Below are 57,671 nucleotides of genomic sequence, written 5' to 3' on the forward strand. Positions count from 1 at the left end.
CACGGCGGGGCCCTACCACCTCGGGGGCCCGGCACACCAAAAGGGGGGGGGGGGGGGGGGGCGCCCTTTCCCCCCCCCCCCCTCCTCACCCGTACCGCCGCGAACGCGGCGGCGGTCCTACCAGTTGGCGGGCGCGTAGTCCTTCAGGAAGACTCCGTAGAGGTCCTCGCCGGCCTCGCCCCGGACGACCGGGTCGTAGACGCGGGCCGCGCCGTCCACCAGGTCGAGGGGCGCGTGGAAGCCCTCCTCGGCCAGGCGCAGCTTGTCGAAGTGCGGGCGCTCATCGGTGATCCAGCCGGTGTCGACCGAGGTCATGAGGATGCGGTCGGTCTGGAACATCTCCTGGCCGCTGGTCCGCGTCACCATGTTCATCGCCGCCTTGGCGGCGTTGGTGTTCGGGTGACCCGCGCCCTTGTAGCCGCGGCTGAAGACGCCTTCCATCGCGGAGACGTTGACCACGTACGCCCGCCCGCTGGACGCCTTCCGGGCCGCCTCGGCCATCGACGGCCGCAGCGCGCTGATCAGGATGAACGGCGAGGTGTAGTTGCACAGCTGGGTCTCCAGCAGCTCCACCGGGGAGATCTGGTCGATGGTCTGCACCCAGGTGTTGGAGTCCACGACGTCGGGCAGCAGGCCGCCCGCGTCGATGGCCGTGCCGGCGAGGTGCCGCTCCAGGCTGGCGTTGCCCGCGACGAGGGCGAGGTCGGCGACCTTCTGGGCCTCCAGCCCGCTCACGCCGACGGGCAGCGCCGCCAGGCCGTCGACCGCGCCGGAGTTGAAGGCGCCGATGACGTGGTGGGCGGGGAGCTCACCGGCCGGCAGCGGGGCGCTCTCGCCCTCGACCAGCGCGGCGTACGCGGTGGGCAGGCGGCGCACGGTCTGCGTCGCGTTGTTGATCAGGATGTCCAGCGGACCGGCCGCGGCCACCTGCTCGGCGAGCGCCACGGACTGGGCCGGGTCGCGCAGGTCGATGCCGACGACCTCCAGGCGGTGCATCCAGTCCGCGGAGTCCTCCATCGCCTTGAAGCGGCGGATGGCGTCCTTGGGGAAACGGGTGGTGATCGTGGTGTGGGCACCGTCGCGCAGCAGCCGCAGAGCGATGTACATGCCGATCTTGGCCCGGCCGCCGGTGAGCAGCGCGCGCTTGCCGGTCAGGTCGGCGCGGGCCTCCCGCCTGGTCCGGTTCTCGACGGCGCACTCCGGGCAGAGCTGGTGGTAGAAGAAGTCGACCTCGACGTACCGCGTCTTGCAGACGTAGCAGGAGCGCGGGCGCTGGAGTATTCCGGCGATCCGGCCGGCTTCGGTGACCGAGGAGGGCAGGATGCCCTCGGTCTCGTCGTCGATGCGCTCGGCGGAGCCGGTCGCGGTCGCCTCGGTGACGGCCTTGTCGTTGGCGGTCTTGGCGGCGCGGCGCTCCTGGCGGCGGCGCTGCTTGACCGTGCGGTAGAGGCCGGCGGTGGCGCGGCGTACGGTGATGGCGTCGGGGTGGTCGACGTCGATCTTGTCGAGTTCGTCGAGCACGCTGAGGCAGAGGGCCAGCCGCTCGGGGTCGATGCCCGGCCCGTATGCGTGGTTGTCTTCGGTCACCGTCATGGCCGCTGCCGTTCCCTGTTCGCTCGTCCGCGTCCGCCTGCTGCGGAGGTCCCAAAACCGCCACTGTACGGAGCCGACACGCCCGGGACCAAACCCGTATCCGTGCGCCTCACCGACCGCGAGCCCCCTGTCACGGTATGGATGGGTTCGCAACGCTCCGTGCGCTCCGCGACACGGCCACCGCCCACGGGGCGCCGCGGATGCCGCGCTCCGTGAACGACCGCAGCGTGGCGCAGCAGTTCGCGACGGACCCCCGCCCGAAACGGTAGGTACTCCTTCCGGTGTATGCCAGGAGGATGACTCGCTCGCCGATCAAGGAGCCCGTGGGCGGATGAAGAGCGGCCCCGGGTGCGGCATCGTGGAATGCATGAGCGCCCTGGCCCTGTCGGTCCTCCTCTGCCTGGTCTCCGCCGTCGCGTACGCGAGCGGTGCGATCGTCCAGGAGCACGTCGCGGCGAGCTCGCCGGACGGCTCCTACGCACCGCTGCGCCGGGCCGGCTGGTGGGCGGCGGTCGCCCTGAACGGACTCGGCGCCACGCTGCACGTACTGGCGCTCGCGTACGGGCCGCTGAGCCTCGTCCAGCCGCTGGGTGCGCTGACCATCGTCTTCGCCCTCCCGATGGCCGCCTTCTTCGTGGGACGCCGGGCGGGCGCGGCGGCCTGGCGCGGGGCCGTCCTGGCCACCGCCGGCCTGGCCGGGCTCCTCACCCTGACCGGCGGGGACAGCGCGGGCCGGGAGGCCCTGGCCGGCACGGAACGGATCCTGCTGCTGTCGGTGACGGCGGGCGGGGCGGCGGTGCTGTTCCTGGCGGCCCGGCGGGCGCACCGGACCGTGCTGCGCAGCGTGCTGCTGGCGGCGGCCGCCGGTACGGCCTTCGGGATGGCCTCCGTGTTCACGAAGTCGGTCGCGGAGAACTTCGAGGCGGGCATGTCGGCCGGGCTGTGGCCGGACCTGGCGGCGATCGCCGTACTGGCGGCCGGCGGGCTGCTGCTCTCGCAGGCCGCCTACCGGGGTGCCGGGCTGACCGCGCCGCTGGCCACCGTGACCGTCGTCAATCCGGCGGTGGCCGCGGCGGTGGGCATCTCCTTGTTCGACGAGGGCTTCCGCTACGGCACCGCGGGCGCCGTGGCCGCGCTGGCGAGCGCCGTGGTGGCGGCGGCGGGCCTGGTGCTGCTCACGGCCGTGCCGCCGCACGTGCGGGGGTCAGATGCCGACGCCCCTTCCACGGAGGTACTTGAGCGGGTCGATGTCGGAGCCGTAGCCGGGGGCGGTGCGCATCTCGAAGTGCAGGTGGGGCCCGCTGGTGTTGCCGGTCGAGCCGGAGCGGCCGATCCGCTGGCCGCCGGAGACCTGCTGGCCGGCTTTGACGCCGAGCGCGGAGAGGTGGGCGTACTGGGAGTACCGGCCGTCGGCGTGCTTGATGACGACCTGGTACCCGTAGGCTCCCGCCCAGCCCGCCGACTCCACCGTGCCCGGACCCACGGCCTTGATGCTGGTGCCGGTCGGCACCGGGAAGTCGACGCCCGTGTGGTAGCCGCTGGACCAGGAGGACCCCGCGACGTGGTAGGCCGTTCCGAGGGCGGCGTCGACGGGGGCGGTGAAGCCGCCCGAGGCGGGCTTCTGCTCCGCTGAGGGCTTGGCGGCGGGCTTCTCGGCAGGTTTCTCCGCCGGCTTCTCGGCGGGCTTGGCGGCGGGCTTGGCGGTGGGCTTCTCCGTGGGCTTCTCCACCGGTTTCGCCTGGCCGGCGGGCTCCACGGGTTTGACCGGCTCGGCGGTGCGCGGCGGCTTCTCCGGGTTCTGCGCGGGGGGCGCCGCGGGAGCGGTGGTCACCCGGAGCGTGAGCCGCTGCCCCGGGAAGATCATGTCGGGGTTGCCGCCGACCGTGCTCCGGTTGGTCTCGTAGAGGGCCTGCCAGCCGCCCTCGACGTGCTGCTCGACGGCGATCGTCGACAGCGAGTCCCCGGGCGCGACGACGTACGGGTTCGGCAGGACGGAGGTGCCGGTCGGGCGGGGCATGACGACGGGCGTCCCGGTGGTGGCCTTGGTCGCCTGGAGCCGGTCCATCGGCGCCTGCGTCCGCGCGGGCTCGGGCCGGGCCGGCTCGGGCTGTGCCGACTTGGCCTGGTCCGGCTTGGCCTGGGACTGCTTGGCCTGGTCCGGCTTGGCCTGGGACTGCGCCGGCTTCGGCGACGCCGGCCCCGCGGTGGCGGGCGCCGGACCGCTGCGACTGAGTCCGGACTGCGGGCCGCAGACGGGCCAGGCCTGCGGGCCCTGCCCCCTGAGCACCTTCTCCGCGACCGCGATCTGCTGGTCCCTGGTAGCCAGGTCGGCGCGGGCGGCGAAGGCGGTGCCGCCGAAGTCCCGCCAGGTGCTCTGGCTGAACTGGAGCCCGCCGAAGTAGCCGTTGCCGGTGTTGATCTTCCAGTCGCCGGTCGCCTCGCACTCGGCGACCTTGTTCCAGGTGTCCACGGAGGCGGCGTGCGCGGCCCCCGCCCCGATGAGCGGGAGCGCGATGCCCGCGCCACCCGCGGTGACGGCGAGCGAGGCCCGGTTGATGCTGCTCGGCTGGTACCGGCGGTGCCGGCCCCGTACACCCATGGGAGCCCCCTTGAAGACATCAGGAACCGCACAACCTAACGCCGCCCCACATCGCTGACAAGGGCCACAACCGGCCGCCGTGCGGCTGGAGTTGGGCACATGTCGAACAGTGGGACGGCGTTCGCGCGGACTGACGTACGGGTTCACCCGCCCGAGGGGGCTCGGGCCGCGCGGACCCTCAGCCGAGCGGGCCCGGCTGAGGGACCGGAGCGGGGCCGGGCGGCGCGGGCACCGGATCGGGCTCGGGGAACGGCGCCGGAACCGGCGGCACCGGCCGCGGCACGGGCTCCGGGTCCGGGAGCGGCGGGAAGGGCGCCGGAACCGGGTCGGGCTCGGGCGGCGGGGGCTGTGTCTGCTCTGCTTTTCGCTCCATGAGTCCCACTTTCCCCCGATCCCTTCCGCCATGCCCCCCGGACACGGCGGTGCCCCCGGCGGGCCGCTTCCGCCGGGGGCACCGTCCCGCGTGGAGGCCGGTCAGGCCGGGGATGCGGGGGTGCTGTCGGCTCCGGGCAGCCGCAGGGCCGCGGCCAGGCCGGGTCCGGGGCTGGAGAGGACGGGTACGCGGGTGCGGGCCGACCGGGTGGCCCCGGCCATGGAGGCCTGGGCCAGGACGATGACGTCGGCGTCCGTGACTGCGTCCACCGCCGCGGCCACCGCCGCGAGATGACCGACGGTGTCCCCGGCCGCGAAGAGTTCCCAGGCCCCCTCGACGAGCCGCGTAAGGACGGACACCGCTCGGCCGGCGGCCTCCTCGGCCAGCAGTTCCGCGGTCGGCGCGAAGGTCGACTCGACGGTGGCCAGCACGACGATCCGCGGGCCCGTACGGACGGCCTCCGCCGCCATGGGCCGGTCCACCCGGAGCACCGGGACGCCGAGGGAGGGCCCCAGGGCCTCCGCGACGGCCCCGAGGGTCGAGCAGGTGACCAGCACCGGCCCGCCCGCGTCCCCGAGCGGTCCGCGCAGGTCCTCGGCCACCGACTCCGGACCGTCTGCGCGGGCCCGCTCCAGCAGCTCCGGGTACACCAGGTGCCGCAGCACGGCTCCCGGGTGGTCCCGGTCGCGCAGCGCGTCGAAGACCGGGACGTGCGCCGCGGAGGTGTGGAGCAGCGTCAGCCCCGTCACCACTGGCCGGAGTCGGCGTCCAGCTGCGCCTTCGCGGCCTCCACGAGACCGGCCGGGGCCACGGGCGCCCGGTCGGGGTGCTTGGCGGCCCAGCTCGCCGCGTAGGGGCAGAGCGGGACGACCGGGACGCCCTCGGCGGCGGCGATCCCGTAGAAGGTCCCCACCAGGTCCCCGGCGATCCCGCGGCCCTCGTGGCCCGGCTCGACCACCGTGTGGACCGCGACCAGCGCGTGCGGCTCGGCGGCGAGGACGAAGTAGGCGATGAACCCGACCACCGCCCCGTCCTCGACGGCCAGCAGACGCCCGGCCTTCCGTTCGTCCAGCAGTTCGATCGCCATGTACCCGATTCCCCTCAGACAGCAACCGCGTGGGGGCTGCGCTCCTGGTCCGTGCCCGGCACCGGGGCGGACGGGTCCGACCCCAGCTCGATGATCCTGTTGTCCGCGTCGACGTGGACGACACGGGGAGAGAACGCCCGCGCCTGCGCGTCCTCGATCTGCGCGTAGCTGATCAGAATGACCAGGTCCCCGGGGTGCACCAGGTGCGCGGCGGCCCCGTTGATCCCGATGACGCCCGAACCGCGCTCGCCCTCGATGACGTACGTCTCCAGCCGCGCGCCGTTCGTGATGTCGACGATGTGCACGAGCTCCCCCGGCAGCAGGTCGGCCGCGTCGAGGAGATCGGCGTCGATCGTCACGGAACCGACGTAGTGCAGGTCGGCCTGGGTGACGGTGGCCCGATGGATCTTGGACTTGAACATGGTACGAAGCATGGAGAAACTCCCGGATTGTCGGCTCCCTGCCTGCTTCCCGCAGGTCAAGGGCGTTCTCGGCAGCGTACAACGCTTCGCGTGTCCGGTCAGCTGTCCCCTGGTCTCTCAGGACTCATACCGACCAACTGCTGACCGGCGGCCTCTGGGATGGGAGTGGACGGCCGACCGGTTCCACACCGTCGGGCACGCCACCGGCCCCCGCGCGGTCCCGCCCGGCCCACCGACCGGGACCGCGCGCGCCCTTCGCGGGGGCTCCTGCCTCCGCCACTCTTCGTACTGCCCCCGCTATCGGGTCCCCGCCCGGATGTCCGACACGCCTGACTCCTCCACCGGCAACATCGGCTTGCGCTGCACCGGCCCGGCCGGTGGATGACCGGCACGGACCGTCCCCTGCGCGACCGCGTCCTCAGGACCGGTTCCCGGACCCATAGCGGTCGTTGGCCGACCTCGGCATCCGGGCGGCCGGAAGGGAGCGTGTGCCGTCCCGGACCGGCCGTGAGGCTCGGATCAGCGCCGGTCTCGGCGGTCCTCCCGGCGGTCTTGCCGGTCGTCCCGGCGGTCCTCACGACGGTCACTGCGGCGACCGACCCCGTGGGCGACGACCGCTGCCGTGCCGACGACGGCCGCTGTGCGAGCGACGGGGGCTCCGATGACCCCACGCCGCCCTCTGCGCATCGGTCCGAGGGGCATTTCATTCTCCTTCTTCGTCGGCCTCGATCGAGGCCAGGATGGCCTGGATCGGAATACGTCCGTTGGCAATGAGCTGGCCTCCCGAGCGGCGTGCGGCGGCGGCGAAGGGCCCCGCCCACACGTTCTCCCAGACCAGTACCCCGGCTGTGGTACCGGGCTCCATGGCGGCGGCCAGATTGACGACGTCCTCTTCCGCGAGCAGGCCGGCCAGCTTCGCCTCCGCGGCGCGCAATTCACCGGCGTCTTCGAGGTCGTCGACCTCCAGTACGTCGAGCTCGCCGTCTGCCCCCTTCGTCAGGATGACCAGGTCCAGGACCCGGATGATCCCCGAGGTGACCAGCTTGTCGAGCTCTTTGGCCATCTCGCCGGTGAAGTTCGAGGTGGCGGGCGGGAACTCGACGACCAGGTAGTCGACCGGCCCCAGTTCGTCGGTGTCAGGTGATGCCATGTCTGCCCTTCCGTTCACTCGATGAATCGCCGTTCGAGGTGGAGCGCCTTCTTCGGCGGCCGAACGATTCCGAGACCTCACGTTCGGACGAGCCCGCCGGTTCACCGGCCGGGCGCAGAGCGCCCAGATGATGAAGATGACGGCGGCGAAGGGGACGGCGGCCCCGAAGGGCAGCCTCGCACGGTGGCTGACGGCCCGCATCCTGGCCGAAGTGCCTGTCCGGAGGTGGTGACAGATGCCGTCCCTTCGACCGTGAGACGGCGGGGCGGACCTGCACAAGTCCGGAGGACCGGCAGCCGGTTCAGGCCGAAGCATCCCTGTGCGGGGCGGCGCACAGGGCCGCGATGATGACGGCGTCCACGATGATCAGCGTGATGGCCCAGAACGGAAACCAGGGCAACCACGCGAAGTTGGCGAGCATCGACAGACCCGCCACGATGACGCCGACGACCCGGGCCCACGCAACCCCTTTGAACAGGGCGAAGCCCGCCAGCGTCACGACGATTCCGAGGATGAGGTGCAGCCAGCCCCAGCCGGTGAGGCTCCACTGGAAGGTGAAATTCCGAGTGGCAGCGAACACATCATCCTGAGCGATGGCGGCTATTCCTTCGAATATCGCCATTATACCGCCGAAGATCATCATAATCGCGGCGAATGCCACCCAGCCGGATACGGCGACTTCACCGCCCGTGACGGTGCGCTGAGCTCCTGCACTATGCGAGGCCATTTAGAATCCTCCCGTGCTCCAGATCCCGCCGAAATGGTTCAGCTGGCGGGACACGGACTTCCAGTTCATCGTGGCCGTCTCTGCCACCTCGCCGGTGGAACGCCCTACCGCCCTGCACTCCGGCATTCGAGGGAACGGCGGACTCGGAGCAAACCGACATCACGCAGAGAGGACGTAAGGACCCGCCGCGCGCACCGCGCCGCCAGTGCGCGGTCGCTGTCCGATGACGCGGACCACCCTGGCGGGGCCGAAAATCATCCCAGCTCTGCCCATCACATGCGGACATGAGAAGCGTTTGCCGCACTCGCCGGGCGCGTCGGGCCCCATGCGGTCAGCGTCTGCGTGGCCTCGGGCGGCAGGGATCAGGGCCCGTGACCTGCGCCGGGAGGAATTCTACCGCCGCACCGGATCCTGGCCCGGCACGGACTCCGCCCTCCCGACCCTGGACCGGGCCAGCGGCGAGCCCGTCCGCCGATACATACGGGCTCGCCCGGGCGAGCCCGTACACATCGACATCGAAAAACCGGCCTCGCCGTGTTTCAGCGGTCCCGCTCCGACAGCCAGCGCAGTTCGATCTCGAACCATCGGCTTTCGTCATGGCAGGCGTCCAGCACCGTCACGATCTGGCGGCTCACGGCCTCGGCCGTGAGGGAGCGCCACCGGCAGCGCACAAGAGAATCGACCAGCAGATCGATCCGCTCGTCATGGCGGGGCACCGGTACCGGGTCCGTCGTTTCGGGGTCGTCGATCGCGGCGAGCGCGCGGCGGCTGACCATTTCGGGGGTGAGCCTCCGCCATTCGTACGGGCTGAGGACGTTGGCCACCGCGCACACACGGATATCTGCCAGGGATGCCAGGCGCAGCATTCGAGCCCTCCGCGGTGTGGGCGATTCCCGCGGACGGCCTCTTCGTCGACACGGGGCTCTCCCGCCCCTTGCATCGCATCAAAGGGGGGTGAATTACGCAGAGGGTACGCCCGTGGTCCGGCTTCTCGCTGTGTCGCCGCTCACAGAGGGGGCGCGCAGTCGCGTGGGCGGAGCGTCCCTGGGGCTGGAGGCCCGGAAGTCAGCCGCGGACGTGCGTGCGGACCGCGCGCAGGGCGTGGCGTTGGACCAGTTTGATGACCGGGCTGCTGACCCAGAGCAACGGGGCGACCAGGGGGGTCGGCTGGATCGCCATCGTCCAGGTGAGGCGTGAGCCGGAGGGCGTGGGCTCGACGGTCCAGTCCTCCGCCGCGTGGCGCAAGCCGGGACGAGACGCCTCGTAGACGCTGAAGGTGTACCGGCGCCCTTCGTCCCAGCGGAAGAAGCGTTCTCTTGCGGTAAAGAACTTCAGCAAGGTGACATCGCGTACCGTGCCGACGCCGAATGGGCGAGACGAGTTCCAGTTCAGGCCGGTGAATGCCCACACCCAGTCGACCAGCTGTTCGCCGGTCAGGATTTCCCATATCCGCTCGGCCGGCGCTGTGGTCTCTACCGAGCGTTCGTAGCGGAAGGGCGCCGAGATGAGGAAACTGTCTCCGATTTCGGCGAGCGGGTACCAGTGGCGAGCCATCAGGTGCGTCCTCCCCTCGACAGTTCAGATCGAGGCAGGCGCGAATCGGGCGGCAGACATGCCGCTGTGCGAGAATGCGCCCGCATCAAGGCGTGTTCCTGGCGGCATTGGGAGGGCTCGGTTATGCCGCATTATTCTTCTTCAGGTCTTCAAGGACCACCCATTCGTCGGATTTCGTGTACATGGAGCCTTGCAGGACGAATGCGCCCAGTACGGCATTGCACGGCAGGAGTCGGCCGATCGGATCCTCTTCGGACGGGTAGATTTCCATGCTGGCGGCGTCGCCGGCGTAGACGTCCGCCTGCGTGATGTGCCAGGGGGTGCCTACGAGCTGGAGCACTTCGGCTCCGGCGTGGCCGTTCGGTCCCGGCCCGACGCCCGGGAAGCGCTTCAAAGCGACTGTCGGCAGAACGTAGTCCTGAGGTTCTCCCGTCGAAGGGGGCAACGGCAGCAACAGATTGTAGGGATAGGGTAGTTCGTCTGTCCTGTCGGCCGGCAACGGTACCGAGAACAGCTTGTTGCCCTTGGTGACGCAGGAGGAGGCCAGATCATTGAAGTTGGGATCCACGGTCTTCGTCTGGATCGAGCCGCGAGACATTTGACTCAGGAAAAGATTTCCGTAGTTGCGCATCGTGATCCGGGCCATCTTCTTGGGGTAGCCGCCCAGTTCACGCCCGGCCAGCAAGGCCGCGTCGTTGTCCACGTAGATGGCGGGGACGTACCCGTAGGGGCGGCCTTGATGGAGGACCGAGATCGAGATGATCACCTCCATGTAGGGGCCGAGGTCACATTCGCGATACTTGGCGAACACGAGGTTCGCCGACGCCATTCCGGGCAAGGCTGGAAATGCGATGAGTTCCAGCTCTTTCGGGATCAGCGCGGCTGCCTTTTCAGCATCGGTCGCAAAGGCTACCGACACGTAGTCCATGGCCCTATAACCGGCCATTGCCCCGTCGTAGGTCTGCCCCCAGTGAGGCATCGTCTTCGTCGTGTACTCCTCCGGTGGCAGAGTACCCTTCAGGCCGGGCTCGATAGCAGGCGTAGTCATGTTCTCTTCCTTTGGATTGCGAAACGCCGCACGGAAGGCGGGGATTTGGCGAATCTCTGAATGCCGTGCCTGTAATCGCCTCGATCGGCCGTTTGATCAGGCACCGGAATTTCGCACCTGGGCAGCCATTGACGAGCATTCGGAAGGTCCAGTGGCGGCCATCTCCTGATGCACCTACCATAATTATGGTGCTCTACGCGTGGTCGGCCAGCAACTGGACCTCCACTTCGGCCGCAGGGCCGCATAAGCACATCCTCACGCGGGTTCGCGTCACTGAAATTCTGACTTCGGAGTCCCGCAAACGGTTCTTCGGGGTGCCACGAGTCGCCGGTGGAGCGGTCTCGAAACGGCTCAAGGGGTAGCCGAGAGCGCGCATGGAACCCCTGCTGTGGCAGCCGATCTGTGGTGGACACCGCCGGAGCCGGAATCGACCGGCGGGACTGCGCAGCCGCCCGCCGCTCCGTGCACATCGGCCCAGCTGCCGAACCGTCCGCACGGGTCGGCAGGAAGGAAGGACGGGCACGATGCCAGTGAACGAGTACAAGCCGGGGAGCGCCTTCTCCGGAGTGATCGGGCGGACCACGGACGTCTCCAGCCCGGCATGGCCCGAGCCGCCGGGGGCGGTGCCGGGATCACCCAACGTGCTGACGATCGTGCTCGACGACACGGGTTACGGACAGCTGGGCTGCTACGGAAGTCCGATGCAGACGCCCCGCCTCGACGGTCTGGCCGCGGGCGGACTGCTGTACAACAACATGCACACCACGGCACTGTGCTCGCCGTCGCGTTCGTGCATCATCACCGGTCGCAATCACCATTCCAACGCGATGGCGGCGATCACGGAGCTGGCCACCGGCTACCCCGGTTACAACGGCAACATCCCGTTCGAGAACGGGTTCCTGTCCGAAATGCTGCTGGAGCACGGATACAACACGTACATGCTCGGCAAGTGGCACCTCATGCCCTCGGCCCAGGAGTCACCCGCAGGACCTTACAACCGCTGGCCGCTGGGCCGCGGCTTCGAGCGGTTCTACGGATTCCTCGGCGGCGACACCAACCAGTGGTATCCGGAACTCGTGTACGACAACCACCAGGTCGAGCCCCCCGCCTCGCCGGAACAGGGCTACCACTTCACCCCGGACCTGACGGACAAGGCCAAGCTCTTCATCTCCGACGCCAAGCAGGTCGCTCCCGACAAGCCGTTCTTCCTCCACTTCTGCCCCGGCGCCACCCACGCGCCGCACCACGTACCGCGGGAGTGGGCCGATCGCTACCGGGGACAGTTCGACGACGGCTGGGACGCCTACCGCGAGGTGACCTTCGCCAACCAGAAGCGGCTCGGTGTCGTACCCGGCGACGCCGTCCTCTCGCGCCACGACCCGGACGTCCCCGAATGGGAGTCCCTGTCTCCCGACGCCCGCCGCCTCGCCGCGCGCATGATGGAGGTCTTCGCCGGCTTCCTGTCCCACACCGACCACGAGATCGGTCGGCTGCTGGACTTCCTCCAGGAGATCGGCGAACTGGACAACACGCTGATCATGGTCGTCTCCGACAACGGGGCGAGCGCCGAGGGCGGCGTCACCGGGACGGCCAACGAGGCGCAGTTCTTCAACAACGCTCCCGAACCGCTCGGGGAGAGCCTGAAGGCGATCGACGATCTCGGCGGTCCGACCACGTTCAACCACTACCCCTGGGGCTGGACCTGGGCGGGCAACACGCCGTTCCGGCGCTGGAAGCGGGAGACCTACCGCGGCGGCGCCAGCGACCCGTTCCTCGTCCACTGGCCTGCCGGCATCAAGGCACGAGGGGAGGTGCGCACCCAGTACGCACACCTCGTGGACATGGTGCCCACCGTGCTCGACATCCTCGGCATCGAACCGCCGGACACCATCAAGGGCGTCACCCAGTCCCCCCTGCACGGTGTCAGCTTCGCCCATACCTTCGACAACCCTGCCGCACCGAGCCTCCACCGCACTCAGTACTTCGAGATGCTCGGGCACCGTGCCATCGACCACGACGGCTGGCGCGCCGTATGTCCCTGGCCGGGCCCGTCGTTCACCGAGGCGAAGCAGCCGTTCGGGACGCCCATCAGCGCGGAGAAGCTGTCCGAACTGGACGCCACAGCCTGGGAGCTTTACCACATCGACGAGGACTTCGCGGAGACCCGTGACGTCTCCTCGGACCATCACGCCAAGACCATCGAGCTGATTTCCCTGTGGTACGTGGAGGCCGGAAAGTACGGAGTGCTGCCGGTCGACGGAAGCGCGCTGGCGCGGATGGCAACGGAACGTCCACAGATCGGCAAGGCACGGACCAGCTACACGTTCCGGCCCGGCACCCAGTCGCTGCCGCCCTCCGTCGCCCCCAGGGTCCTCAACCGTCCGCACAGCATCACCGCCGATGTGGAGATCCCCGCCGACGGCGCCGAAGGCGTACTGATGAGCCAGGGGTCGATGGCCGGCGGATGGAGCTTCTACATCAAGGACGGCAAGCTGACGTACGTTCACAACTACGTCTCGCGCGCCCTCTACACGGTGTCCACGACGGACCCGGTACCCGCGGGCCGGCATGAACTGCGCTTCGAGTTCGAACCGACGGGCAAGCCCGATCTCGCCGCGGGCAAGGGCGCACCGGGGCGTGCTGAGCTCTACATCGACCGTCACCTGGTCGCGGTGGCCGAGTTCCCGGTGACCACGCCCGTCATGTTCAACCCGGGCGGGATGACCTGCGGTGCCAACCCCGGCCAGCCGGTGACCCCCGACTACCCGTCACCCTTCCGGTTCACGGGCGAACTCCACACCGTGACCATCGACCTGTCGGGCGAACTCATCACCGATGCGGACAGCGAGATGCGCATGCACATGGCCCGGCAGTGAACCAGGGGCATGCCGCGTGACCGATGGCTCCGCATCAGCCGGAGAAGGGCGGCACTACGGCTCACGGCCGAGTCGGCGCCGCTGATGAGGAGAACGCATCACCGGCTCCTGGTGTGCGGGCCGCGCCCGATTCCATGTCAACTGGTGAGCTGATAGATGCTGTTGCCCACCAGCCAAAGACCGATGAGCAGCGAGATCGCGACGATCGCCTGATCCTGGTGGTCCTCCATCCAGGCGCGCAGCCGGCCGAGCCTGTCCTGTGCCGCCTGCGGGGCGAACGTCGCGTAGAGCTCCATCGAGAGCAGGCTGGCGGTGGCCAGCAGGCAGAACCCGAACAGGGTGAGGACCGTGGTGGCCTCGGACATGTCGGCGTCGACGACGGTGGCGCAGCCCGCCGCGACCAGGCCCCACGGCTGGAGGAGGACAGCCAGCCCGGCGGCGGTCCAGTACGAGACCTCGTTCAGACGGGCGGCCCACGCCGGGGGCTTGCGGGGCCGGGTGCGGGGGCGCCGGAGCGAGCGGCGCTTGTGCTCCCCGTAGGCGACCAGCCCGACGCCGATGACGAGTTTGCCCGCGAGGGCAACCGTCGACGGGGCGCTCTTGGGTGGAGGAGGTGTACCGCCCGTCGCGAACACCACCAGGGCCAGGACGACGACCAGGCAGGCGAGTCAGGCAAGGATGAAGACCAACCCCTTGCGTACGCCGCGGTCGGCGGACAGCAGGAGGATGAACGCGGTCACGGGGATCGGATCCAGGGCGATGCCCAGGCCGATCAGGAGAAGGTCAAGAGCCATGTCGGCGACCACTCCGGAACACCGGCGCCGCGCCCGGTCCCTCGATGCTTCTGTTCTCCCGGATCCGCCGGGCGAGGGTGTCGCCCGTCCCGCTCCGGCGCGACGCCCCGATCTCCGGCCTGTCCTCCCAGGGGGCAGCCCTTCCCACCTCTGAGGTCACGCTCACCGGTCCCTCCTGCCTTCCCGGCACAAGGGACGGCACCGCGCGCTCGTCCGGTGGCAGGCTCACCACTGCCTCCTGTCGTCGTCACGATCCTCGCCGAGGGCACAACCATCCCCGCTGAAACCCAGGAGAGCGGCGGCGCCACGCGGCCTTTCACCCGTCCGCCCATCCAGCCCAGTGGTGAGGCTCTTTCGAGGGGCACCGGAAAGGGCCGGGCTGCGGCGCTCATGGTCCGCTGGCCCGCCCGCCCCCCGTTGTCGTGCCCGGAGGGCAGCATCGGCGGACCGGGGTCCGGTCACATGCTGGGCGTTTGCTGACCTGCGCCCGGCCATCATGGCTCTGACCTGCACAGATGACGAGATGTCAGCTGTTGGACTTGAACATGGTGCGAAGCAATTTGAGCTCCTAGAAGACGGCTCCCTGCCAGCTTTCTGCAGGTCAAGGGCGTTTCGCACTCTACTCCGGCAGGCGCCGGATCTGAGATCATAAGGAAGAGCGGCGCCGTCACTGCTCGCCGGTCCGGCCGGGTGTCGTAGGAGATCCGGCCGTCGGTGAGAGCACGAGGATCCGGTCGGGGAGGGTGATGGCCTCGTCGATGTCGTGGGTGACCAGCAGGACGCAGGGGCGGTGGCGGTCGCACAGCTGCCGGAGCAGTGCGTTCATGCGCATGCGGGTGAGGGCGTCCAGGGCGCCGAACGGCTCGTCCGTCAGGAGGAGTTCCGGTGCCCGGACCAAGGCGCGGGCGAGCGCGGTCCGCTGGGCTTCGCCGCCGGAGGGGGTGGTCGCGGCGAGCCCGGCGCCCAGGACCCGCACCGCGTCCGGCGGCAACGGGCCGGACCGCAGGACGGCGGCGGACAGCGAGGGCCCGGCGACGCAGCCGGTCGCCACCCACGGCTGCCCGCCCTCGGTGTCGGCGGCCAGTACCGGGGCGGTCCAACGGCCGCCGCTCGCCGCGCACGGCCTGCTACCGGCCGCTCTCGAAGACGGGGACGGCGCCCGGATCCGGCTCCGTGAGGTCCTCGGCCCGCGCGGCTGACGCCTCCCGGCCGCGGTCTGAGCTGCACCCCAAAGGCACGGACCTGACCTGCGGGGATGCCCGGATCACGGGTGCCGGGCCGGTCGCCGCCCGCTGCCGACGGACCGTAGAGGTTAGAAGATGGACTATGAGCAACTACCTGGGAGGCCTCCGGCGCCGGCTGCTCCGCTCGGCTCCGAGCCCCTCGGCTCCCGCTCGGCCCTCCCCCTCGGGAAACCGCCGGGAGCAGGAGGGGCGGCGGGAGCGGGCCCCGTCCCCCAGGGGAGGGGCGCGGCGGCCCCAGCGCCTGTCCTCCCTCCTGAGCGCGCGCAGCGTGGCCGGCGAGGTGTTCCTGCTCCAGCTGGCCGTCGTGGTCCTGCTCGTCGCCGCCGCGGTCCTGGCGCTCGTGGTGCAGGCCCGGAGTTCCGCCATGCTGGACGCCCGGCACCGTACCCTCGCCGCCGCCGGAACGTTCGCGGAGTCCCCGGGGATGGTCGCCGCCCTGCACAGCGCCCATCCCAGCGCGGTGCTCCAGCCGAGCGCCGAGGCGGCCCGGAAGATCGCCGGGGTCGACGGCCTGAACGTGTACACGCTGGACGGGGTCACCCTCGCCCACAGCGACCCGCACCAGATCGGCAAGCGCGTCGTCGGCCCCTTCGCCTCGGCGGCGGCCGGCAAGTCGTTCACCGAGACGTTCGCCGGGTCCCTGGGGCAATCCGTGGTCTCCGTGGTCCCCGTCAAGGACGCCCGGGGCAACGTCATCGCCGTCGTCTCCTCCCCGGTCACGGTCCAGAACGTCCAGAGCATGGTGAACGGGCAGCTGCCGGTCGTCCTCGGCAGCGCGGCCGCGGTGCTCGCCCTGTCGGCGGGCGGCACCGCTCTGGTGAGCCGCCGGCTGCTGCGCCGGACCCACGGCCTGGGGCCGGAGGAAATGACGAGGATGTACGAACACCACGACGCGGTGCTGCACGCGGTCCGGGAGGGCGTGCTGATCGTCGGGGACGGCGGACGGCTGCTGCTGGCCAACGACGAGGCGCGCCGGCTGCTCGCTCTGCCGGGGGACGCGGAGGGGCGCCCCGTCACGGACCTGGGTCTGGAGGAGGGGATCGCCGAGCGGATCACGTCGGGCCGTTCCGCGACCGACGAGGTGCACATGGCGGCCGATCGGCTACTGGCCGTGAACATCCGGCCCACCGCTCCGTACGGCTCGGCCGGTACCGTCGTCACGCTGCGCGACACCACGGAGCTGCGGGCGCTGTCCGGCAGGGCCGAGGTGGCCCGCGAGCGGCTGAAGCTGCTCTACGACGCGGGCGTGCAGGTGGGAACGACCCTGGACGTGGAGCGCACGGCGCAGGAACTGGCACAGGTGGCGGTCCCCCGGTTCGCCGACGTGGTCACGGTCGACCTGCTGGAGCCGGTGCTGCGCGGCGAGGAGCCACCCGATGTGAACACCGAGATGCGCCGCACCGCCGCCGAGGGCCTCCAGGGCGACCACCCGCTCTACCCCGTCGGCCGGCTGATCCGGTTCGTTCCGACCAGCCCGATGGCCGCCGGGCTGGCCCGCGGCCACGCGGTGCTGGAAGCGGACCTGCACGCCACCCTGCACTGGCGGGACCAGGACCCGGCCAACGCCGAGCGGATCCTGGAACGCGGCATCCACTCCATGATCGCCGTACCCCTGCGGGCCCGGGGCGTCGTGCTGGGGATGGCCGGCTACTGGCGGGGGAAGGACGCCGCGCCGTTCGACGAGGAGGACGTGTCCTTCGCCGAGGAGCTGACCGCACGGGCGGCGCTGTCCGTCGACAACGCCCGCCGTTACACCCGCGAGCACACCGTGGCCGACACCCTGCAGCGCAGTCTGCTGCCGCGTGGCGTCCCCGAGCAGTCCGCCGTGGAGGTCGCGCACCGCTACGTGTCCGCGCAGGCCGGTGTGGGCGGCGACTGGTTCGACGTCATCCCCCTGCCCGGCGCCCGGGTGGCGCTGGTGGTCGGCGACGTCGTCGGGCACGGTCTGTACGCCGCCGCCACCATGGGTCGCCTGCGTACGGCCGTGTACAACTTCTCCACCCTCGACCTGCCTCCGGACGAGCTCCTGAGCCACCTGGACGAGCTGGTCGCCCACATCGACACCGACCAGCAGGAGTGGCAGGGCATCACCGGAGCCACCTGCCTGTGCGCCGTCTACGACCCCGTCTCGGGGCGGGTGACGGCCGCCACCGCCGGCCATCCGGGCCCCGCCCTGGTCCACCCCGACGGCAGCGTGTCCTTCCCCGAGGTGCCGGTCTCCCCGCCGCTGGGCCTGGGCGAGGGCCTGCCCATGGAGACCGCGGAGCTGAGCCTGCCCGAGGGCTCCCTGCTGGCGCTCTTCACCAACGGGCTGATCGAGGGCCGCGACCGCGATCCGGACGCGGGCCTCGCGGCGCTGCGCGCCGCCCTGTCCGGGCCGGCCCGTACCCCGGAGGAAACCTGCACCGCGGTGATCGAGGCGGTGCTGCCCACCCGGCCCAGCGACGACATCGCGCTGCTGGTGGCACGGACCCGCCGGCTGGACCCGGCGCGGATCGCCGAGTGGGACGTACCGCCCGACCCGGCGCAGGTGTCCCGGGTGCGCAACGCGTGCGCCCGGCGGCTGGCCGACTGGGGCCTGGACGAGATCGCCTTCACGACGGAGCTCATCCTGAGCGAACTGATCACCAACGCCATCCGCTACGGGAGCGAGCCCATCCGGGTGAGGCTGCTGTACGACCGCGGCCTGATCTGCGAGGTCTCCGACGGGTCGAGCACCTCCCCGCACCTGCGCCGGGCGGAGGAGACCGACGAGGGCGGCCGCGGCCTGTTCCTCGTCGCGCAGTTCGCCCAGCGCTGGGGCACCCGCTACACCGCCCGCGGCAAGATCATTTGGAGCGAGCAGGCCCTCCACGAGGCAGTGGTGGGGGGTGTGCCGCCCGCAACGCTTCCGGGGGAGGCGCTCCTGGCCGGCTGGGACGACGAGCCCCTCTGACGGGCGGCGGGCGGCGCGAACGGCAGCGGACACCACCGGCTGGAACTGCGCTGCCGGGGGCATCGAACGTACGCTGGTCTCGACCGGTACGCGCCCGCCCGCCATGGAGCCTTAGTGCCCGCACCTCGTCTCCGGACAGCCGCCGTCGGAGTCTGCCTCGCCCTCGCGGCGGCGCCCCTCGGCGGCTGCGGGGACAAGCCGACCGCCGTGCCCAGGACCCCCGCGGCGGCCACCTCCGCCGCGGACGCCGGCGGCATGGCGGCACTGACCGCGGCGGCGAAGAAGGAGGGGGCGCTCAACGCGATCGCGCTCCCGGACGACTGGGCCAACTACGGCGCACTGATCGACGGCTTCGAGAAGAAGTACGGGATCAAGGTCTCGGTGGAGCACCCGGAGGGCAGCAGCCAGGACGAGATCAACGCCCTGAAGGAGCACAGGCGCGACGGCCGCGCCCCCGACGTGATCGACGTGGGGGGCTCCTTCGCCCAGTCCGCGGCACAGCAGGGCCTGCTCGCACCGTACAAGGTCGCCCCGTGGAACAGCATTCCCGAGGAGCAGAAGGACCCGCACGCCCTCTGGTACAACAATTACGGCGGCTACGTTTCGATCGGCTGCGACGCCAAGCGCGTCAAGAACTGCCCCGCGACCTTCGCCGATCTGCGCAAGCCCGAGTACAAGGGCAAGGTCACGCTCAACGGCGACCCGACCAAATCGGGCTCCGCCTTCGCCGGCGTGTACGCGGCGGCCCTGGCGAACGGGGGGTCCTTCGACGACATCCAGCCCGGTATCGACTTCTTCGCCGAGCTGAGAAGGAACGGCAACTTCGTCCCGGTCGAATCCACCCCGACGACGATCGAGAAGGGACAGACCCCGATCAGCATCGACTGGGACTTCCTCAACCTCGGATACGCCGACGAATTCCGCAGGAAGGGCGCGGACGTCGACTGGCGGACCGCCATCCCCTTCGACGGCAGTTTCGCCGAGTACTACGCCCACGGGGTGAACAAGGACGCCCCGCACCCGGCGGCGGCACGCCTGTGGCAGGAGTACGTCTTCAGCCCGGAGGGCCAGAACATCAGGCTCGGCGCCTACGCACGCCCCGTGCTCATGGACGCCATGGCGAAGGACGGCACCCTCGACAAGGCCGCCGCGGACAACCTGCCGACGGTCGAGGGCACGCCGACGTTCCCGACGGAGGCGCAGCGGGAGAAGGCGAAGGAGACCGTCAACCGCAACTGGGCCGAAGCCGTTCCGGGCTGAGGGCCGGGCGGCCCATGCCGGTTCCGGTCATTGCTCGCGGCGCAGCTCGTCGAGCCGCTTCTCGAAGGCCTTCGTCTCCGCGATAAGACGCTCGCGCGCTTCCTTCTGCCGCTCGTCGCCCCGGCGCTTGAACGCCTTGGTGAAATGCGGCTGCAGCTGGGTCCACCAGCCGTGGTCCAGCATCGCCCAGGACTGAGGGCACAACGGGGCACGGGTCTTGGGCAGGTAACCGGCGGCGACCAGGGGGGCGTGGAACTTCTTCGGGTCGCTCCCCTCCAGGTAGCACAGGAAGTTGAAGACCCGTTGCTGGGTGACGGGGTGATCGCCGGAGAGCCCCTCCAGCGTCAGCCGGCCCTCCCTGCGGGCGATCTCGTCGAACAGGACCGCGGCTGCCAGCGTCGGGCCGGCTCCCACCTGGTTGATGGTGGAGAACGACGCGTACCCGTCGGCGGCGTCCTCCTCCAGGCCGAGGTTGGCCAGCATCAGCTGACGCTGCAGGGCATGGCCCAGCTCGTGACCGAAGATGAACCGGGTCGAAGCCGCGGTCAGGTCGTCGGCGTTGAACTCGTCCGCGGGGAGCGGGGCAGGACGCTTGACGGTCTTGACCACGTCACCGAGGGCCTTTTCGATCTCGGTCAGGAACGCCGCCGTCATGAAGATCGTCCTGCCGTCGGGCTGGGTGACCGCGTCCGTGACCCCGGGCGGGACCTTGTCGGTGACCTTCACGACCAGGTCGTGCGGGAGGACGAGCGCCTCGTTCACCCAGTCGGCGGCCTGCTCCAGCACGCCGGACCTGCGGACCACGTCCACGGCGTGCCGGTCCTCGGGCTTGATCGTGTCGTCCTCGTAGACCACGGTGACCTCGCCGCCCGTGGCGGCCGCGCCGCCGTCGGCGCCGCACGAGACGGCTGCGAAGCCGACGGCGAGCAGCGCCCCCACGGAAGCGGTCCGCAGCAGGGCCGTGTACCCACCGGCGCTCGACACCCCGGCCGGCTCCTCTCGTTCGTCACGACGTGGCGGCGGGCAGGTGCGCGCCCGCAGGGGACCCGAGCCCGAGAACCCGCCACGCGGATTATGATCGAAGTGGCTTTTGTCTACAAGCACCCGCTTGATGCTATTTCCTTCCCTCGATTCGGGGCATCCGCGCGGGCACCCGGACGGGGTCCGGTGCGACTACGTGGCGGAGGGCGCCCGGGGCCTCCGCGCGTCCCGCCGACCGGAGGAGAGAAGCCATGACCGAGCAGCGCTACCGCGTGACCGGCATGAGCTGCGGGCACTGTGCCGAGCGGCTCACCCGCGAAGTGGCCCTGGTTCCCGGGGTGAGCGGCGTCGCCGTGGACCTCGGCGCCCAGACCGTCACCGTGAGCGGCGAGCCGCTGGACGAGGTCCTGATCAGGGACGCGATCACCGGGGCCGGCTACGGCGTCGCGGCGGTGCTGTGACCGCACGCCGGGACAACAGCCCTGCAACAGGCGGCTGTTGAAAGGTCGAACGCCGCAAGATAGCAGCCTTTCGAGGAGTTGCCCGGATGTTTATCCGATGGTGATGGTCCTTCCTCCCTGACGCCACACCGGGCACTAGCGTCCCGTGGCACCCCAGGAGAGCCGGATGTGCGGGTGTGAACCGCACGGCATGCGCCGGCGGCCGGCACGGCCCCGACTCTCCTGCAGGACCACGGAGCAAGGAGGCAATGTGCTGTCATTCCGGCGGCGATCCGGCAGCGGCTTGTCGGTGGCCACGAAGTACACGATCGGAAGCGGCCTGGTCATCAGTGCCCTGGCCGTCACGCTGATCGCGCTGCTGATCCCCGTGGCCAAGTACGGCGACCGCGCCTCGGCGGCCACCACGGGAGCGGCGGCACCGGCAGCGGGGATCGTGGACGACGGCGCCGGGATCATGAGCACGGCGTACGGGCCGCTCACCCCCACCGACCGGGACTTCGTCCGCAAGGTGCGGCTCGCCGGGCTCTGGGAGCTGCCCGCGGGGCGACAGGCCCAGCAGCGCGGGACGCGCCCCTCCGTGCGCACGGCCGGGGAGCACCTCGTCATGGGCCACACCGACCTCGACCGCCAGGTCCTCCAGGTCGGTCAGGCCCTCGGCATCGACCTCCCCGACCGGCCCAGCGCTCAGCAGCAGGGCTGGCTCGACCAGATGACGGCCGCCCAGGGCAACGAGTACGAGCGGCTGTTCGTGCAGCTGCTGCGGCGGGCGCACGGCAAGGTGTTCCAGCTGGTGGCGCAGGTCCGGGCGCAGACCCGGAACTCCATGGTGCGTGCCCTGGCCACCTCGGCCAACACCACGGTCCTGGACCACATCTCGGTCCTGGAGGAGAGCGGGCTCGTCGACTTCGACTCGCTCTCCGACGCGAGCCCGGCCCCGTCCTCCCCCTCCTCCCCGGTCCGCCAGGGGGCGTCGTCCCCCTCATCCGTCCGATCGACGAAGTGAAGTGATCACATGAGTCAAAAGGGCCACAGGCGCCCCCGGTTGAAACTCCTGGCCGCGGCGTGCGCGCTGGTACTGGGCGGCGGCGGGGTCGCCGTCGTCGCGGGCAACGCGAACGCCGGCCAGGACGCCGGCCGCACCGGCGAGGTGACCGCGACCATCGACTGTCCGGACGTGGGCGACCGGCTCACGGACGTACCCGACCAGGCGCGGGCCGAGGTCGACCAGAACCTCGCCCAGCTCGACGGCCAGGTCGCCGACGCCTACCGGCAGCTCGCCGCCGGGCAGGTGAGCAAGAAGAAGGTCCAGAAGGACGCGCTCCTGGGCCGGCTCAAGGACCAGCGCTCCACCACCATCCGGCGCGTGTCCGACGTGATCGGCCGTTCCGCCGGACGCCCCGAGGGGCTGGACGCGCTGAGCGGATGCACCATGAAGGAGGCTCCCGCGGAGGCCGACCCCGGTGTCGGCGCGGCGGCCGACGCGGCGGTCGCCGCCGCGGCCGACCCGGCGCGCGATCCCGACGCGGCGCGCAGCATCGGGCAGAAACGGGGTCCCGCCCAGAGCGACTTCGTCAACATCGCCAAGGTGCGGCCGAACGTGAACGCCCCCGCCGCCGGGCGCGGCGCCTCCACCGGCTCGTTCTCCTCGCAGTGCGGGCGCAACGAGAACGGCCACTTCAACCCCGACAACGTCATCGTCGCCCCCGGCGTCTCCAACGGCGCCCACCACATGCACGACTACGTGGGCAACAAGACGACCAACGCCTTCTCCTCCAACAACAGTCTCGCGGCCTCCGGAACGACCTGCGGCAACGGCGACCAGTCCGCCTACTACTGGCCGGTGCTGCGGCTGCGCGACGGGAAGGCGGAGCGGGACGCCAAGGCCCCGGGCGGCGGACAGGACGCCAACGTGGGCACGATCCTGCGGCCGAAGCAGGTCACGATCGACTTCAAGGGGAGCCCCGTCGGCCAGGTCAAGGCGATGCCGCGGTTCCTGCGCATCATCACGGGTGACGCCAAGGCCTTCACCAACGGCACCGCCAACGCCAACGCCTCGTGGAGCTGCACCGGCTTCGAGGACCGGCAGCTGAAGGACAAGTACCCGATCTGTCCGAAGGGCAGCGACGTGGTGCGCACCTTCACCTTCCAGAGCTGCTGGGACGGCCGCAACACCGACAGCGCCAACCACCGTACGCACGTGGCCTTCGCGGACAAGGCGGGCCGCTGCCCGAAGGGTTTCGCCGCGATCCCGCAGCTGGTGCAGCGGATCACCTACGGGGTCGCGCCCGGTGCCCGCTTCGCGGTCGACAGCTTCCCGGAGCAGCTGCACAAGCCGGTGACCGACCACGGCGACTTCATCAACGTCATGTCGAACGGGCTCATGGCCAAGGCCGTGAGCTGCATCAACGGCGGGCGCACCTGCCGCTGACGCCGTCCGGGACGGGCGCCGGCCCGGGGCTCGTCCCGGGCCGGCGCCCGTACGTCCGTACGTCCGTACCCGTACGCGTCCGGTGCCCGCGGCCGCGTGTACGGGTGCCGAAAGCGGCGAGGAGGAGTGCGATGCCCGGATCACGCGACACCGCGGACCGTCCACGGACATGTTCACGTCCACGTCCACGCCCACCGGAGGAGGAGCAGGTCCCTCCGCCCCCCGACGCGGAACTCACCCGGCGCCTGCGCCTGCCCGGCGGCGATGCCGAGGAGGCGGCCGTGCGTGAGCTCCTCTACCGGCGGCACCGGCGTGCCGCCCTCGCCTACGCGCGCACCTGCTGCCGTACCCCGCAGGACGCCGAGGACCTGGTGTCGGAGGCGTTCTTGCGGACCTTCCAGGCGGTCCGCTCCGGCTCCGGGCCCCGCGGGCCCTGGCGCGCGTACCTGCTGGCGGTGGTCCGGCACACGGCGATGGAATGGCGCGACCGCGCCGGACGGACCCTGCTGACCGCGGACTTCGACTCCTGGTGCCGGCAGGCGCCCGGCGGCGACCCCCAGGGACAGGTGATGGCCGACGAGGACCGCCGGCTCGTGGCGCGCTCGTTCCGGGCGCTCCCGGTGCGCTGGCAGACCGTCCTGTGGCACACGCTGGTGGAGGAGGAGTCCCCGCACCGGATCGCGGCGCGGCTGGGCATCACCCCCAGCGCGGTGAACTCGCTGGCGTTCCGGGCACGCGAGGGGCTGCGGGAGGCGTACCTCGGCGCCCATCTGGACGCGGCGGCGGGCGGCGGGCGGTGCGGCCACTACAGCGGCATGCTCGGCACGGCGGTCCGGCGGGGCGGTACGCAGCGCCCGCGGGGGCTGGTCCGCCACCTCGCGGGGTGCGGCCCGTGCGCGCGGGCCTACGCGGAGCTGCTCGACCTCAACGCGACGCTGCGCGGCGCCCCGGCGCCCGTACCGGCGTAGGGCCGCTCGCCCTTCCGTGCGCGAACGGCGTCCGCCCGGCCTCCCCGTGGTACGGGAAGGCCGGGCGGTTCCGGTTCACGGGCGGCGCGTCCGCGCGGTGCTCAGAGGCCGTTGACCCGGGCCATCCGTCCGACGACCAGGGGGGTGAAGTCGGCGGTGACGACGCGTGCCGTCCGCCGGCCCACCCGCGAGTGCTGGCGGCGCACCTGGGCCATCAGGCGGCGGCTGCGCAGGGCCATCTCCAGTTCGAAGCGGGTCCGCGGATCGCGCAGACCGGGTCCGAAGAGCTTCTCCAGCTGCCGCATGCGGTAGCGCACGGTCTGCGGGTGCACGCTCAGGGCCTTGGCCGCCTCGGGGGCCCCGCCGCCCTCCAGCCACGCCAGCAGGGTGACCTCCAGGCGCTCGCTCTGGCGCGGGGTCAGGTCGGCGAGGGGGCGCAGCCAGCGGGCGGCCAGCGCGTGGGCCAGGGGTTCGTCCTGGAGCAGCAGGAGCGTGGAGAGGTGGTCGTCCACGAAGACGGCGCGGGCGTCCGGGCCGCCGCGGTTGGGGGTCAGGGTGAGCAGGCGCAGGGCCCAGCGCAGTGAGGAGGCGGTGTCGCGGAGGGGGACCGCGTGGCCGACGGCCGCGAACCGGCCGCGCAACGGGGGTTCGAGGGCGGCCCGGGTGTCCGGGTCGGGGCTGGGGAGCAGCAGGCAGGGCCGGCCGGCGAACATGCCGGGGAGGGCGTCGTCGAGGACGGCCGCCAGTTGCTGGGTCTCGCCGGGCGTGGCCAGCGCGATGGCCCGTACGGCCACCGGGAGGGGCCAGCCGGCCGCCTCGGACAGCTCGGTGAGGGAGGCGTGGGAGGCCACGCGGTCGTCGGTGAGGGCCTTGAACAGCTCCTGGCGGGCCCGGTCGCGGGGGGCCGCGGGTTCCGGGCGGGCGCCGTGGGCGCCTCCATGGGGGGCCGCCTCGTCGTGCGGCGCGGGGCCGTCGCCGTCGGGGCGGCCGTGGGCGTGACCGTCGTGACCGTGGGCGTGAGTGCTGTGCCCGTGGCCCCCGTGGGCGCCTCCACCGAGGCTTCCGCTTCCGTGACCGTGCTCGCGCACCTCCGAGAGTCCGGGGCCTCGTACGTCCTCGTGCCGGCCGCCGTGGACGGCGTCCGACGCCACGTCGTGCCGGTCCTCGACCTCGTCCGGGGTCTTCGTGCCGGGCCCGTCGTGCGCCGCGTCCCGTAGTGGCTCGTCGCGGTACCCAAGTGCGGCGAGAAGGGCGTCTTCCACCGCTTGTCGGAGAATTTCGTCATCGATGGCATCGTTGTCATCGACAAGTATGGAAAATCCGGGAATTCCATGCAGAAGCTCCTCCACTATCTCCCCGGCCAGCGCGGGGAGTTCCCTGCGCAGGACACGGGTCCACTCGCCGCGAGGGCGGGACCAGATGCGGTTCAGAAGTTCGCACATCGTTTCCTCGTTCTTGCCGGGGTGAGGCCTGTCCGGTGCAGGAGCGACAGGCCCGCCAAGGTCGCCTGCCTCGCCAACGACCTTGCCTGTGACGACAGTTGCAGCTACCACACGCCCTCCTGGACGGTTCCGGCCACCTTCGGTCCCGCGGGTTTGCCTTGATTTTGCCGTCGGGGACGCGTAGACGGCGAGGGGTGCGGTGGCCTGTCACAACCTCCACTGGAGGGGAATCCTCCGGGCTCGTTCGACGCACCGGAGACGGGGTGCGAGAAATTATCACGTTTCGATAAATCCTGTGGAGATGCTGCGTAGCTCCACGATGCTTCTGCACTCCGGCCCCGAGCCCTTCGGCCGACGTGGGAATTCCACAGCGCTGCCGGCCACCATCGACCACAACTCCCGGGCGCCGAGCGCCAGGTGGAGTGCTCGGAGCCCAGGCGCACAGGAGAACTGGATGCCCCTGCCCCAGCCTCACATGCCCCGCTCCCACAGAGCCCGACGCGGGAGCCGCCACGCCGCGGTGGCACCGGCCGCGGGAAAACGGGCCGTCCGGCGGCCTCCGCTTCTGCCCGTCGCGGGGCGGCTGCGCACCAGCGTGGTCTGCGCCTCCCTCGCCGCTCTCGTCTCCCTGATCGTGGCGGCGCGCGCGGGCGCGCTGACCCATCTGTGGGACTTCCTCGACTTCGGGTCGGGCGTGCTCTCGCTCGTCTCCCTCACCTCCACCGTCCTGTGGGGGCTGGTGGCCACCGACCGGGTACTCCTCGGATCGGGGCACCGGCTGCTCGCGCAGGGCGTGCACCGCGGGCTGGCCGTCGCGGGGTTGGGCTTCCTCGCCCTGCACATATGGGTCAAGGTCGCCGAGGGCCACACGGGCGCGACGTCCGCGGTGGTGCCGTTCACCGACGCGAACCGGCCCGTCGTCATCGGCCTCGGCACCCTGGCCGGATATCTCTTCGTGAGCGTGGCGGTCTCCGGCGCCCTGCGTAGTGTGTTCGCCACCAATCGCCGCTCCATGTGGTGGCGGGCCCTGCACATCGGCGCGTACCCGGCGTGGGGGGCCTCCCTCGTGCACGGGCTCAAGGCGGGCCGTGCCGCCGACCTCTGGGTGACGGTGGCCTACGTCCTCGGCGTGGCCGGCGTGATGGGGCTGCTCGCCGTCCGGCTGCGCAGGCGCAGGCGCGAGGGGTCCGCCCCGGCGAGCGCCCCGCAGTCCGTCGCGGCCACCCGGAGCGCCCGCGGCCCCCGTTCCCGGGGCTACTCCGTACGGGACGTGCCCCTCACGGGGCTGCGCCCCGGAGGCCGCGGCGGGCCGGCGGGTGCTCCCGAACGCTCCGTGCGGCCGGCGGAGGCGACCGCACCCGTCAGGCAGGGCGCGCAGTTCACCCAGGACACGCAGGCCGTGCAGGTGACCCAGCCCATGCAGACGGTGCAACTGGCCCAGCCCATGCAGGCCATGCAGGTGACCCAGCCCATGCAGGCCGTGCCGGTGACCCAGGCCATGCAGGCGGTGCCGCCCCAGCCCCAGCACCCGCCGTACGCCGCCGCCTACGCACCCGGCCCGGCCGCGGACGCCGGGGCCGCCACGGGCTTCGGCCCGTTCGCCGGGCGGGAGGGACGGCGGTGAGCGAAGCGCCGCGCCCCGGCCTCGGCTGCGTGGGCACCCCCCGGCTGCTGACCGGACTCGACCGTTTCCCGCGGCTGGACCGCGACGCCCACGAGGCCGCGCACGGACCGCTGCCCCGCTACCGCCCGGACGAACTCGTCGACCTCGCCGCCGACATCGACCTGCGGGGCCGCGGCGGGGCGGGCTTCCCCTTCGCCCGCAAACTGCGCGCGGTCACCCAGTCCGCCCGGGGACGCGACGGGTTGACCGCCGTCGTCGTCAACGGCAGCGAGGGCGAGCCCAGTTGCCTCAAGGACAAGGCCCTCCTGCTGCACGCCCCCCACCTGGTGCTCGACGGGGCCCTGCTGGCCGCCGCCGCGGTCGGAGCCGAGGACGTGGTGATCGCCGTGACCCGCCCCGACGTGGAGCGTTCGGTGCGCGACGCCGTCGCCGAACGGGGCCGGGGCGGGCGCCAGGTGCGGGTTGCGCTGCTGCCCGAGCGGTTCGTCACCGGCGAGGGCACCGCGATGATCAACGGCCTCAACGGCGGCCCCACGCTGCCGTCCGGGCAGCGGGTGCGCACCAGCGAGCGCGGCCTCGGCGGGGTGCCCACCCTGCTGTCGAACACCGAGACCTACGCCCAGCTCGCCGTCGCCGCGCGGCTCGGCGCCGCCGGTTACCGGTCGGCCGGGCTGCCGTCCGAACCGGGCACCGTCCTGCTGACCGTCGCCGGCTCGACGGTCATCGAGGCCCCGACCGGGACGTCGTTGGCGTACGTCCTGGAGCTGTGCGGCCTGCGCCCCGGGCAGGGCGTGCTCGTGGGCGGCTACCACGGCCGCTGGCTGGATCCCGGCTCGGCCCTCGGCGCGGAGGTGTCCCGGCAGTCCCTCGCCGCCTTCGGTGCGGTACTGGGGGCGGGCGCGGTACTGCCGCTGCCCGAGGACACCTGTCCGGCGGGCGAGGTGGCCCGGGTGACGCGCTGGATGGCGAACGAGACGGCGGGCCAGTGCGGCCCCTGCGTACGGGGCCTGCCCGCGCTGGCCGACGTACTGGAGGCGGCCGTCGCGGGCGGGGGCCGCAGCGCCCTCGAAGCGGTGGAGGCGCGGATGCTCGGGGTGCGCAGACGCGGGGCGTGCAGCCACCCGGACGGCACCTCGCACTTCGTGGCCTCCGCCCTCGCCTCCTTCCCCGACGAGTTCCGCGACCACGCGCTCGGCAGCGGCTGCGGCCGGCGGGTACTGGGGGCGCTGCCGCTGCCCGACGACGAGAGCCCGGAGCGGCTGGTCGTGGACTGGACGCTGTGCAAGGGGCACGGGCTGTGCGTGGACGTCCTGCCGGACGTCGTACGGCTCGACGCGGACGGCTATCCGGCACAGGCCTCCATGCCGGTGCCGGAGCGGCTGCGGCCCAAGGCCCTGCGCGCCGTGCGGCGCTGCCCGGCGCTCGCCCTGCGCATCCAGGAATGAGCAGCGCACGGCCCCGCCCCACCCCCGAGTTCATTCTTGGCGCGATCTGACAAATTCCCCGGGATATTCGTTTGGGGGGCTCCGGGCCCCGTATCAATTACTCAGGCAATGCGAACAGAACGCGGGATCCAAACCGAAGGAGAGACCGTGAAGAGAATGCGCCGTGAAATACTCGCCGGTTCGGCGGTCGCGGTACTGCTGCTGACGGCCGGGTGCGGGCTCTCGGACAACAAGTCCTCCGCCAAGGGGGATTCGGTGCAGCCGGTGGGCGACAGCAAGGCGCTGGACGCCTACGGCTCGGGCTCCGGCTCCGGGTCGCTGCCGGGGTACGGCAGCGATACCGGGGCCGCGCCGGCCGGCGGGGCCGCGGCGGCCGGCAAGGGCGGGGCGGCCGGGGAACTGAAGGTACGGGAGGCCGCGGACCTGGGCTCGGTGGTCACGGACGCCGAGGGGTTCACCCTCTACCGCTTCGACAAGGACACGGCGAAGCCGCCCAAGTCGAACTGCGAGGGGGACTGCGCCAAGGCCTGGCCGGCGGTGTCGGCGGACGACGTCTCCGCCGGAGCGGGTGTCAAGGCGGACCTGCTCGGTTCCGTGACCCGCGCCGACGGCACCCGGCAGCTGACGCTGGGCGGCTGGCCGGTGTACCGCTACGCGAAGGACACCAAGGCGGGCGACACGCTCGGCGAGGGCGTGGGCGGCACCTGGCACGCGCTGGGCCCGGACGGGAAGCCGTCCACCGCGTCCAAGGGGGCGGGCGGCGGGGGCATGGACATGGGCGCCGGAGCGGGCATGGACATGGGCTCCGGTTCGACGGAACAGCCGCCCGCCCAGCCGCAGGTCTCGCTGTCGGTGCGGCAGAACGCGCAGCTCGGTCCGATCCTCGCCGACGCCCAGGGGCGCACCCTCTACCGGTTCGACAAGGACAGCGCCTGGCCGATGAAATTCGGCTGCCTCGACGCCTGCCTCGACACCTGGAAACCGGCTCCCGCGATCGACAAGACGAAGGTGAACGGAATTGCCGCCGGATTGGTCGGATCGGTGAAACGGCCCGACGGTTCGGAGCAATTGACGATCGACTGCTGGCCGGTTTACACATTCACCGGGGACAAGGAACCCGGGGACATCAACGGGCAGAACAAGCAGGGCCTCTGGTTCGCCGTGACCGACAAGGGCAAGAAGACGAAGGCGGCCGGATAGAGCGGCCCGCACCCCCGATCCCGTGGTGCCCGGCCCCCCTCCCCGTCGGGCACCACGACCCCCTTCCCGATCCGTCAGCGAGGTTGTCCCATGCCGTCCACCGACCGACCGACGGGCCGCCTGCTGACGGCCGTTGCCGTGATGTGCGCCTCGCTGCTGTGCGGGGGCTGTGGCGAGAGCCGGCCGCCGTACGGGGCCGACGCGGCGGCCGGCTCCGTACCGGCGGCGAAGGCCGCCCCGGCCTCCCCTGCCGCCCCGGCCGCCCCCGGCACCTCCGTGGAGGAGATCGCCGGCGTGCTGGGCTGCACCGCCGAGCTGAGCGTCGAGGCGGACGAACTGCGCCAGGGAGCCTGCGAGACGGCGCAGGGCGCCTACAGCGTGACCACCTTCGCCGCGGATCAGGGCCTGCGCTCCTGGCTGGCGGAGACCCGGACCTACGGCGGCGTCTACCTGGTCGGCGACCGCTGGGTGGTCACCGGCCCGTCGGCACAGGCCCTGACCGCTGTGCACGACCGGCTGGGCGGCACCCTCGAAACCGGCACCTCCCACGAAGGCCACTCCCCCTCGGCCGCCGGCCCGTCAGCGGCCGGCCCGTCAGCGGCCGTCCCCTCGGCGGCGGAGCACTCCCCCGCGGAGCACCCCTCCTCCGCCCACGGCCACTGACGCCCCGCCGCACCGGGTCCGGCCCCGGTGCGGCGGGGTCGGCCCGCCCGCTCAGCCCAGCCGCCGCGCCTCGGCCGCGGTGACCGGCTCACCCGCCCGCACCCCGTGCAGGACGTGCGCCAGCACCTCCGCGCCCCGTACGACACGTGGGCCGGGCCTGTTGAAGTACGCGGGCCCGTCGAGCACCCAGACGTTGCCCGCGCGGACGGCCGGCAGCTCGGCCCAGCCGGGCAGCTCCGTCAGCAAGTGGCTCTCGCGCAGGGTGCGTTCGGGCGCGAAACCGCAGGGCAGGACCAACAGCACGTCGGGACGGGCCGCCCGGACCGCGTCCCACGTCATCGGCACGGTGTGCTCGCCGGCCGCGGCGAGCAGGGGTTCCCCTCCGGCGGCGGCGATCTGGTCCGGGACCCAGTGTCCGGCCGGCCAGAGCGGGTCGAGCCACTCCACGGTGACCACACGGGGGCGGGGCCGTCCCGCCGTCAGCTTCTCGACCTCGTCGAGCCGGGCGCGCAGCGCGTCCCGCCTCCGCTCCGCCTCCGCGCGCACGCCGAGCAGGTCGCCGACGGTGACCAGGCATTCCAGGACGTCGTCGAGGGTGCGCGGTTCCAGGCTCAGTACGCGGGAGCCGGCATCGAGGACGCGCACCGCGCGGGAGACCGCGGCGTAGGAGACGGCGCAGACGTCGCAGAGGTCCTGGGTGAGCACGACGTCGGGGGCGAGTGCGGCGAGCGCCCCGGTGTCCAGGGTGTAGAGGGAGGAGCCGGAGTGGGCGGCCCCGCCGACCGCGTCGGAGATCTCCCGGCTGCTGAGTTCCTCGGCCGTGAACTGCGCGCGGGTGACCACGGGTACGCCCTCCACCTCGCCCGGCGGCCAGTCGCACTCGTGGGTGCGACCGACCAGGTCGGCGGTGAGACCGAGCTCCGCGATCATGTCGGTGGCGGCGGGCAGCAGGGAGACGATGCGCATGGCGCGACTGTAGCCCGGCGGCGGCCGAGGCCTCGGGCGCGGGGGCGGCACCCTGCGAACGAGGCGTCAAGGTGCGCGGCGAGTCGGCCAGTTGTCCGGAATTCTGCTCATTCGTGAGGAGCACGAGGGCCGCCCTGAGGGCTGATTCGCCCGGACGCCGCGTCCTCCATCGTGAGCGGGGAACCGCCCCTCTCTCCGAAAGGAACGGCTCTCCGTGCGCCTCAGCCCGCATCCGCGCGTACCGCGCTTCGCGCCCCTGCTCACCGCCGCCGGTCTCCTCGCCACTGCCCTCCCCCTCCTGTCCGCGAACCCGGCGGCCGCCGCCCCGGCCGACTACCACCCTCCCCGGAAGCCCTCCTGGCACCGGTGCGACCCGGGGCAGCCCGCCTCGTACGAATGCGCGACGATCAAGGTCCCGCTCGACTACCGGCGGCCCGAGGGCCGGCGGATCGATCTCGCGATATCCCGCATCAAGACCCCGAACGCCGCCAAACGGCACGGGGTGATGCTGATGAACCCGGGCGGTCCCGGCGGGACGGGCCTCGACCTGCCGCTGATGGTGGAGGAGTCGATGCCGAAGGAGGTCAGGGAGCGGTACGACCTGATCGGCTTCGATCCGCGCGGGGTGGGCCGGAGTTCTCCGATCACCTGCGGACTCACCGAAGCCGAACAGAACCTCGACCGGGCCTACCGGCCGGAGACCTACGCCTCCGACGTGGCCTGGGCGCGCACCGTGGCCGACAAGTGCCGGGAGAAGGCCGGCGACGTCATCCCGTACATCACCACCCGCAACACCGCCCGCGACATGGACGCCATCCGCGCGGCGCTGGGCGAGCGCACGGTCTCCTACGTCGGCTACTCGTACGGGACCTACCTGGGCGCGGTGTACTCCCAGATGTTCCCGCAGCGGACCGACCGCTTCGTCCTGGACAGCGGCGTCGACCCCGAACGCGCCTGGCGCGGCATGATCCAGGTGTGGGCGACCGAGGCGGAACCGGCGTTCCGGCGCTGGGCGGGCTGGACGGCGGAGCGGGACGGCGAGTACCACCTGGGGACCACCGCGGAGGCGGTGTCGCGGACCTTCTGGGACCTGGTGGCGCGCGCCGACCGCGACCCGATCGAGCTGGAGGGGCAGAAGCTGACGGGGGACGACATCCGGGCCGCCCGGGGCCTGTTCTTCTCCCCGGCGACGGCGGCCCCGCTCGTGAGCGCGCTCAAGGCGGCGGCCGAGGGCGGGCCGCGGCCGCCGGGCCCGTCCGCGGCGGAGCTGATGAAGGCCCTGCGTCCCTCCGGGCCGGCCCCGGACACCGGCACCGCCGTCTTCTGGTCGGTGGTGTGCGGCGACACCGACGCCTGGCCGCGCGATCCCGAGCAGTACCGGCGGGACGCGGTGAAGGACAAGCAGCGGTACCCGCTGTACGGGGACATGGCCTCCACCATCAAGCCGTGCGCGTTCTGGGGGCGTCCGCGGGAGGCGGTGACGCCGATGAGGACCCGGGCGAACGTCCTGACCGTGCAGAACGAGTGGGACTCCCAGACCCCGCTGGTCAGCGGTCAGGGCCTGCACCGCTCACTGAAGGGCTCGCGGATGGTGCTGGCGATGGGCGGCGAGGGGCACGGCGTCTACCTGGCCGATCCGAGGTCCTGTGCGAACGCGCCGGTCAACGCCTACCTGTCCTCGGGCCGGCTGCCGGCCGAGGACGTGACCTGCCGGACGCCCGCGGCCGGGGGCGAACGCGGGGCGGAGCCGCAGCCGCAGCGCCCGCTGCCGCTGCCGCTTCCGTTCCCGGCGGCGCCGCAGCGCTTCTGACCCGGACCCGGCTCCGCCCGCTCCCGCCACGGGCTCCCGCTAAGGGCTCGCGATCCCGGACCCGCGTCCCGGGCGCGCGCCCGTGGCCTCCGGAGGCGTGCCCCCGGGGCCGGGACGGCTGCCGCGCAGCGGGGTCAGCAGCCCGGCGCCGAGGATCAGCAGGCACAGGGCACCGGCGGCCAGGCTCACCGCCGGTACCCCGTGCCGGCGGGCGAGCAGGGTCAGCACGGCCGCCCCGACCGGCCCGGCGGCGTTGTGCACCGTCCAGAACGCGGAGGTGACCCGACCCAGCAGCGGTTCGGGGGTGATCTCCTGGCGCAGGGTCATGGAGCAGACCCCGCCGAGGGTGAGCCCGAACATGAACACCACGGCCGCCCCCGCGACCACCGGCACGCTCCCGCTGACCCCGGTGACCACGACGGCCAGAGCGATCAGCGCGACGGAGCCCAGCCAGCAGGTGCCGAAGCCCAGGGCGCGGCGCAGCCGCCCGGCCGCGAAGGCGGCGGCGACGGCGCCGAGGCCGCTGACGGCGATCACGTAGCCGAGGGTGGCGGCGGAGCGGCCGAGGTCGTGCCGGACGCGGAAGATCAGCAGGTCGGTGGCGCCCATGGTGACGAAGGTGAGGAGGGTCAGCAGGACGGTCAGGGAGCGCAGCACGGGCTGCGCCCACAGGAAGCGGAACCCGGCGAGGAACCTCTCCCGGAAGCCGCCGCCCGCGGCCGGGCGGTGTTCCCCGTCGCCGTGGCGGCCGAAGCGCACCCACCGCAGGGTGACGGCCGAGACGGCGAAGGTGGCCCCGTCCACGGCGAGCGCCCAGCCGGCGCCGGCGCCGGTGGTGATCAGCCCGGCGGCCACCGGCCCGAGGAGGGTCCCGAAGGCGAAGGTGCTCATCAGGCGGCCGTTGGCGGCGGTCAGGTCGCGCGGCGGGACCAGGCCCGGGACGGCGGTCACGTACGCCACGTCGAACAGGGTCTTGAGGACGGCCACCGGCACGGTCAGGACGTAGAGCACCCAGATCCGCGGGGTGACCGCCCAGAGGAGGGGCAGCGCGCAGAGCAGGACGGCCCGCAGCAGGTCGCACCCGATCATCAGCCGCCGCCGGTCGGTCCGGTCGACCACGGAGCCCGCGAAGGTGCCGGTGAGGATCCCGGTGGCCCCGGAGACGGCGGTGAGCAGCCCGAGCTGGCCCACGTCTCCGGTGGCGTCGAAGACCAGCAGGGGCAGCGCCAGCAGGGAGACGGAGCCGCCGAGCACGGACAGGGCCTGGCCGAGCCAGAAGACGGTGAAGTCCCTGTTCCGGCTCAGCTTGACCGGCCCCTGATCCCGTTCCCGATCCCGATCCCGATCCGGTCGGCCGGTGCCCCCGCTCACCCGAGCAGGGCGTAGACGGTGGAGGCCTTGGCGGCGGGTTCCCGGCCGCCGTCGGGGGTCATGGTGATGTCGGCGAAGGCCATCCGCTTGCCGAGTTTCGTGATCCGTACGTCGATCAGCACGTCGGAGCCGGTCACGGGCCGCTGGAAGCTCGTCGACTGCTGGACGGTGGTCATCGGGCCGTACGCGCCGCGCGCGGCGCTGATCGCGATGACGGTGGCGGTATCGGCGGCGGCCATCAGGGCCTGGCCGCTGAGTCCGCCGCCGTCCCGGGCCAGGGTCTCGGACCAGGGCAGCCGCAGGACGGCGTGCCGTTCGCCCGTCTCCTCGACGGTGAGTCCGAGGGCGAGCACCCAGGGGGCGAAGTTGTCGTGGAGGATCTTGTCCGCGTCTGCCGGTGTCAGCGTCACCCGGAGATTGTGGCGGCCCCGCCCGGACCGCCACAACTCCTTTGTCCCGGGGGCTCAGAGGCGCGCGGCGAGCTCCGTGCCCTGGCGGATGGCCCGCTTGGCGTCGAGCTCGGCGGCCACGTCGGCGCCGCCGATCAGGTGGGCCTCGATCCCGGCGGCGCGCAGTGCCTCGTGGAGCTCGCGGCGCGGCTCCTGTCCGGTGCACAGCACGACGGTGTCGGCGGGGACCAGGTGCGGCTCGCCGTCGACGGTGATGTGCAGGCCCTCGTCGTCGATCCGCTCGTAGGTCGTGCCGGCGACGGAGACCACCCCGCGGTGCTTGAGCTCCGCGCGGTGGATCCAGCCGGTGGTGGTGCCGAGGCCGGCGCCGACCTTGGTGGTCTTGCGCTGCAGGAGGGTCACCCGGCGCGGGGCCGCGGGCCGCTCGGGGGCGGTGAGCCCGCCGGGACCGGCGTACGCGGTGTCGACGCCCCAGTGCCGGAAGTAGACGGCGGGGTCCTGGGAGGCGCCTTCGCCGCTGTCGGTGAGGAACTCGGCGACGTCGAAGCCGATGCCCCCGGCGCCGACGACGGCGACGCGTTCGCCGACGGGGACGCCGTCGCGCAGGACGTCGAGGTAGCTGACGACCCCGTCCCGCTCGACGCCCTCGATGGCGGGGGTGCGCGGGGTGACGCCGGTGGCGATGACCACCTCGTCGTAGCCGGTCAGGCTCTCGACGTCGGCGCGGGTGTCGAGGCGGACCTCGACGCCGCTCGCCGTCAGCTGGTTGCCGAAGTAGCGGATGGTCTCCTCGAACTCCTCCTTGCCCGGGATCCGGCGGGCGACGTCGAGCTGACCGCCGATGTGGCCGGAGGCCTCGAAGAGGGTGACGGCGTGGCCGCGTCCGGCGGCGGAGACGGCGCAGGCGAGCCCGGCCGGACCGGCACCGACGACGGCGACGCGCTTCTTCGTCCGGGTCGGGGAGAGCACGAGTTCGGTCTCGTGGCAGGCGCGCGGGTTGACCAGGCAGCTGGTGATCTTGCCGCTGAAGGTGTGGTCGAGGCAGGCCTGGTTGCAGCCGATGCAGGTGTTGATGGTCTCGGGGCTGCCGGCCGCGGCCTTGGCGACGAAGTCGGCATCGGCGAGGAAGGGGCGGGCCAGCGAGACCAGGTCGGCGCGGCCGTCGGCGAGGATCTCCTCGGCGATCTCGGGGGTGTTGATGCGGTTGCTGGTGACGAGGGGTACGGAGACCGCGCCCATCAGCCGCTTGGTGACCCAGGTGTAGGCGCCGCGCGGGACGGAGGTGGCGATGGTGGGGATGCGGGCCTCGTGCCAGCCGATGCCGGTGTTGATGATCGTGGCACCGGCGGCCTCGATCTCCTTGGCGAGGTGGACGACCTCGTCGAGGGTGGAGCCGCCGGGGATCAGGTCGAGCATCGAGAGGCGGTAGATGAGGATGAAGTCCTCGCCGACGGCGGCGCGGGTGCGGCGGACGATCTCCAGCGGGAAGCGCACGCGGTTCTCGTAGGCACCGCCCCAGCGGTCGGTGCGCTTGTTGGTGGCGGCGGCGATGAACTCGTTGACCAGGTAGCCCTCGGAGCCCATGATCTCGACGCCGTCGTAGCCGGCGAGCTTGGCGAGGCGGGCGGCGCGGACGAAGTCCTCGACGGTGCGCTCGACCTCGATGTCGGTCAGCTCGTTCGGGACGAAGGGGCTGATGGGGGCCTGGATGGCGCTGGGGGCGACCAGGTCCTTGTGGTAGGCGTAGCGGCCGAAGTGGAGGATCTGCATCGCGATCTTCCCGCCCTCGGCGTGCACGGCGTCGGTGATCACCCGGTGCTCGGCGGCCTCCTCCTCGGTGGTGAGGCGGGATCCGCCCTCGAAGGGACGGCCCGCGTCGTTGGGGGCGATGCCGCCGGTGACGATCAGACCGGCGCCGCCGCGGGCGCGCTCGGCGTAGAAGGCCGCGAGGCGCTCGAAGCCGCCCGCGTGCTCTTCGAGGCCCGTGTGCATCGAGCCCATGATCACGCGGTTCGGCAGGGTGGTGAACCCGAGGTCGAGCGGGCTCAGCAGGTGCGGGTACGGGCTCATGGGTGGGCGTCTCCTCGCGCGGGGGTGATGGACCTGTTCTAGCGAGGAGGGACGGGTTTTGCAACTAGGTGCATAACCAGGGAGGGGCCCGCGCGAGCGCCGTCGCCGCCGGGAGCCCGCAACCCCGGGCCCGCGCCATCACCCCCTGTGGCGCAGTTCACGGACGGCGCCGGCACGGGTAGCGTCTGCCGGATGATCGATCGGCACACGGTGACGGTGAACGGGATACGCCTGTCGTACGAGGTCTCCGGCCCTCCGGACGGCGACCCGCTGCTCCTGCTGCCCGCGCTGGGCGAACGCGCCGGCGACTGGGCCCCCGTACGGGAGGTCCTCGACCGGGAGCGCCGGGTGTACGCCGTGGACCTGCGCGGGCACGGCCACAGCGACCGGCCCGGCGCGTACTCCCTGGAACTCATGCGGGACGACGTCATCGGCCTCCTCGACGCCCTCGGCCTGGACCGGGTGGACCTGGTCGGCCACTCCATGGGCGGGGTCGTGGCCCACCTCGTCGCGCAGACGCGGCCCTGGCGGGTGGTCCGGCTGGTCCTGGAGGACGCCCCCGCGCCGCTGCCCCGGGAGGCGCCCGCACCGGTCCGCCCCGAGGGGGAGCTGCCCTTCGACTGGGACATGGTGCTCGCGGTCCGGGCCGAGCTCGACCGGCCGGACCCCGCCTGGCTGGCGGGCCTGGGGCGGATCACGGCCCCGACCCTCGTGGTGGCGGGCGGCCCGACGAGCCACGTACCGGCGGAGGGCGCCGCCGAACTGGTCCGCCGCATCCCCGACGCCCGCCTGCGCACCATCCCGGTGGGACACCTGATCCACGCCGCGGCACCCCGTGAATTCACCGCGGTGGTCGCGGAGTTCCTCAGGGAGCTCCCGGACGCCGAAACGGCCCGGCGGTGGCTGGCCGAGGACGGCATCACCCAGACCGGCGAGGACACCTGGTACGACGCCGAGCCCCCGGCCGCCACGCTGACCCGCGACGACGTCGCCGAGGGCCTCGGCTGCATGGCGTTCACCGACGAGGAACTCGACGCGGCCGGCCGGCTGCGCGTGGCCATGGGGCTGATGGAGGTGCTCGGCGACCACGTCCTGGTGATCGGGCAGATCCACCAGGCCCACACCGGCGCCGACGGCCCGCTTCCCGCGGAGGCGCTGTGGGGCGGCTACCGGCGCCGGCTGGAGGCCGTCCCGGAGTGCGAGGCCCTCCTCTGTTCCCTCTGGTACACCTGGTTCGAGGACCACGGGACCTCGGCGGAAGCCTTCGCCGAGGTCCTCGGCGAAGACCGCGAGCGGCTGGTGCCCGGGGCGCCGGAGCCGCTGCTGCGCCGGGCCCGCCGGGTCCTGGAGAACTCCGGCCCGGTCCCGTGGGACGCCAAGGCCCCCACCCTCCGGGCCGCCGCGGACGTCCCCGGGCTGCGCCGCGCGGTCTTCCGCGCCCTCCTGCTCGGCTATCACGACGTCTACGGGGACCTCGACCCGGCCGGGGCGCTCGTCCTGCTCGACCGGCTGGAACTCCCGGCCGGCACCCCGCACGCGGCGCCGCTGCGCACCGTACTGGCCGCCGGACACCGCAACCGCCGCCACGATCCGGAGGTCTGGAGGGCCGCCGCGGGCACCGGCGGAGGTGCTACAGGTCGATCGAGCGGAACTCCTCCAGCACCGTGAAGCCGGCGCTGTCGTACAGCCGCATCGCGACCTCGTTGCCGCCGAAGACGTTGAGCATCATCGCCTCGTCGCCGCCCTGCCGGGTGGCCCACTCACCGACGGCCATCGCGGCCCGGCCGTAACCCCGGCCGCGGTGCTCCTCGTAGACCTCCAGTGAGAAGCCGAAGGTCACGCCCGGCAGGAAACCGTGGTTCACCCAGCCGGTGCCGATCACCTGTCCCTCGGCCTCCATCGCGTAGAAGGCCTGATCCGGGGTCCGGTAACCCTGGGGGAGGTAGCGGGCGAAGTCCTCGTCGGACTTCGCCTTCGCCTGGTCCGGGGTCAGCGCGCCGGACCGGACGATGTCCGCGACGTACGCGGCCTGCTCCCCGGCCAACCAGCCCGGGTACTCCTCCTCGGTGAGCAGGCGGACCGTCAGGCCCGTCGGCAGCTCGGGCCGTTCGGCTGCGGCGCGCATCATGTTCCGCCCCCGGAGGGGGTAGTCGGCGAACACTCCCGGACCGCCCGTGAGGCGCACCTCCACCCGCTCCGCGCCCCGCTCGGCGCACCACCGCTCGGCCCACGGCCGCCCCGGCGCCGCCGTCAGGTCGTGGATCCGGCCGACCGTCGCCCCGGATCCCCCGGCTCCCCCGTCGTCCCCGGTGCCGCCGGTGCCGCCGGTGCCGCCGCTCAGCTCGACCGCGATCCAGCCGGTGCCGTCCGTGGCCACGGTCCAGTCGTCGATCCCCCGTACCACCCGCTCCAGCAGGGCCCGGGCCAGTGGATCCGAGCATCCGGCGGCCCGGTACCCGGCCAGGACGCGGGCCTCGAAGTCGGCGCGCCACGCGTCCCGGTCGGGGGCTGTGTCGATCTCGTTCATCCGGACAGCCTACTCACGGCGGCGGCACAGCCGGACGGTGACGATCTGGAACGGGCGCAGGGTGAGGACGGTGGCGCCGTCCGGGGCCGGCGCGCCCACCGCCGCGCCGTCCAGGGGGCGTTCGAGGAGGTCGCTCTCGACCGCCGCCGTGATCGGGAAGGCCGGGGTGAGGGTGGCGGTGGCGCGGCCGCCGCGGGATTCGTAGAGGCGGACGATCACGTCGCCGCTGCGGTCCTCTGCCAGTTTGACCGCCTCGACGACGACCGCGTCCTCGTCGACCGCGATCAGCGGGGTGACCGGGCCCGCGCCGGGGACCACCCGTTCCGGCAGGTTCAGCGCGTGGCCCTCGCGCACCGCGTCCTCGATCCGCGCGCCCGGCGCCAGCGAGAAGCGCAGGGTGTGGACGCCCTGATCGGTCTCCGGGTCCGGATAGCGCGGGGCCCGCAGGAGGGAGAGGCGGACCGTGGTGGTTTGTCCGCCGTCCGGCCGCACGTCGCGCGTCACGTCGTGGCCGTACGTGGAGTCGTTGAGGACGGCGGCGCCCCACCCCGGCTCCGCCACGTGGATCCACCGGTGCGCGCAGATCTCGAACTTGGCCGCCTCCCACGAGGTGTTGGTGTGGGTCGCCCGGTACACGTGCCCGAACTGGGTCTCGGAGGCGGACCGTTCGGCCTTCACGTCCAGCGGGAAGGCGGCCTTGAGGAACTTCTCGCTCTCACGCCAGTCCACCTCCGTCACCATGTCCACCGTCTTGGCCCCGGCCCGCAGGGTGATCGACTGGACCGCCGTGGAGCGGCCGAAGGACCGGCGGACACGGACCGTCACCGCGTCCGGTCCGGCCTCCACCAGGGGCGGGGCGTCCACCTCCACGAGGTCGGTGACGCGGTTGCGGTAGAAGGCGTCGATGTCCCACGCGTCCCACATGTTCGGGAAGTCGGGGTGGATCTGCAGCAGGTTCGCGGCCCCTCCGGGGGCCACCGCCTCGCGGCGCGCCCGAAGGTCGTACGCGGACACGATCAGCCCGCGGCCGTCGATCTCCACCCGCAGCCGCCCGTTGGCCAGGACGTGCCCGCCGTCGGGCCGCTCCTCCACGGTGACCGGCCGCCCCTCCTCCCGCGGCACGCCCGCGCCGCCCGCCGGGATGCCGCGCCGGGTGTGCGGGGCGCAGTTGAAGACCAGCTCGGCGGTGCCCTCCCCGGCCAGGGCCAGCTGCGCGGCCAGGACGATCCCGCGCAGTTCCTCCCGTACCTCCGCGTACGTCGCGCGCGCCTCGCGGTGGACCCAGGCGATGGAGGAGCCGGGCAGGATGTCGTGGAACTGGTGGAGCAGGACGGTCTTCCAGAGGCGCTCCAGGTCCTCGTACGGGTAACCGGAACCGGGCACGCGCACGGCTGCCGTGGCCGCCCACAACTCGGCCTCGCGCAGCAGGGATTCGCTGTGCCGGTTGCCCTGTTTGGTCTTGGCCTGGGAGGTGTACGTGCCGCGGTGCAGCTCCAGGTACAGCTCCCCGGCCCAGACGGGCGCGTCCCCGTACTCGGCGTGGGCCTTCTCGAAGAAGGCGTCGGGGCGTTCGATCTCCACGCGCGGGGAACCTTCGAGGTCGCGCTGGCGGCGGGCCCGGGCCAGGTGCTCACGGGTGGGGCCGCCACCGCCGTCGCCCCAGCCGAAGGGGGCGAGCGAACGCGAACCCCGCCCCTTTTCGCGGTAGTTGCGGGCGGCGTGCGCGAGCTGGGCGCCGCCGAGGTCGCTGTTGTAGGTGTCGACGGGCGGGAAGTGGGTGAAGACGCGGGTGCCGTCGATGCCCTCCCACCAGAAGGTGTGGTGGGGGAAGGCGTTGACCTGCGACCAGGAGATCTTCTGGGTCAGGAACCAGCGGGAGCCGGAGAGTTTGACGATCTGCGGCAGGGCGGCGGTGTACCCGAAGGAGTCGGGCAGCCAGACGTTGCGCGTCTCGATGCCGAACTCGTCGAGGAAGAACTTCTTGCCGTAGAGGAACTGGCGGGCCATGGCCTCGCCGCCGACCATGTTGGTGTCGGACTCCACCCACATGCCGCCCACCGGCACGAACTGCCCGTCCGCGATCTTCTTCTTGACCCGTTCGAAGAGCTCGGGCCGGTGGGTCTTGATCCAGTCGAGCTGCTGGGCCTGCGACATGGCGAAGACGAACTCGGGGTGCTCGTCCATCAGGGCGACCATGTTGGACGCCGTCCGGGACACCTTGCGCACCGTCTCGCGCAACGGCCACAGCCAGGCCGAATCGATGTGGGCGTGACCGACCGCGCTGATCCGGTGCGCGGAGGCGTTCGCGGGGGCGGCGAGCACCGCGGTGAGGCGGGAGCGGGCGGCGGCGGCCGTGCCGGGGACATCGGCGAGGTCCACCTCGTCCAGCGCGGAGTCGACGGCCCTCAGGATCGCGTGGCGGCGGGCGTCGGACCCGTCGAGCTGGGTCATCAGGTCGTACAGGACTTCGAGGTCCTGGACGAGTTCCCACACCTCGGTCTCGAAGACGGCGAGGTCCATCCGGGCGATCCGGTACAGGGGCTGATCCGCGCTGGTGAGCCGGTCGCCCTCGTACGTGGGGGCGTGGTCGACCAGGACCGGGTTGGAGGCGGCCTCGACGTACCACTCGACGCGTTCGCCGCCGGCCGCCGCGTCGGCCACCCGCACCCAGTCGTTGTACGGGTTGAGGGCCTTGACCTCGCTCCCGTCGGGGCGGTGGACCAGTCCCTCGCACTGGAAGCCCGGCATCATCCGGTCGAAGCCGAGGTCGAGGACGGCCTCGACCGTACGGCCCGCCCAGTCGGCCGGTACGGAGCCGGTGACCCTGAACCAGGTGGTGCCCCAGGCGGGGCCCCACGCGTCGCCGGCGGCGCAGGGCCGGTAGGGGGCGGCCAGGGCCTCGTCGACGGGGACGGGCTCGCCCGGGGCCTCCCAGCGCTCGACGGTGAGCGGGACCGGGCGGGTGCGGACGGCGGGCTTGATGCGTTCGTGCAGGACCCGGCGGAGGCGGTGTTCGGTGATGTTGCGGTCGTCGTGCATGACGGCGGCTCCCGTGGACGGAGGGTCGGACGGCGCGGGACGGCGAACGGGCGGACCGGGTGACTCGGACCACCCGGTGGCCCGGGTGGTCCAGGGAACCCGGACGGGTCAGGTCTTGACCGCTCCCTCGCCCACCCCCTTGAAGAAGAAACGCTGGAGGGCGAAGAAGAGCAGCATCATCGGCACGAACGCGGCCATGGCTCCGGCCGCGATGATCCGCTGGTCGCTGGTGGTCGTGGCGCCGGCGAGGGTCTTCAGGCCGAGCTGGAGGGTGTAGTGCTCGCTGTCGGTGAGGACCAGCAGCGGCCAGAGGAAGTCGTCCCAGGCGCCCATGAAGCTGGTGATGCAGACGACGGCGAGGGCCCCCTTGGCGGTCGGGAGGAAGACCCGGGTGAAGCGGGTCCACTCGTTGGCCCCGTCCAGGACCGCGGCTTCCTCGATCTCCCTGGGGACGGCCAGGAAGGCCGCACGCATGACCATGATGTTGAGGACCGAGACCGCTCCCGGCAGCCAGACCCCGATCAGGGTGTCGACCAGGCCCATCTCCCGGACCGTGAGGAACATCGAGATCATGACGGACTCGAAGGGGAACATCAGGGTGGCCACCAGGAGGGTGAAGACCGTCCTGCGGCCCTTCCACCCGGCCCGCGAGAGGGCGTAGCCGCCCATCGCCGCGAAGAGCATGTTCGAGGTGATCGCGAGGAGCGCCACGGTGAGGGTGTTGCCCACGTACGGCAGGAGCGGGAAGGACTCGGCGACGCGGAGGTAGTTGTCGAGGGTGGGCCGGGAGGGCAGCACGCCGTCGTAGACGTTCTCGGTGCGGCCCCTGAGCGAGGTCAGGAACTGCCAGACGATCGGCCCGAGGACGACCGCGAGCATCAGCAGCAGCGTCGCGTACCGGGCGGCGAGCCCGAGCAGCCGGCGCCGGCGGACCTCCCGGGAGGGGGCGTGCGCGCTCACTCCTCGTCCCCCTTCGACAGGCGGCGTCCCAGCAGGCTGAAGACCAGTGTCAGCAGGAACAGCAGGATCGAGAGGGCGCTGGCGTAGCCGGTCTCCCCGGAGAAGCCGAGGCCGACCTGCCGGATGAGGAAGGGCAGGGTGCGGGACCCGCCGCCGGGGCCGCCGCTCTCCCCGCCCAGGATGTAGATCTCGGTGAAGACGCGCAGGGCCGAGATGGCGGAGAGGGTGCCGACCAGCAGCATCATCGGTTTCACCTGCGGGACGGTGATGCTGAAGAAGCGGCGTACGGGGCCGGCGCCGTCGAGGGCGGCCGCCTCGTAGAGCGCGGCGGGCACGTTCCCGAGGGCCGCCAGGTAGAACACCATGTAGTAGCCGAGGCCCTTCCACACGGTCACGATCATCGCGGAGACCAGCAGCATGGTGCTGTCGGTGAGGAAGGGGATCGGCCCGGAGATCACGCCGATCCGCTCGAAGACCGTGTTGACGAGCCCGTCGCTGCGCAGCACCCACTGCCAGATCAGGCCGACGACGACGGCCGAGGCGATCACCGGGGTGTAGAAGGCGGAACGGAAGAAGCCGATGCCGGGAACCTCGGTGCGGACGAGGACCGCGAGGGCCAGCGGCAGCAGGACCAGACAGGGAACGACGACGACCAGGTAGAGCACGCTGTTGCCGGTGGCCACCCAGAAGTCGGGGTCGGCGAAGGCGCGGGTGTAGTTGTCGAAGCCGACGAAGGAGCCGCCGCGCAGGATCTGGGCGTCGGTGAAGGAGAGGACGACGGTGTTGACGAAGGGCCAGAGGCTGAACAGGACCACCATCAGCAGGCCGGGGGCGAGGAACAGGTAGGGGGTCCACCACCTGCGGTGGGGCAGTCCCGTGTCGGCCCCCGTCGCCCGATCCGCCGCGCGCGGGCGCCCGCGCCCGCGCCCGCGCCCGCCGTCCCGGGCCGCTGCCGGGGTCGCGGGCGGGGCCGGGGTCGCGGCCGCGGTCACTTCCGCACCGTCGCGGCCAGCAGCCGGTTGGCTTCCTCCTGGGCCCTGCGCACCGCCGTCCGGGCGTCCTCCTCCCCCTTGACGGCCTTCTGCATCTCGCGCGCCACCGCGTCGCCGACCTGACTGGTCCACTCGACGGGCGTGTTGGCGTCCAGGTCGGCGGTGGCGAGCTGTCGGGCACCGATCGCACGGGCGAGGGTCTCGGCGTCCTTGCCGTCGCCCGCGTCGGAGAAGTACGGGTCGGCCAGGCCCTTGGCGTTGGAGGGGTAGATGGTGGCCTTCTTGGAGAACTCCACCTGGTTGGGGCCGTTGGTCACCCATTTGGCGAACTCGGCGGCGGCGTCCGGGTGCCGGGTGTCCTTCCTGATGCCGAGGGACTGGGCGTAGATGCCGATGTGGCCGAGGGTGCCGGTGACCGCGCCGGCGACGCGGGTCTGTGCGTAGATCCGGGGGGCGTTGAGCCTGATGTCCTTGACGAAGCCCGGGGAGCCGGGGCCGAAGACCAGCTTGCCGCCGCCGTAGAGCTGGTTGATGTCGTCGGCCTTGAGGAGGGACTCCTTGGGCATGGCGCCCTTGGCGTAGAGGTCCTTCATCCGCTCGGCCCACGCGACGGCCTGGTCGGTGTCGAAGGTGAAGCGGTCCCGTGAGGCGTTCAGGAGCGGGACGCCCATCTTCTGCCAGTCGCCGGGCAGCCGGCCCTTGGGGTCGGCCATGAAGGCGGAGTACCGGCCGCCGGAGCGGGCGGCGATCTGCTCGGCGTAGTCGAAGAACTGCTCGACGGTGGTGGGGGGTTTGTCCGCGTCGAGGCCGGCCTCGCGGAAGAGGTCCTGGTTGTAGGTGAGGATCTCGGGGGTCACGTACCAGGGGTAGGCGTACACGCCGTCGCCCTTGCCGGGGAGTCTGAACTGCTCCCAGGCGCCGGGGACGTAGTCCTTGGCGACGGCCGCGTCGAGCGTGGCGACGTCGGCGAGCATGCCGCGGTCGCCGAGCAGCTGGAAGGAGTCCGTGGAGAGGTTGACCACGTCGGGGAGGGCTCCGGCCTGGGCGTCGGCGACGAGCTTCTCGTTGTAGCCGTCGCCCGGGACGTCCTCCCACTTCACCTTGACGTCCGGGTACTTCCTCTCGAAGGAGTCGATGACCCCCTGGACGTATCCGGTGTACACCGGCTTGAGCTGGAGGGTGCGGAAGGTGATCTCCCCGGCCACCCTGCCGGTCTTCTCCGCCTCCTTCGTGTCCCCCGCGCCGCCGAGGCCGCAGGCGGAGAGGGAGAGGAGGGATCCGGCCACCAGCGTGGCGAGGGCCGTACGGGTCAGCTGTGAACGAGTCATCGTCGCCGCCTTCCGGGGGAGTTCCGGCCTCGCTGCCGGAACGCTCCGCCCACGCTGTCCGGAAACCGGGACCCCGTCAACGAGCCCGAAAGCCAGCTGGCCGACGGCACATACGTCCCGAAACGAGACAGGTGACCTCGACGGCGCCTTCAGGCCTTCGCCACACCCGTCATTGACCTGGACTGATGCGCTTTAGTTCAAGGCTTCCCCACGAAGGTATCGGTTCAATAACGAAGATGATTGCGCGTCAGTGTTTGACTTCTTATCGACGGTTGTTCCGGGCCGGTACTAATGCGCTTTATCCCCGCGCTCGCGAAACCGCTTTACCCACGGGTTCGGCCCGCCCGCCCCGCCGCCCGCACAAAACACGTTGTGCGGAGCCGTCCCACCGCCTACGTTCGTGGCGAACGACGGCGTGTAGCTCAGCAGCAGAGCACCGGGCTTCCTTCCCGGAGGGCGCAGGGGCAGAACCTGCCACGCCGGCCATGAACGCACACGCTGACCAGCAGCTCCCGCACCCGTCCCCGTCCGTCTCCGCGTCCCCGTCCTACGCGGCGGACCGGCTCGCCCGGGCCCTGCGGACCTCGCTCACCCACGAGGACGCGGCCACCCGCGAACGGGCCGGGGCCCGTGCCCGCCAGTGGCGGGACGTCCTGTCCGGCATGGCCGGGGGCACCCTGTCCATCGGATCGCGGACCCCCGTCGCCACACTGCCCGCCTGGGTCACGCCGGACGTGGTCACCGGAGGCTTCGCGACCGGCTCGGCCGCGGCGGGCGGGCCGCTGCTGCCCCACGAGAAGGAGACCGCCCGGCGGGCCGGCGTACCCGCGACCCGGTCGGACCTCTTCGCCCACCACCTCACCGAGGACGGCCTGCGCGACCTGTGGTCCCTGCTCGACAGCGGCCGCTACGAGGTGCACGCGCCCGAGGAGGCGGCGCTGGCGACGGTGGCGTGGCTGGTGCGCGCCGGCCGGTTCGACTCCGCCGCCGAACTCGTCGCGGAGATCGGCCCGTTCGCCGACCGGCTGCGGTTCGCCCCGCGGCCCGCCGAGCGGCCCGCGCCCGGCGTGGACTGCCTGCACCGCCGCACCGCGGGCGAGGCCGCCGCCGCGCTGGCCCGCCGCAAGCCCCACCCGGGGGTGGAGGCGCAGCGCGAAGCCCTGTCCGTATGGCGGCCGTTCGAGGACGAACTGCTCGCGCACCGGCTGGCGGCGGCCGGGCCGGACGCGCCTCCGCCGGGCTGGCGCGCCGAGGGGGCCGCGCTGCTGGCCCGGTACGCCGGCCTCGCCGCCGCGCACACCCGCTGTACCAAGCACCTGGACCCGAAGTCGAACGCGGCGATCCTGCGCCGCGCCCTGGAGGAGGAACTCGCGGGCCGCGCCCTCGCGCCCCGCCTTGCCGGGCTGCTGCGGGTCGCCGTCTCCTCGATGGTCGCCAAGCGCGGCGTACCCGGCTCCCCCGCGCACACCCGGCTTCGTCGGGCCCGGGCCGAGCACGCGGCGCTGCCCTCGCACCACGCGCTGGCCGCGCTGGTGCTGCGGCGGATCGCCCCCCTCGACGGGGAGCGCGGGATCCCGGACCCGGAGGCCGCGGTGGCTCCGGTGAGCGGGCGCGAGGCCGGGGAGACCGGGCTGCCCGAGGGTGCGGTGGTGCCGCCGGCCGTCGCCGCCGTCGTCCGCGGCGCGCTCAGCGCCCCGTTGGAGGTGCTCGTGGAGCACGGGGTGGTGCCGTCCGCCGAGGTGCTGGCCGCGCTGGTGCCGCAGCTCGTCGCCGCGGTCACCGCCGAGCGGTACGCGGACGCGCCGCTGCGGACCCTGATGGCGGCGACGTACCGCGCCTTCCGGCGCCGGCGCTCCCTGCTGCTGCTCAATCTGGAACACCAGGTGCGGATCGGGGAACTCCCCTGGGTCCGGGCCGTTTCCGGCGAACTCGCGGGCGACCTCGCCGACGGCCTCTCGGACGGACCGGCCGACCGGGAGCCGGCCGAGGAGGCGCTGCGGCGGCTCGGCGAGCTGGCCGTGTGCGCCTTCCCGGCCACCGTGCTGCCCAATCCCCTGGTGCGTGAGCTGGGCGAGCTCTCCCGGCGGGCGGAGCTGGGCGCGCCGTTCGTGGAGGAGCTCGCCGCCGACATCTTCATGGGGACCTTCAGCCCGAAGTTCCTCGTCGCCGCGCGGATCGCCGCCGACCTCCTGGAAGGGAGCCTGTACGCGCGCTACTACGGCATCGACTACGCGGCGGTGCGCCGGATGGCGGTCGCGCAGGCCGCCGACAGCGCGCTGCGCGGCCACCCGGCCCGCACCGCGCCGGAGTTCGCCGCGCTGTGCGCGCAGCGGGCGGGTACGGGATCCCCGGGCTGGTCCACGGCGGCGAACGGCACCGTGATCGAGCAGGCCCAGATCCTGACCACGCACAACCTCGCCACCCTGGCCGCGCGGGCCCGGATCGCGCCGCAGCCCGGCTGGGCACGGCCGGCGCGGGACTGCTTCGGGACGGTGTGCCGGCTGCTGGCCCGGGTGGAGGGCAACCCGCGCCCGATGCCCACGATCAAGGACGCGGCGTACGCGTGGCGGCAGATGCTGTTCCACCTCTCGCTGTGCGAAGCGGCGGAGCGGGAGGCGGTCCTGGCCTGGATCGAGGCGGAGGCCGCGCGCCGGTCCGGGCACGTACGGACGCTGTTGGCCCCGGCCCTCGCCGGGCTCCGCCTGGTGGCCGGGGGCGGATCCTTCGGTGCGGACGGCACCGCCGAGGCCGGCCGGGCCCGCCGGCTGCTGGGCTGGAGCACCGGCCGGCACTGGATGCGGGGCAGCAGGCTGCCGGGGTAGCCGGTTCCCCGGGCGACGCCCGGACGGTCAACCCCGCGCACACGGGACGTCCACCGTCCGGGTGGTCGACGCGTCCCCCGTCCCGGGAGACGGCCGGCCGGGGCGGGCCGTAACACGCGGAGCGGGTGGCCGGCAGGGGGTTCTGCACGGCCGACCCGAACGGATCATGGGTTTTGCCTTGATCAACGCAATGTGATGCATTGATCACCCACTGCTTCCGTCTGCTCCGCTAAGGAACCCCATGCGTACGGTCCGCGAGTCGGTCCTGGACGTCCTGCGCACACGCGGGATGACCACGGTGTTCGGGAACCCGGGCTCCACCGAACTGCCCATGCTCAAGCACTTCCCCGACGACTTCCGCTACGTACTGGGCCTGCAGGAGGCCGTCGTCGTGGGCATGGCCGACGGCTTCGCCCTCGCCTCCGGCACCACCGCCCTGGTCAACCTGCACACCGGCCCGGGTACGGGCAACGCCATGGGCGCGATCCTCAACGCCCGTGCGAACCGGACCCCGATGGTGGTCACCGCCGGCCAGCAGGTCCGCGCGATGCTCACCATGGAGGCCCTGCTGGCCAATCCGCAGTCCACCCTCCTGCCGCAGCCCGCCGTCAAGTGGGCGTACGAGCCGCCGCGCCCGGCCGACGTGGCGCCGGCCCTCGCCCGCGCGGCCCAGATCGCCGAAACCCCGCCGCAGGGACCGGTGTTCGTCTCGCTGCCGATGGACGACTTCGACGTGGTGATCGACGAGGCCGAGGACCGGGCCGCGCAGCGGACCGCCGCCCGTACCGTCACCCATGCGGCCGTGCCGTCCGCCGAGGCGGTAAGGGCGCTGGCCGCCCGCCTGGCGGGTGCCCGCAGCGCCGTCCTGGTCGTCGGCAACGACGTGGACGCGGGCGGGGCCTGGGACGCGGTCGTGGCCCTGGCCGACCGCACCGGGCTGCCCGTGTGGTCGGCGCCCACCGAGGGCCGGTGCGCGTTCCCCAAGTCCCATCCCCGCTACCGGGGGACGCTGCCGCCGGCCATCGCGCCGCTCGCGCGCTGCCTGGAGGGCCACGACCTGGTCCTCGTCATCGGCGCCCCGGTGTTCTGCTACTACCCGTACGTCCCCGGCGCCTACCTGCCCGAGGGCGCCGAGCTGGTGCAGCTCACCCGCGACGCGGAGGAGGCGGCCCGCGCCCCCGTCGGGGACGCCCTGGTCGCCGACCTGGCGCTGACCGTACGGGCGCTGCTGGCGGAGCTGCCGGAGCGGCGGGCCCAGGAGGCCGCGCCGCGCATCGAGCGGGCCGTCTCCTACGCGGAGACGGACGGGATGCTGACCCCGCTCGCCGCGATGTCGGCGATCGCCCAGGGCGCCCCCGAGAACACCCTCTGGATCAACGAATCGCCGTCCAACCTGGGCCAGTTCCACGACGCGACCCGGATCAGCACCCCCGGTTCCTTCCTCTTCACCGCGGGCGGTGGACTGGGCTTCGGTCTCGCCGCGGCCGTCGGAGCGCAGCTCGGCGCCCCCGACCGGCCGGTGGTCTGCGTCATCGGTGACGGTTCGACCCACTACGCCGTCCAGGCGCTGTGGACCGCCGCCGCCTACCGGATCCCGGCGACCTTCGTCGTCCTGAGCAACCAGCGCTACGCCATCCTCCAGTGGTTCGCCCAGGTCGAGCGGGCCCAGGGCGCGCCCGGCCTGGAGATCCCGGGCCTGGACATCACCTCCATCGCCACGGGCTACGGCGTACCGGCCCACCGGGCGACCGGCGCGGGCGAACTCACCAAGCTCGTACGGGAGTCGGCCCTCCAGCAGGACGGCCCGGTGCTCATCGACGTGCCCGTAGCCACCGAACTCCCCTCGATGTAGCCCCAGGCCCCGAGGCACCCCCCGCACTCACCCCGCACCGTCCCGGAAGGCCGGCATGCCCCCCACCACCGACACGCCCCTCCTGCTGTCCGCGCTCCGCTCCGAGCTCCCCGACGAGGCCCTGCTCACCGACCCGGCGGTGCTGGCGGCGCACTCCCGGGACTCCGCGCCCTTCTCCGCGTGCGGGACCCCGGCCGTCGTCGCCGTCCCCCGGACCGCCGAGCAGGTCGCGCACGTCATGCGCACCTCCTACGCGCTCGGCGTGCCGGTCGTGCCGCAGGGCGCCCGGACCGGGCTCGCGGGCGCCGCGAACGCGGTCGACGGCTGCATCGTGCTGTCCACGGCCGCGATGGACCGGATCCTCTCCGTCGACCCGGCCAACCGGCTGGTGCGCTGCGAACCGGGGGTGACCACGCGCCGCCTGGCCGACGCCGTCGCCGGGCACGGGCTGACGTACCCGCCGGACCCCGCCTCCTGGGAGCACTGCACCATCGGCGGGAACATCGCCACCGGCGCGGGCGGCATCTGCTGCGTCAAGTACGGGGTCACCGCCGACTACGTCCTCGGCCTGGACCTCGTCCTCCCCGACGGCCGCCGGCTGCGCACGGGCCGGGACACCGTCAAGGGCGTCGCCGGCTACGACCTCACCCGGCTGGTCGTCGGCTCCGAGGGCACCCTGGCCGTGGTCGTCGGGGCCACCCTCGCCCTGCGGCCCGCCCGGCCGCCGGCCCTCTCCCTCCTCGCGCAGTTCCCCTCCCTCAAGGCGGCCGGCGAGGCCGTCGCCGCGATCACCGCCGCCGGGCACACCCCGTCCGCGCTGGAACTCCTCGACCGGGCCACCACGGAGGCCGTCGTGGACCTCGGCCGCCACCGGCTGCTGCGCACCGGGAGCGCCGCCACGCTGATCGTGGAGAGCGACGGCGCCGACCCCTCGTCGGACCTGACCGCCATGGAGCTGCTCTGCAAGGAGGCCGGGGCCGACCACATCGCCACCGCCGCGACCGCCGAGGAGGCCCGGGAGATCATCGAGGCGCGCCGGCTGGTCAGTCCGGCGCTCGCGGCGTACATGGCCTCCCGGGGCGGCGGGCTGACCGCGTTCATCGAGGACGTGGCGGTGCCGCGGTCCGCGCTGCCGGAGCTGGTCGGGCAGATCGAGCGGATCGCCTCGCAGCACCGGCTGCAGATCTTCACCCTCGGCCACGCGGGGGACGGGAACCTGCACCCCACCGTGGTCTTCGACGAGTCCGACGCGGACGAGTCGGCCCGCGCCCGGTCGGCGTACGACGACATCATGGAGGCCGGTCTGGCCCTGGGTGGCACGACCACCGGGGAACACGGCGTCGGCACCCTGAAGCGGGACTGGCTGGAGCGCGAACTGGGGCCCGTGTCGCTGGAGTTGCAGCGGGGCCTCAAGCGGCTCTTCGATCCGCGGAACCTCCTCAACCCCGGAAAGGTGGTCACGTCATGACCCAGTCCGCCGAGACCGGGACCGGAGCCGCCGGGCGCCGCCCCTCCGGAGCCCCCCGGGCCGCCGGGACCGGGTCCGCCGCCCGCCCGGCGCCCGCCCCGCTGCCCCCCGTCCGGGCGGGGCTGGCGGAGACCGTCCGCTTCGTCGCCACGCACACCCTGCCCGTGTTCGTCCGGGGCGTCGCCAACCCCCGGTTCGGGGTGATGTCCCTGTACTCCCGCGTCAACCAGCCCGCCTGGTCCAACGCGACGCTGCGCGCCATGCGGGCCCGCCACCGCGGGGCGCCCGTCATGGTGCGGGCGCTGTCCGGCGAGATGCTGGTGCTGCTGGACCAGGCCGACGTCCGGCGGTTCTTCGAGGAGCCGGTGTCCACGCTCGCCATGGACGCGAAGGACAAGTACGACAGCCTCTCGGTGTTCGAGCCGACCGGCGTGATCTGCTCGCACGGCCCGGTACGCGAGGACCGGCGGCGGGTCAACGACCGGGCGCTCGCCGCCGACCGGCCGGTGCACCCCTCCTGCGAGGAGTTCCGTACGGTCGTCGAGGAGGAGTGCCGGCGGCTGACCGAGCGGAGCGCCGTCGGGTTCCCGCTGTTCTGGAAGGCCATGACCCGCATCTCCCGGCGAGTGGTCCTCGGCGACCAGGCCGCCGAGGACCAGGAGCTGTCCGACCGGCTCGTGACCCTGCGCGGGCACGCCAACTGGATGGGCCGCAGGCGCCCGGAGGCGGCGAAGGCGCTCTACGCCGAGGTCGAGGACCGGATCGCGCGGTACGCCGCCTCCGCGCCCGCCCACACCCTGGCGGCCCGCGCGCTGAGCGAGCCCTCGCCGGACGGCACGGACCCGCTCGGGCAGACCCATCACTGGCTGCTCGGCGTGGACCTCGCCGCGCCGGTGGTGCTGCGCACCCTGTTCCTGCTGGCGCACCACCCCGCGGAGCAGGAGGCGGCGCACGCCGACGCGGCGGCCGGGACGGCGGGGCTGCCGCGGCTACGGGCCTGCCTGGAGGAGTCGGTCCGGCTGTACCCGATCGTCCCGGACCTGGTACGGGTCACCCGTACCGAGACCGAGTGGCGCGGGGTGCGCTACCCGGCCGGGACCAACGTCCTCGTCCCGATGGGCTTCCACCAGCGCGATCCCGAACAGGTCGACGGCGGCAACCTCTTCGCACCCGGCCGCTGGCTGGTACCGGACGTGCACGGGGACACCCGGGTGGCCCCGTTCAGCCACGGCGGGGCACGCTGCCCGGGCGAGCACATCGCCCTGCTGCTGACCTCCCTGGTCTGCGCCGAGGTGCTGCGCGGCCACCGCATCACCGCGGCCCGCCCGGCCCTCGACGTGGCACGCCCGCTGCCGGGGATCCTCGACACGGCCGCCCTCCGCCTGCGCCTCACCCGCCGCTGAACCGACCCGTGAGCCAGGGCCCGGCCGCCCCGGAGGCGCACCGGGCCCCAGAGAGGGAGTGTCATGCCCCCAGCCGTCCCGTACGTGACCGAACCGGACGTCGCCTCGCTGCACGCGGTCTGCGCCGAGCTGGCCGAGGCCGCCGACGCCGTGCGGGAGGCCGCCCGCTACGCCTCCCGCGTCGCCCTGGCCCCGCGTCCGGCGCCCGCCACGGCCGGCCCCCGCCGCCGTCGCGGCAACCGGCGGGAGCTGGTGTCCGCGCTGACGGACGCCCGGGGCTTCGGCTGGGCCCCGCACGGCCGTCACCCGCTGGCCGGGGCGCTCTGGCTGGCCGGCGTACTGACCAGCAGGGAGAGCCTGGCGGTGAGTCTGGCCGTCGAGGGGCTCAAGGCCCGGATCCGGGCGGCGTCGGTGCGCCACCCGGAACTACTGGAGAACCCGACCACCTCCAGGGTGCTGCGCGCCATCGACGAGGACCGGCAGGCCGAGGCGGTACGGGTGTTCAAGGGACTGCTGACGGAGAAGGGCGCCGAGTACGCGCTGGCGCTGCTGGCGCCGTCCTTCGCCGACATCATGGCCTGGAACGCGCTGACCGACGAGAACCCCTTCAACGACAACGCGGGCTGGCAGATCGCCACGGGCCGCCCCCTGACCTCGGACTACTTCCTGGGGATCAGCGCGGCGCTCTGGTCGGTGCTGGACCGGGGCGCGGGCCGGGCCGAACCGCACACCGCGTCGGCCGAACTGCTGGCGGACCTCGACACCTCCGGCTCCATCGTGGGCTACGTCCGCAACATCGGGCGCATCGGCACCGCCGGCCTGCTGCTGGTGCAGCAGGTGGCCGGGCCGGACGGCGTGGGCCGCCACGTCGTGCAACTGGCCGGGATGGGCAAGGCGTTCAACGCGGAGAGCCCACAGGACCTGGTGGGCGCCATCGACGCGGTCGGCGCCCGCGAGACCCCGTACACCCGGGCGGTCGTCAAGGCGCTGCGCCGCCTGGTCCCCTCCGGCACGGAGGTGGCCCTGGTCGGCCACAGCCAGGGCGGGATCACCGCCATGAACCTGGCGTCGAGCCGGGACTTCAACGCGCTGTACACGGTCACGCACGTGATCGCGATCGGTTCGCCCGTCGACCACAAGCGGGCCGCCGACCCGCGGACCCGGGTCGTGTCCCTGGTCAACGAGCACGACATCGTGCCCAGCCTGGAAGGGCGTTCGGCGGTCTCCCCGTACGCGCCGCCCGCCGGGTTCACCGAGTTCACCTGGGCCGACGACACCCACGCCTTCCCGCTGTGCCACGCCGCCGAGCGGTACGCGCACAACCTCGAACACGACGTCCCGCACGCGCGGGCGCACGTCGACTCCGAACTCGCGCCGTTCCGCGGCCGGGTCACCGGCACGCACCTCTTCACCCTCCACGACCGCTGAGGACCCCGATGACCGAGACCACCCCCCGGACCGCCGAGCAGACCGCTCCCCCGACGCCCCCGGGGGCGCGGGGGCGGGACGGGAACACGGACGGCGGCCCGCACCCGGCGCCACCGTCCCCGTCCCCGTCCCCGTCCCCGGAGCCGTACGGGCCGCCCGGGGTTCTGGAACGGCTGGAGTCCGCCGCCTTCTCCCTGATCAACCGCAGCTACGAGTGGCACGAACTGCCCGCTCCGATCGGCTTGTTGAACCTGGCGGTGCTCCGCGAGGACCTGCGCCGGCACAACCTCTACGACACCTTCGGCGCGGGCGGCGAACGCGACCGGCGCCCCACCGCGCAGCCGGCGCCGTACCGCTCGTACGACGGCTCGGGCTACGACCCGTACGACGTGGACATGGGCCGGGTCGGCACCCGGCTGGACCGCAACGCGCCGCTGCACATGGCCTTCCCCGACGGGGAGGACCTGATGGCGCCCAGCCCCCGCGAGGTCAGCCGGCAGTTGCTGGCCCGGCGGGGATTCGTCCCGGCACCGACGCTGAACCTGCTGGCCGCGGCGTGGATCCAGTTCCAGAACCACGGCTGGGCCAACCACGGCGACAACGAGGAGGCGAAGCCGTTCACCGTCCCGCTCGCCGCGGACGACGACTGGGAGGAGCAGACCGGCGGCTGCCCGATGCGGGTGAACCGCACCCGTCCCGACCCGGTCTCCCACACCACGCCCGGCGCCCCGCCGACGTACGAGAACACGGTCACCCACTGGTGGGACGGTTCGCAGATCTACGGCTCGGACGAGGCCCGCTGCCGCTCGCTGCGCACCGGGGAGCACGGGCACCTGATCCTCGACGACGGCCGGCTGCCGGCCGATCCGCGGCCGGGCATGGACTGCCTGGACGCCACGGGCATGAACAGCGACTACTGGGCCGGGCTCTCGCTGCTGCACACGCTCTTCGCGAAGGAGCACAACTCCATCTGCGACCTGGTCCGTTCGCACCACCCCACCTGGGACGACGAGCGGCTCTTCCACACGGCCCGGCTGGTCAACACGGCCCTCATGGCGAAGATCCACACGGTCGAGTGGACTCCGGGGATCCTCGACACCCCGGTGCTGCGGCAGTCGATGAACGCCAACTGGCACGGCCTGCTGCCGCGTTGGGTGACGCGCCGGTTCGGCCGGATCGGCGGCGAGGCCCTGAGCGGCATCCTCGGTTCGCGGACCGACCACCACGCCGCGCCCTTCTCCATGACGGAGGAGTTCGTCTCGGCGTACCGGCTGCACCCCCTGATCCCCGACGAGATCACCGTCCGCGACCACCTGCGGGGCGGGACGCGGAAGGTCATCGGATTCGACGACATGCAGGGGGCCACGACCCGGAGCTCGGTCGACGCGTACGGGACGAGCGACCTGCTCTACACCTTCGGCGTCACCCACCCCGGCGCCCTGGTCCTGCACAACCACCCGGACGCGCTGCGCAACCTCAAGCGCCTGTCGGGCGAGCACGTCGACCTCGGGACCGTGGACATCCTGCGCGACCGCGAGCGCGGCATCCCGCGTTACAACGCCTACCGGCAGATGCTGCGCAAGCGGCCCGTCACCTCCTTCGAGGAGCTCACCGGCGGGCACCCGGGCGACACCCCGCTGCTGCGGGAGCTCTACGACGGCCGGCTCGACCGGGTCGACACCCTCGTCGGAAACCTCGCCGAACCCCGCCCGGCGGGCTTCGGGTTCAGCGACACCCTCTTCCGGATCTTCATCCTGATGGCCAGCCGGCGCCTGAAGAGCGACCGCTTCTTCACCACCGACTACCGGCCGGAGGTGTACACGCCGGAGGGGCTGCGCTGGATCGACCGGAACTCGATGGTCACGGTGCTGCTGCGGCACCACCCCGAACTGGGGCCCGCGCTGGCCGGGGTGACGAACGCCTTCGCGCCCTGGAAGGAGCAGGCGTGAGCGGGCGGCCCGACGCGGCGGAGGGGCTGCGCGCCCACGCCGCCGCGCTGCGCGAACGCGCCCGGCGGCTGCGCGGCGCCTGCGAGCGCCTCGACTGGAGGGGCGCGCAGGCGGACGCCTTCCGGGCCCGCGTGGACGAGCTGGCCCTGCGCTGCGACACGGCCGCCGCGGGGCTGGCCCGCTCCGCCTCCCGGCTGGACGGCCGGCCGGGAGGCGGGTGACGCCCCGGCAAGGGGTCTACTTCATGCGGTACTCGGCCTTGTCCGCGAGCTTTCCGTCCTTGAAGCAGAAGCGCAGCACGTCGTCGCCGCTGTCGCTGGTGGAGAGGTACCAGGAGCACGTGCTGCCCGCGGGCTCGGCCGGACCGCCCTCCTTGAGGGCCTCCTTGACGAAGGTCTCGCC

Annotated in this window: 42 protein-coding genes, 1 tRNA gene and 5 pseudogenes (1 of these 48 running past the window's edge); 24 read left to right on the forward strand and 24 right to left on the reverse strand. The window is 72.6% G+C overall.

The genetic code is table 11. The features are described 5' to 3' along the window. Positions 1–117 precede the first annotated feature (117 nt). Complete coding sequence (locus ACZ5D2_RS07790) at positions 118–1,593, reverse strand: SDR family NAD(P)-dependent oxidoreductase (RefSeq protein ID WP_371675557.1); 1,476 nt, start codon at positions 1,591–1,593, stop codon at positions 118–120. A gap of 367 nt (positions 1,594–1,960) precedes the next feature. Here ACZ5D2_RS07790 and ACZ5D2_RS07795 point away from each other — a divergent pair. After that, positions 1,961–2,773: pseudogene (locus tag ACZ5D2_RS07795) on the forward strand (DMT family transporter); the annotation flags it as partial. Positions 2,774–2,797: 24 nt separating this feature from the next. On the opposite strand, the gene ACZ5D2_RS07800 reads toward ACZ5D2_RS07795, so the two are convergent. From ACZ5D2_RS07800 to panD, 4 genes are all read right to left on the reverse strand, one after another. Continuing rightward, the gene (locus ACZ5D2_RS07800; RefSeq protein WP_468927981.1) at positions 2,798–4,192 is read right to left on the reverse strand and encodes a transglycosylase family protein; all 1,395 of its coding nucleotides are present in this window, start codon (positions 4,190–4,192) and stop codon (positions 2,798–2,800) included. Positions 4,193–4,666: 474 nt separating this feature from the next. Continuing rightward, positions 4,667–5,317 carry an aspartate/glutamate racemase family protein gene (locus ACZ5D2_RS07805; protein WP_468927984.1) on the reverse strand — a complete coding sequence of 217 codons (651 nt, stop codon included), beginning with the start codon at positions 5,315–5,317 and terminating at the stop codon, positions 4,667–4,669. Next, complete coding sequence (locus ACZ5D2_RS07810; protein ID WP_371675561.1) at positions 5,311–5,652, reverse strand: GNAT family N-acetyltransferase; 342 nt, start codon at positions 5,650–5,652, stop codon at positions 5,311–5,313. The genes ACZ5D2_RS07805 and ACZ5D2_RS07810 overlap by 7 nt, the downstream gene beginning before the upstream one ends. 14 nt (positions 5,653–5,666) lie before the next feature. Further along, on the reverse strand, positions 5,667–6,086 hold the full coding sequence (gene panD / locus ACZ5D2_RS07815; protein WP_266845734.1) for an aspartate 1-decarboxylase: 420 nt from the start codon (positions 6,084–6,086) through the stop codon (positions 5,667–5,669). 148 nt (positions 6,087–6,234) lie between these two features. Here panD and ACZ5D2_RS07820 point away from each other — a divergent pair. Then, positions 6,235–6,459: pseudogene (locus ACZ5D2_RS07820) on the forward strand (SUMF1/EgtB/PvdO family nonheme iron enzyme); the annotation flags it as partial. Between the two features lie 318 nt (positions 6,460–6,777). On the opposite strand, the gene ACZ5D2_RS07825 reads toward ACZ5D2_RS07820, so the two are convergent. Continuing rightward, positions 6,778–7,224, reverse strand: coding sequence for a DUF6325 family protein (locus tag ACZ5D2_RS07825; RefSeq protein ID WP_402508632.1), 447 nt, complete (start codon positions 7,222–7,224; stop codon positions 6,778–6,780). 301 nt (positions 7,225–7,525) lie between these two features. Beyond that, a complete protein-coding gene (locus tag ACZ5D2_RS07830; protein ID WP_468927989.1) occupies positions 7,526–7,951 on the reverse strand; it encodes a DUF7144 family membrane protein in 426 nt (141 codons plus the stop codon). A gap of 402 nt (positions 7,952–8,353) precedes the next feature. Here ACZ5D2_RS07830 and ACZ5D2_RS07835 point away from each other — a divergent pair. Further along, positions 8,354–8,474 (forward strand): annotated as a pseudogene (locus tag ACZ5D2_RS07835) (IS481 family transposase); the annotation flags it as partial. Between the two features lie 16 nt (positions 8,475–8,490). On the opposite strand, the gene ACZ5D2_RS07840 reads toward ACZ5D2_RS07835, so the two are convergent. The 3 genes from ACZ5D2_RS07840 to ACZ5D2_RS07850 form a co-directional block, all read right to left on the reverse strand. Continuing rightward, positions 8,491–8,817: a hypothetical protein gene (locus tag ACZ5D2_RS07840; protein WP_468927992.1), complete on the reverse strand. Its 327-nt coding sequence runs from the start codon at positions 8,815–8,817 to the stop codon at positions 8,491–8,493. A gap of 199 nt (positions 8,818–9,016) precedes the next feature. Further along, entirely contained in the window at positions 9,017–9,505 is a 489-nt protein-coding gene (locus tag ACZ5D2_RS07845; RefSeq protein ID WP_371675571.1) for an SRPBCC family protein, read from the reverse strand. Positions 9,506–9,626: 121 nt separating this feature from the next. Beyond that, positions 9,627–10,553: an acetoacetate decarboxylase family protein gene (locus tag ACZ5D2_RS07850; protein ID WP_371675572.1), complete on the reverse strand. Its 927-nt coding sequence runs from the start codon at positions 10,551–10,553 to the stop codon at positions 9,627–9,629. Between the two features lie 524 nt (positions 10,554–11,077). On the opposite strand from ACZ5D2_RS07850, the gene ACZ5D2_RS07855 reads away from it, so the two are divergent. After that, positions 11,078–13,429 (forward strand): arylsulfatase, encoded by a 2,352-nt coding sequence (locus ACZ5D2_RS07855; RefSeq protein ID WP_371675573.1) that lies wholly within the window; start codon positions 11,078–11,080, stop codon positions 13,427–13,429. Positions 13,430–13,566: 137 nt separating this feature from the next. Here the strand turns inward: ACZ5D2_RS07855 and ACZ5D2_RS07860 are convergent. After that, positions 13,567–14,223: pseudogene (locus ACZ5D2_RS07860) on the reverse strand (GAP family protein). Between the two features lie 494 nt (positions 14,224–14,717). Continuing rightward, a pseudogene (locus ACZ5D2_RS07865) lies at positions 14,718–15,160 on the reverse strand (ATP-binding cassette domain-containing protein); the annotation flags it as partial. A gap of 389 nt (positions 15,161–15,549) precedes the next feature. Between ACZ5D2_RS07865 and ACZ5D2_RS07870 the strand changes: the two are divergent. Both ACZ5D2_RS07870 and ACZ5D2_RS07875 read left to right on the forward strand, forming a co-directional pair. Beyond that, on the forward strand, positions 15,550–18,402 hold the full coding sequence (locus tag ACZ5D2_RS07870; RefSeq protein WP_371675575.1) for a SpoIIE family protein phosphatase: 2,853 nt from the start codon (positions 15,550–15,552) through the stop codon (positions 18,400–18,402). 114 nt (positions 18,403–18,516) lie between these two features. After that, positions 18,517–19,662, forward strand: a complete 1,146-nt coding sequence (locus ACZ5D2_RS07875; RefSeq protein WP_371675576.1) for an ABC transporter substrate-binding protein — start codon at positions 18,517–18,519, stop codon at positions 19,660–19,662. Between the two features lie 27 nt (positions 19,663–19,689). Here the strand turns inward: ACZ5D2_RS07875 and ACZ5D2_RS07880 are convergent, their stop codons facing one another. Beyond that, a complete protein-coding gene (locus ACZ5D2_RS07880) occupies positions 19,690–20,646 on the reverse strand; it encodes a DUF4344 domain-containing metallopeptidase (RefSeq protein ID WP_371675577.1) in 957 nt (318 codons plus the stop codon). A 248-nt stretch (positions 20,647–20,894) separates the two neighbouring features. Here ACZ5D2_RS07880 and ACZ5D2_RS07885 point away from each other — a divergent pair, with 248 nt between their 5' ends. The 4 genes from ACZ5D2_RS07885 to ACZ5D2_RS07900 all read left to right on the forward strand — a co-directional run bounded on the left by ACZ5D2_RS07885 (position 20,895) and on the right by ACZ5D2_RS07900 (position 24,500). Then, positions 20,895–21,104, forward strand: a complete 210-nt coding sequence (locus ACZ5D2_RS07885) for a heavy-metal-associated domain-containing protein (RefSeq protein WP_371675578.1) — start codon at positions 20,895–20,897, stop codon at positions 21,102–21,104. 250 nt (positions 21,105–21,354) lie between these two features. Beyond that, on the forward strand, positions 21,355–22,107 hold the full coding sequence (locus tag ACZ5D2_RS07890; RefSeq protein ID WP_468928001.1) for a DUF4142 domain-containing protein: 753 nt from the start codon (positions 21,355–21,357) through the stop codon (positions 22,105–22,107). A 9-nt stretch (positions 22,108–22,116) separates the two neighbouring features. Further along, a complete protein-coding gene (locus ACZ5D2_RS07895) occupies positions 22,117–23,532 on the forward strand; it encodes a DUF1996 domain-containing protein (protein WP_371675580.1) in 1,416 nt (471 codons plus the stop codon). A gap of 281 nt (positions 23,533–23,813) precedes the next feature. Next, positions 23,814–24,500, forward strand: a complete 687-nt coding sequence (locus ACZ5D2_RS07900; RefSeq protein ID WP_468928004.1) for an RNA polymerase sigma factor — start codon at positions 23,814–23,816, stop codon at positions 24,498–24,500. 101 nt (positions 24,501–24,601) lie between these two features. On the opposite strand, the gene ACZ5D2_RS07905 is transcribed toward ACZ5D2_RS07900, so the two are convergent. Continuing rightward, a complete protein-coding gene (locus ACZ5D2_RS07905; protein WP_468928007.1) occupies positions 24,602–25,762 on the reverse strand; it encodes a PucR family transcriptional regulator in 1,161 nt (386 codons plus the stop codon). Positions 25,763–26,462: 700 nt separating this feature from the next. On the opposite strand from ACZ5D2_RS07905, the gene ACZ5D2_RS07910 reads away from it, so the two are divergent. The 4 genes from ACZ5D2_RS07910 to ACZ5D2_RS07925 all read left to right on the forward strand — a co-directional run bounded on the left by ACZ5D2_RS07910 (position 26,463) and on the right by ACZ5D2_RS07925 (position 30,874). Next, a complete protein-coding gene (locus ACZ5D2_RS07910) occupies positions 26,463–27,566 on the forward strand; it encodes a hypothetical protein (RefSeq protein ID WP_468928010.1) in 1,104 nt (367 codons plus the stop codon). Continuing rightward, positions 27,563–29,011, forward strand: a complete 1,449-nt coding sequence (locus ACZ5D2_RS07915) for an NADH-ubiquinone oxidoreductase-F iron-sulfur binding region domain-containing protein (RefSeq protein ID WP_371675584.1) — start codon at positions 27,563–27,565, stop codon at positions 29,009–29,011. Before ACZ5D2_RS07910 ends, ACZ5D2_RS07915 begins: the two co-directional genes overlap by 4 nt. Before the next feature lie 156 nt (positions 29,012–29,167). Next, complete coding sequence (locus ACZ5D2_RS07920; protein ID WP_468928013.1) at positions 29,168–30,211, forward strand: SCO0930 family lipoprotein; 1,044 nt, start codon at positions 29,168–29,170, stop codon at positions 30,209–30,211. 90 nt (positions 30,212–30,301) lie between these two features. Next, the gene (locus ACZ5D2_RS07925; RefSeq protein ID WP_371675585.1) at positions 30,302–30,874 is read left to right on the forward strand and encodes a hypothetical protein; all 573 of its coding nucleotides are present in this window, start codon (positions 30,302–30,304) and stop codon (positions 30,872–30,874) included. 51 nt (positions 30,875–30,925) lie between these two features. On the opposite strand, the gene ACZ5D2_RS07930 is transcribed toward ACZ5D2_RS07925, so the two are convergent. Further along, positions 30,926–31,840, reverse strand: coding sequence for a cobalamin-binding protein (locus ACZ5D2_RS07930; RefSeq protein ID WP_371675586.1), 915 nt, complete (start codon positions 31,838–31,840; stop codon positions 30,926–30,928). A gap of 214 nt (positions 31,841–32,054) precedes the next feature. Here ACZ5D2_RS07930 and ACZ5D2_RS07935 point away from each other — a divergent pair, with 214 nt between their 5' ends. Further along, complete coding sequence (locus ACZ5D2_RS07935) at positions 32,055–33,650, forward strand: alpha/beta fold hydrolase (protein ID WP_468928018.1); 1,596 nt, start codon at positions 32,055–32,057, stop codon at positions 33,648–33,650. 39 nt (positions 33,651–33,689) lie between these two features. Here the strand turns inward: ACZ5D2_RS07935 and ACZ5D2_RS07940 are convergent, their stop codons facing one another. From ACZ5D2_RS07940 to ACZ5D2_RS07950, 3 genes are read right to left on the reverse strand one after another with little or no spacing between them, the layout of a single operon-like run. Continuing rightward, on the reverse strand, positions 33,690–35,021 hold the full coding sequence (locus tag ACZ5D2_RS07940) for an MFS transporter (protein ID WP_371675588.1): 1,332 nt from the start codon (positions 35,019–35,021) through the stop codon (positions 33,690–33,692). Further along, positions 35,018–35,431, reverse strand: a complete 414-nt coding sequence (locus tag ACZ5D2_RS07945) for a PaaI family thioesterase (protein WP_371675589.1) — start codon at positions 35,429–35,431, stop codon at positions 35,018–35,020. Before ACZ5D2_RS07945 ends, ACZ5D2_RS07940 begins: the two co-directional genes overlap by 4 nt. 54 nt (positions 35,432–35,485) lie before the next feature. Further along, positions 35,486–37,501 (reverse strand): oxidoreductase, encoded by a 2,016-nt coding sequence (locus ACZ5D2_RS07950; protein ID WP_371675590.1) that lies wholly within the window; start codon positions 37,499–37,501, stop codon positions 35,486–35,488. Between the two features lie 192 nt (positions 37,502–37,693). On the opposite strand from ACZ5D2_RS07950, the gene ACZ5D2_RS07955 reads away from it, so the two are divergent. Then, positions 37,694–39,169 carry an alpha/beta fold hydrolase gene (locus ACZ5D2_RS07955; RefSeq protein ID WP_371675591.1) on the forward strand — a complete coding sequence of 492 codons (1,476 nt, stop codon included), beginning with the start codon at positions 37,694–37,696 and terminating at the stop codon, positions 39,167–39,169. Here the strand turns inward: ACZ5D2_RS07955 and ACZ5D2_RS07960 are convergent. The 5 genes from ACZ5D2_RS07960 to ACZ5D2_RS07980 all read right to left on the reverse strand — a co-directional run bounded on the left by ACZ5D2_RS07960 (position 39,132) and on the right by ACZ5D2_RS07980 (position 46,347). Next, positions 39,132–40,028, reverse strand: coding sequence for a GNAT family N-acetyltransferase (locus tag ACZ5D2_RS07960; protein ID WP_468928024.1), 897 nt, complete (start codon positions 40,026–40,028; stop codon positions 39,132–39,134). The genes ACZ5D2_RS07955 and ACZ5D2_RS07960 overlap by 38 nt on opposite strands. Positions 40,029–40,037: 9 nt before the next feature. Further along, the gene (locus ACZ5D2_RS07965) at positions 40,038–43,067 is read right to left on the reverse strand and encodes an alpha-mannosidase (RefSeq protein WP_371675593.1); all 3,030 of its coding nucleotides are present in this window, start codon (positions 43,065–43,067) and stop codon (positions 40,038–40,040) included. A gap of 108 nt (positions 43,068–43,175) precedes the next feature. After that, positions 43,176–44,027, reverse strand: coding sequence for a carbohydrate ABC transporter permease (locus ACZ5D2_RS07970; RefSeq protein WP_468928027.1), 852 nt, complete (start codon positions 44,025–44,027; stop codon positions 43,176–43,178). Further along, complete coding sequence (locus ACZ5D2_RS07975; RefSeq protein ID WP_371675595.1) at positions 44,024–45,019, reverse strand: carbohydrate ABC transporter permease; 996 nt, start codon at positions 45,017–45,019, stop codon at positions 44,024–44,026. Before ACZ5D2_RS07975 ends, ACZ5D2_RS07970 begins: the two co-directional genes overlap by 4 nt. Beyond that, a complete protein-coding gene (locus tag ACZ5D2_RS07980; RefSeq protein ID WP_371675596.1) occupies positions 45,016–46,347 on the reverse strand; it encodes an ABC transporter substrate-binding protein in 1,332 nt (443 codons plus the stop codon). The genes ACZ5D2_RS07975 and ACZ5D2_RS07980 overlap by 4 nt, the downstream gene beginning before the upstream one ends. Positions 46,348–46,758: 411 nt before the next feature. On the opposite strand from ACZ5D2_RS07980, the gene ACZ5D2_RS07985 reads away from it, so the two are divergent. The 8 genes from ACZ5D2_RS07985 to ACZ5D2_RS08020 all read left to right on the forward strand — a co-directional run bounded on the left by ACZ5D2_RS07985 (position 46,759) and on the right by ACZ5D2_RS08020 (position 57,490). Continuing rightward, a tRNA-Gly gene (locus tag ACZ5D2_RS07985) sits at positions 46,759–46,833 on the forward strand. Next, positions 46,833–49,169 carry an ATP-binding protein gene (locus tag ACZ5D2_RS07990; protein WP_468928032.1) on the forward strand — a complete coding sequence of 779 codons (2,337 nt, stop codon included), beginning with the start codon at positions 46,833–46,835 and terminating at the stop codon, positions 49,167–49,169. The genes ACZ5D2_RS07985 and ACZ5D2_RS07990 overlap by 1 nt, the downstream gene beginning before the upstream one ends. A gap of 241 nt (positions 49,170–49,410) precedes the next feature. Then, the gene (gene mdlC, locus ACZ5D2_RS07995; RefSeq protein WP_371675598.1) at positions 49,411–51,021 is read left to right on the forward strand and encodes a benzoylformate decarboxylase; all 1,611 of its coding nucleotides are present in this window, start codon (positions 49,411–49,413) and stop codon (positions 51,019–51,021) included. Between the two features lie 55 nt (positions 51,022–51,076). After that, positions 51,077–52,489: an FAD-binding oxidoreductase gene (locus ACZ5D2_RS08000; protein ID WP_371675599.1), complete on the forward strand. Its 1,413-nt coding sequence runs from the start codon at positions 51,077–51,079 to the stop codon at positions 52,487–52,489. Beyond that, complete coding sequence (locus tag ACZ5D2_RS08005) at positions 52,486–53,892, forward strand: cytochrome P450 (RefSeq protein WP_371675600.1); 1,407 nt, start codon at positions 52,486–52,488, stop codon at positions 53,890–53,892. Before ACZ5D2_RS08000 ends, ACZ5D2_RS08005 begins: the two co-directional genes overlap by 4 nt. Positions 53,893–53,955: 63 nt before the next feature. Continuing rightward, on the forward strand, positions 53,956–55,320 hold the full coding sequence (locus tag ACZ5D2_RS08010; RefSeq protein WP_468928038.1) for a hypothetical protein: 1,365 nt from the start codon (positions 53,956–53,958) through the stop codon (positions 55,318–55,320). A gap of 8 nt (positions 55,321–55,328) precedes the next feature. Further along, on the forward strand, positions 55,329–57,269 hold the full coding sequence (locus ACZ5D2_RS08015) for a peroxidase family protein (protein WP_468928041.1): 1,941 nt from the start codon (positions 55,329–55,331) through the stop codon (positions 57,267–57,269). Continuing rightward, complete coding sequence (locus ACZ5D2_RS08020; protein WP_468928044.1) at positions 57,266–57,490, forward strand: hypothetical protein; 225 nt, start codon at positions 57,266–57,268, stop codon at positions 57,488–57,490. Before ACZ5D2_RS08015 ends, ACZ5D2_RS08020 begins: the two co-directional genes overlap by 4 nt. Before the next feature lie 16 nt (positions 57,491–57,506). Here the strand turns inward: ACZ5D2_RS08020 and ACZ5D2_RS08025 are convergent, their stop codons facing one another. After that, positions 57,507–57,671: the 3' end of a hypothetical protein gene (locus ACZ5D2_RS08025; protein WP_371675604.1), read on the reverse strand. It continues 192 nt past the right edge of the window; 165 of the gene's 357 nt are visible here — the last part of the coding sequence; its start codon lies off the right edge, out of view; it ends in the stop codon at positions 57,507–57,509.

It is taken from the genome of Streptomyces sp. NPDC031479, from assembly GCF_055581065.1.

Excerpts from the sequence above, each read along its gene's own strand:
- ACZ5D2_RS07845 (WP_371675571.1), bottom strand. The coding sequence starts at position 9,505 with ATGGCTCGCCACTGGTACCCGCTCGCCGAAATCGGAGACAGTTTCCTC.
- ACZ5D2_RS07925 (WP_371675585.1), top strand. The coding sequence starts at position 30,302 with ATGCCGTCCACCGACCGACCGACGGGCCGCCTGCTGACGGCCGTTGCC.
- ACZ5D2_RS08000 (WP_371675599.1), top strand. The coding sequence starts at position 51,077 with ATGCCCCCCACCACCGACACGCCCCTCCTGCTGTCCGCGCTCCGCTCC.
- ACZ5D2_RS07790 (WP_371675557.1), bottom strand. The coding sequence starts at position 1,593 with ATGACGGTGACCGAAGACAACCACGCATACGGGCCGGGCATCGACCCC.
- ACZ5D2_RS08005 (WP_371675600.1), top strand. The coding sequence starts at position 52,486 with ATGACCCAGTCCGCCGAGACCGGGACCGGAGCCGCCGGGCGCCGCCCC.
- panD (WP_266845734.1), bottom strand. The coding sequence starts at position 6,086 with ATGCTTCGTACCATGTTCAAGTCCAAGATCCATCGGGCCACCGTCACC.
- ACZ5D2_RS07955 (WP_371675591.1), top strand. The coding sequence starts at position 37,694 with ATGATCGATCGGCACACGGTGACGGTGAACGGGATACGCCTGTCGTAC.
- ACZ5D2_RS07930 (WP_371675586.1), bottom strand. The coding sequence starts at position 31,840 with ATGCGCATCGTCTCCCTGCTGCCCGCCGCCACCGACATGATCGCGGAG.
- ACZ5D2_RS07850 (WP_371675572.1), bottom strand. The coding sequence starts at position 10,553 with ATGACTACGCCTGCTATCGAGCCCGGCCTGAAGGGTACTCTGCCACCG.
- ACZ5D2_RS07810 (WP_371675561.1), bottom strand. The coding sequence starts at position 5,652 with ATGGCGATCGAACTGCTGGACGAACGGAAGGCCGGGCGTCTGCTGGCC.
- mdlC (WP_371675598.1), top strand. The coding sequence starts at position 49,411 with ATGCGTACGGTCCGCGAGTCGGTCCTGGACGTCCTGCGCACACGCGGG.
- ACZ5D2_RS07825 (WP_402508632.1), bottom strand. The coding sequence starts at position 7,224 with ATGGCATCACCTGACACCGACGAACTGGGGCCGGTCGACTACCTGGTC.
- ACZ5D2_RS07885 (WP_371675578.1), top strand. The coding sequence starts at position 20,895 with ATGACCGAGCAGCGCTACCGCGTGACCGGCATGAGCTGCGGGCACTGT.
- ACZ5D2_RS07965 (WP_371675593.1), bottom strand. The coding sequence starts at position 43,067 with ATGCACGACGACCGCAACATCACCGAACACCGCCTCCGCCGGGTCCTG.
- ACZ5D2_RS07800 (WP_468927981.1), bottom strand. The coding sequence starts at position 4,192 with ATGGGTGTACGGGGCCGGCACCGCCGGTACCAGCCGAGCAGCATCAAC.
- ACZ5D2_RS07960 (WP_468928024.1), bottom strand. The coding sequence starts at position 40,028 with ATGAACGAGATCGACACAGCCCCCGACCGGGACGCGTGGCGCGCCGAC.
- ACZ5D2_RS07840 (WP_468927992.1), bottom strand. The coding sequence starts at position 8,817 with ATGCTGCGCCTGGCATCCCTGGCAGATATCCGTGTGTGCGCGGTGGCC.
- ACZ5D2_RS07830 (WP_468927989.1), bottom strand. The coding sequence starts at position 7,951 with ATGGCCTCGCATAGTGCAGGAGCTCAGCGCACCGTCACGGGCGGTGAA.
- ACZ5D2_RS07855 (WP_371675573.1), top strand. The coding sequence starts at position 11,078 with ATGCCAGTGAACGAGTACAAGCCGGGGAGCGCCTTCTCCGGAGTGATC.
- ACZ5D2_RS07980 (WP_371675596.1), bottom strand. The coding sequence starts at position 46,347 with ATGACTCGTTCACAGCTGACCCGTACGGCCCTCGCCACGCTGGTGGCC.
- ACZ5D2_RS07895 (WP_371675580.1), top strand. The coding sequence starts at position 22,117 with ATGAGTCAAAAGGGCCACAGGCGCCCCCGGTTGAAACTCCTGGCCGCG.
- ACZ5D2_RS07950 (WP_371675590.1), bottom strand. The coding sequence starts at position 37,501 with ATGAGCCCGTACCCGCACCTGCTGAGCCCGCTCGACCTCGGGTTCACC.
- ACZ5D2_RS07990 (WP_468928032.1), top strand. The coding sequence starts at position 46,833 with ATGAACGCACACGCTGACCAGCAGCTCCCGCACCCGTCCCCGTCCGTC.
- ACZ5D2_RS07920 (WP_468928013.1), top strand. The coding sequence starts at position 29,168 with ATGCGCCGTGAAATACTCGCCGGTTCGGCGGTCGCGGTACTGCTGCTG.
- ACZ5D2_RS07870 (WP_371675575.1), top strand. The coding sequence starts at position 15,550 with ATGAGCAACTACCTGGGAGGCCTCCGGCGCCGGCTGCTCCGCTCGGCT.
- ACZ5D2_RS08010 (WP_468928038.1), top strand. The coding sequence starts at position 53,956 with ATGCCCCCAGCCGTCCCGTACGTGACCGAACCGGACGTCGCCTCGCTG.
- ACZ5D2_RS08015 (WP_468928041.1), top strand. The coding sequence starts at position 55,329 with ATGACCGAGACCACCCCCCGGACCGCCGAGCAGACCGCTCCCCCGACG.